The organism is Pseudomonas sp. GW821-FHT05D12 (assembly GCF_059419825.1).
In genome coordinates this window covers 228,131-284,303 of the sequence record NZ_JBWKSN010000010.1, presented here as the reverse complement: position 1 = coordinate 284,303, position 56,173 = coordinate 228,131, and the positions used below count along the sequence as shown (strand labels likewise).

52 protein-coding genes and 1 pseudogene (1 of these 53 only partly in view) are annotated in these 56,173 nt (G+C 63.6%); 27 read left to right on the top strand and 26 right to left on the bottom strand.

Translation table 11 applies throughout. From position 1 onward, the window contains the following. Positions 1-222: 222 nt before the first annotated feature. The 3 genes and pseudogenes from AC07SI_RS20320 (at position 223) to AC07SI_RS20310 (ending at position 6,315) form a co-directional block, all read left to right on the top strand. A complete protein-coding gene (locus tag AC07SI_RS20320; protein ID WP_495006393.1) occupies positions 223-4,224 on the top strand; it encodes a bifunctional nitrate reductase/sulfite reductase flavoprotein subunit alpha in 4,002 nt (1,333 codons plus the stop codon). Between the two features lie 138 nt (positions 4,225-4,362). Beyond that, positions 4,363-5,460: pseudogene (locus tag AC07SI_RS20315) on the top strand (cache domain-containing protein); the annotation flags it as partial. An 87-nt stretch (positions 5,461-5,547) separates the two neighbouring features. Next, complete coding sequence (locus AC07SI_RS20310; protein ID WP_495006399.1) at positions 5,548-6,315, top strand: methyl-accepting chemotaxis protein; 768 nt, start codon at positions 5,548-5,550, stop codon at positions 6,313-6,315. Here AC07SI_RS20310 and AC07SI_RS20305 read toward each other — a convergent pair. The 4 genes from AC07SI_RS20305 to AC07SI_RS20290 form a co-directional block, all read right to left on the bottom strand. Further along, a complete protein-coding gene (locus AC07SI_RS20305) occupies positions 6,305-7,099 on the bottom strand; it encodes an alpha/beta fold hydrolase (RefSeq protein WP_495006392.1) in 795 nt (264 codons plus the stop codon). The genes AC07SI_RS20310 and AC07SI_RS20305 overlap by 11 nt on opposite strands. 79 nt (positions 7,100-7,178) lie before the next feature. Next, positions 7,179-8,081 carry a LysR family transcriptional regulator gene (locus AC07SI_RS20300; RefSeq protein WP_065908043.1) on the bottom strand — a complete coding sequence of 301 codons (903 nt, stop codon included), beginning with the start codon at positions 8,079-8,081 and terminating at the stop codon, positions 7,179-7,181. 1,065 nt (positions 8,082-9,146) lie between these two features. Beyond that, a complete protein-coding gene (locus AC07SI_RS20295; protein WP_495006391.1) occupies positions 9,147-9,941 on the bottom strand; it encodes a nucleotidyltransferase domain-containing protein in 795 nt (264 codons plus the stop codon). Beyond that, positions 9,938-10,417, bottom strand: a complete 480-nt coding sequence (locus tag AC07SI_RS20290) for a P-loop nucleotide/nucleoside kinase family protein (RefSeq protein WP_495006390.1) — start codon at positions 10,415-10,417, stop codon at positions 9,938-9,940. The genes AC07SI_RS20295 and AC07SI_RS20290 overlap by 4 nt, the downstream gene beginning before the upstream one ends. Positions 10,418-10,679: 262 nt before the next feature. On the opposite strand from AC07SI_RS20290, the gene AC07SI_RS20285 reads away from it, so the two are divergent. From AC07SI_RS20285 to AC07SI_RS20270, 4 genes are all read left to right on the top strand, one after another. After that, the gene (locus tag AC07SI_RS20285; protein ID WP_495006389.1) at positions 10,680-11,003 is read left to right on the top strand and encodes a hypothetical protein; all 324 of its coding nucleotides are present in this window, start codon (positions 10,680-10,682) and stop codon (positions 11,001-11,003) included. 90 nt (positions 11,004-11,093) lie between these two features. Continuing rightward, positions 11,094-11,516 carry a DUF2231 domain-containing protein gene (locus AC07SI_RS20280; protein WP_065908035.1) on the top strand — a complete coding sequence of 141 codons (423 nt, stop codon included), beginning with the start codon at positions 11,094-11,096 and terminating at the stop codon, positions 11,514-11,516. After that, positions 11,513-12,805: a PQQ-dependent sugar dehydrogenase gene (locus tag AC07SI_RS20275; protein WP_065908033.1), complete on the top strand. Its 1,293-nt coding sequence runs from the start codon at positions 11,513-11,515 to the stop codon at positions 12,803-12,805. Before AC07SI_RS20280 ends, AC07SI_RS20275 begins: the two co-directional genes overlap by 4 nt. A gap of 69 nt (positions 12,806-12,874) precedes the next feature. Continuing rightward, a complete protein-coding gene (locus AC07SI_RS20270; protein ID WP_106803667.1) occupies positions 12,875-13,795 on the top strand; it encodes a bifunctional helix-turn-helix transcriptional regulator/GNAT family N-acetyltransferase in 921 nt (306 codons plus the stop codon). A 42-nt stretch (positions 13,796-13,837) separates the two neighbouring features. Here AC07SI_RS20270 and AC07SI_RS20265 read toward each other — a convergent pair whose 3' ends face one another. Beyond that, complete coding sequence (locus AC07SI_RS20265; RefSeq protein WP_213553017.1) at positions 13,838-15,241, bottom strand: MFS transporter; 1,404 nt, start codon at positions 15,239-15,241, stop codon at positions 13,838-13,840. Positions 15,242-15,385: 144 nt separating this feature from the next. Next, entirely contained in the window at positions 15,386-15,910 is a 525-nt protein-coding gene (locus AC07SI_RS20260) for a GNAT family N-acetyltransferase (protein ID WP_495006388.1), read from the bottom strand. A gap of 503 nt (positions 15,911-16,413) precedes the next feature. Here AC07SI_RS20260 and proP point away from each other — a divergent pair. Together proP and AC07SI_RS20250 are read left to right on the top strand one after the other, a co-directional pair. Next, positions 16,414-17,916, top strand: a complete 1,503-nt coding sequence (gene proP, locus AC07SI_RS20255; RefSeq protein WP_065908025.1) for a glycine betaine/L-proline transporter ProP — start codon at positions 16,414-16,416, stop codon at positions 17,914-17,916. 51 nt (positions 17,917-17,967) lie between these two features. Then, a complete protein-coding gene (locus AC07SI_RS20250) occupies positions 17,968-18,474 on the top strand; it encodes a GAF domain-containing protein (RefSeq protein WP_065908023.1) in 507 nt (168 codons plus the stop codon). On the opposite strand, the gene AC07SI_RS20245 is transcribed toward AC07SI_RS20250, so the two are convergent. After that, a complete protein-coding gene (locus AC07SI_RS20245) occupies positions 18,449-19,372 on the bottom strand; it encodes an AraC family transcriptional regulator (RefSeq protein WP_495006387.1) in 924 nt (307 codons plus the stop codon). The genes AC07SI_RS20250 and AC07SI_RS20245 overlap by 26 nt on opposite strands. 166 nt (positions 19,373-19,538) lie before the next feature. Between AC07SI_RS20245 and AC07SI_RS20240 the strand changes: the two genes are divergently transcribed. Continuing rightward, positions 19,539-20,561 carry an alpha/beta hydrolase gene (locus AC07SI_RS20240; RefSeq protein ID WP_495006386.1) on the top strand — a complete coding sequence of 341 codons (1,023 nt, stop codon included), beginning with the start codon at positions 19,539-19,541 and terminating at the stop codon, positions 20,559-20,561. Further along, positions 20,561-21,745: an MFS transporter gene (locus AC07SI_RS20235; protein ID WP_495006385.1), complete on the top strand. Its 1,185-nt coding sequence runs from the start codon at positions 20,561-20,563 to the stop codon at positions 21,743-21,745. Before AC07SI_RS20240 ends, AC07SI_RS20235 begins: the two co-directional genes overlap by 1 nt. Here AC07SI_RS20235 and AC07SI_RS20230 read toward each other — a convergent pair. Continuing rightward, entirely contained in the window at positions 21,738-22,559 is an 822-nt protein-coding gene (locus tag AC07SI_RS20230) for an AraC family transcriptional regulator (protein ID WP_065908017.1), read from the bottom strand. The genes AC07SI_RS20235 and AC07SI_RS20230 overlap by 8 nt on opposite strands. Before the next feature lie 97 nt (positions 22,560-22,656). Here AC07SI_RS20230 and AC07SI_RS20225 point away from each other — a divergent pair, with 97 nt between their 5' ends. Both AC07SI_RS20225 and AC07SI_RS20220 read left to right on the top strand, forming a co-directional pair. Next, a complete protein-coding gene (locus AC07SI_RS20225; RefSeq protein ID WP_065908015.1) occupies positions 22,657-23,868 on the top strand; it encodes an MFS transporter in 1,212 nt (403 codons plus the stop codon). Positions 23,869-23,977: 109 nt separating this feature from the next. Next, positions 23,978-25,141, top strand: a complete 1,164-nt coding sequence (locus AC07SI_RS20220; RefSeq protein ID WP_495006384.1) for a GGDEF domain-containing protein — start codon at positions 23,978-23,980, stop codon at positions 25,139-25,141. A 51-nt stretch (positions 25,142-25,192) separates the two neighbouring features. Here the strand turns inward: AC07SI_RS20220 and iolG are convergent, their stop codons facing one another. Then, positions 25,193-26,197 carry an inositol 2-dehydrogenase gene (gene iolG, locus AC07SI_RS20215; RefSeq protein WP_120448782.1) on the bottom strand — a complete coding sequence of 335 codons (1,005 nt, stop codon included), beginning with the start codon at positions 26,195-26,197 and terminating at the stop codon, positions 25,193-25,195. Positions 26,198-26,230: 33 nt separating this feature from the next. Further along, the gene (locus AC07SI_RS20210; RefSeq protein ID WP_495006383.1) at positions 26,231-27,256 is read right to left on the bottom strand and encodes a LacI family DNA-binding transcriptional regulator; all 1,026 of its coding nucleotides are present in this window, start codon (positions 27,254-27,256) and stop codon (positions 26,231-26,233) included. Between the two features lie 124 nt (positions 27,257-27,380). Here AC07SI_RS20210 and AC07SI_RS20205 point away from each other — a divergent pair, with 124 nt between their 5' ends. Genes AC07SI_RS20205 through AC07SI_RS20195 form a run of 3 tightly spaced genes read left to right on the top strand, consistent with a single transcriptional unit; the run spans position 27,381 to position 30,318 of the window. Then, on the top strand, positions 27,381-28,226 hold the full coding sequence (locus AC07SI_RS20205; protein WP_495006382.1) for an SDR family oxidoreductase: 846 nt from the start codon (positions 27,381-27,383) through the stop codon (positions 28,224-28,226). After that, the gene (locus tag AC07SI_RS20200) at positions 28,226-29,359 is read left to right on the top strand and encodes a phytanoyl-CoA dioxygenase family protein (protein WP_495006381.1); all 1,134 of its coding nucleotides are present in this window, start codon (positions 28,226-28,228) and stop codon (positions 29,357-29,359) included. The genes AC07SI_RS20205 and AC07SI_RS20200 overlap by 1 nt, the downstream gene beginning before the upstream one ends. A 35-nt stretch (positions 29,360-29,394) precedes the next feature. Next, positions 29,395-30,318, top strand: a complete 924-nt coding sequence (locus tag AC07SI_RS20195; protein WP_495006380.1) for a sugar ABC transporter substrate-binding protein — start codon at positions 29,395-29,397, stop codon at positions 30,316-30,318. Positions 30,319-30,478: 160 nt separating this feature from the next. Here AC07SI_RS20195 and AC07SI_RS20190 read toward each other — a convergent pair whose 3' ends face one another. Further along, positions 30,479-30,799: a DUF2834 domain-containing protein gene (locus AC07SI_RS20190; protein WP_495006379.1), complete on the bottom strand. Its 321-nt coding sequence runs from the start codon at positions 30,797-30,799 to the stop codon at positions 30,479-30,481. 84 nt (positions 30,800-30,883) lie between these two features. On the opposite strand from AC07SI_RS20190, the gene AC07SI_RS20185 reads away from it, so the two are divergent. Further along, on the top strand, positions 30,884-31,672 hold the full coding sequence (locus AC07SI_RS20185; protein ID WP_262135732.1) for a helix-turn-helix domain-containing protein: 789 nt from the start codon (positions 30,884-30,886) through the stop codon (positions 31,670-31,672). A 54-nt stretch (positions 31,673-31,726) separates the two neighbouring features. Continuing rightward, the gene (locus tag AC07SI_RS20180; RefSeq protein WP_495006398.1) at positions 31,727-33,436 is read left to right on the top strand and encodes an amidase; all 1,710 of its coding nucleotides are present in this window, start codon (positions 31,727-31,729) and stop codon (positions 33,434-33,436) included. A gap of 111 nt (positions 33,437-33,547) precedes the next feature. On the opposite strand, the gene AC07SI_RS20175 is transcribed toward AC07SI_RS20180, so the two are convergent. Genes AC07SI_RS20175 through AC07SI_RS20165 form a run of 3 tightly spaced genes read right to left on the bottom strand, consistent with a single transcriptional unit; the run spans position 33,548 to position 34,972 of the window. Further along, the gene (locus AC07SI_RS20175; RefSeq protein WP_065907996.1) at positions 33,548-34,282 is read right to left on the bottom strand and encodes a CPBP family intramembrane glutamic endopeptidase; all 735 of its coding nucleotides are present in this window, start codon (positions 34,280-34,282) and stop codon (positions 33,548-33,550) included. A gap of 4 nt (positions 34,283-34,286) precedes the next feature. Continuing rightward, positions 34,287-34,757, bottom strand: a complete 471-nt coding sequence (locus AC07SI_RS20170) for a RidA family protein (protein ID WP_065907995.1) — start codon at positions 34,755-34,757, stop codon at positions 34,287-34,289. Beyond that, positions 34,754-34,972: a DUF6434 domain-containing protein gene (locus AC07SI_RS20165; RefSeq protein WP_495006378.1), complete on the bottom strand. Its 219-nt coding sequence runs from the start codon at positions 34,970-34,972 to the stop codon at positions 34,754-34,756. The genes AC07SI_RS20170 and AC07SI_RS20165 overlap by 4 nt, the downstream gene beginning before the upstream one ends. 249 nt (positions 34,973-35,221) lie before the next feature. Here AC07SI_RS20165 and AC07SI_RS20160 point away from each other — a divergent pair, with 249 nt between their 5' ends. Both AC07SI_RS20160 and AC07SI_RS20155 read left to right on the top strand, forming a co-directional pair. Next, complete coding sequence (locus tag AC07SI_RS20160; RefSeq protein WP_065907991.1) at positions 35,222-35,653, top strand: nuclear transport factor 2 family protein; 432 nt, start codon at positions 35,222-35,224, stop codon at positions 35,651-35,653. Between the two features lie 80 nt (positions 35,654-35,733). After that, the gene (locus AC07SI_RS20155) at positions 35,734-36,375 is read left to right on the top strand and encodes a LysE family translocator (RefSeq protein WP_495006377.1); all 642 of its coding nucleotides are present in this window, start codon (positions 35,734-35,736) and stop codon (positions 36,373-36,375) included. Here the strand turns inward: AC07SI_RS20155 and AC07SI_RS20150 are convergent. Continuing rightward, entirely contained in the window at positions 36,372-37,700 is a 1,329-nt protein-coding gene (locus tag AC07SI_RS20150; protein ID WP_495006397.1) for an aminotransferase-like domain-containing protein, read from the bottom strand. The two genes, AC07SI_RS20155 and AC07SI_RS20150, sit on opposite strands and share 4 nt — an antisense overlap. 90 nt (positions 37,701-37,790) lie before the next feature. Here AC07SI_RS20150 and AC07SI_RS20145 point away from each other — a divergent pair, with 90 nt between their 5' ends. After that, complete coding sequence (locus AC07SI_RS20145; protein ID WP_065907988.1) at positions 37,791-38,681, top strand: DMT family transporter; 891 nt, start codon at positions 37,791-37,793, stop codon at positions 38,679-38,681. Here AC07SI_RS20145 and AC07SI_RS20140 read toward each other — a convergent pair. Further along, positions 38,678-39,232: a YceI family protein gene (locus tag AC07SI_RS20140; protein ID WP_495006376.1), complete on the bottom strand. Its 555-nt coding sequence runs from the start codon at positions 39,230-39,232 to the stop codon at positions 38,678-38,680. The genes AC07SI_RS20145 and AC07SI_RS20140 overlap by 4 nt on opposite strands. A gap of 121 nt (positions 39,233-39,353) precedes the next feature. On the opposite strand from AC07SI_RS20140, the gene AC07SI_RS20135 reads away from it, so the two are divergent. Next, a complete protein-coding gene (locus AC07SI_RS20135; RefSeq protein WP_065907984.1) occupies positions 39,354-39,848 on the top strand; it encodes a PaaI family thioesterase in 495 nt (164 codons plus the stop codon). Positions 39,849-39,892: 44 nt separating this feature from the next. Continuing rightward, positions 39,893-40,780, top strand: a complete 888-nt coding sequence (yghX, locus tag AC07SI_RS20130) for a YghX family hydrolase (protein ID WP_495006375.1) — start codon at positions 39,893-39,895, stop codon at positions 40,778-40,780. A gap of 71 nt (positions 40,781-40,851) precedes the next feature. Here yghX and AC07SI_RS20125 read toward each other — a convergent pair whose 3' ends face one another. After that, positions 40,852-42,036, bottom strand: a complete 1,185-nt coding sequence (locus AC07SI_RS20125; protein WP_495006374.1) for a DUF2252 domain-containing protein — start codon at positions 42,034-42,036, stop codon at positions 40,852-40,854. 243 nt (positions 42,037-42,279) lie between these two features. On the opposite strand from AC07SI_RS20125, the gene AC07SI_RS20120 reads away from it, so the two are divergent. The 3 genes from AC07SI_RS20120 to AC07SI_RS20110 all read left to right on the top strand — a co-directional run bounded on the left by AC07SI_RS20120 (position 42,280) and on the right by AC07SI_RS20110 (position 45,695). Beyond that, positions 42,280-43,551, top strand: a complete 1,272-nt coding sequence (locus AC07SI_RS20120) for an aspartate aminotransferase family protein (protein ID WP_282397979.1) — start codon at positions 42,280-42,282, stop codon at positions 43,549-43,551. Then, positions 43,548-45,050: an APC family permease gene (locus AC07SI_RS20115; protein ID WP_065907977.1), complete on the top strand. Its 1,503-nt coding sequence runs from the start codon at positions 43,548-43,550 to the stop codon at positions 45,048-45,050. Before AC07SI_RS20120 ends, AC07SI_RS20115 begins: the two co-directional genes overlap by 4 nt. A 69-nt stretch (positions 45,051-45,119) precedes the next feature. After that, on the top strand, positions 45,120-45,695 hold the full coding sequence (locus tag AC07SI_RS20110) for a DUF1349 domain-containing protein (RefSeq protein WP_201144864.1): 576 nt from the start codon (positions 45,120-45,122) through the stop codon (positions 45,693-45,695). Here AC07SI_RS20110 and AC07SI_RS20105 read toward each other — a convergent pair whose 3' ends face one another. Together AC07SI_RS20105 and AC07SI_RS20100 are read right to left on the bottom strand one after the other, a co-directional pair. Next, positions 45,696-46,589: a LysR family transcriptional regulator gene (locus AC07SI_RS20105; protein ID WP_201144866.1), complete on the bottom strand. Its 894-nt coding sequence runs from the start codon at positions 46,587-46,589 to the stop codon at positions 45,696-45,698. Positions 46,590-46,926: 337 nt separating this feature from the next. After that, on the bottom strand, positions 46,927-47,802 hold the full coding sequence (locus AC07SI_RS20100) for a LysR family transcriptional regulator (RefSeq protein ID WP_495006373.1): 876 nt from the start codon (positions 47,800-47,802) through the stop codon (positions 46,927-46,929). Positions 47,803-47,927: 125 nt separating this feature from the next. Here AC07SI_RS20100 and ampC point away from each other — a divergent pair, with 125 nt between their 5' ends. Further along, positions 47,928-49,082: a class C beta-lactamase gene (gene ampC, locus AC07SI_RS20095; protein ID WP_495006372.1), complete on the top strand. Its 1,155-nt coding sequence runs from the start codon at positions 47,928-47,930 to the stop codon at positions 49,080-49,082. 79 nt (positions 49,083-49,161) lie between these two features. On the opposite strand, the gene dctM is transcribed toward ampC, so the two are convergent. The 7 genes from dctM to AC07SI_RS20060 form a co-directional block, all read right to left on the bottom strand. Continuing rightward, positions 49,162-50,442: a C4-dicarboxylate TRAP transporter large permease protein DctM gene (gene dctM, locus AC07SI_RS20090; protein ID WP_065907971.1), complete on the bottom strand. Its 1,281-nt coding sequence runs from the start codon at positions 50,440-50,442 to the stop codon at positions 49,162-49,164. After that, positions 50,442-51,074, bottom strand: a complete 633-nt coding sequence (locus AC07SI_RS20085) for a TRAP transporter small permease (protein ID WP_495006371.1) — start codon at positions 51,072-51,074, stop codon at positions 50,442-50,444. Before AC07SI_RS20085 ends, dctM begins: the two co-directional genes overlap by 1 nt. A 175-nt stretch (positions 51,075-51,249) precedes the next feature. Beyond that, entirely contained in the window at positions 51,250-52,233 is a 984-nt protein-coding gene (locus AC07SI_RS20080; protein ID WP_065907969.1) for a TRAP transporter substrate-binding protein, read from the bottom strand. 173 nt (positions 52,234-52,406) lie between these two features. Beyond that, positions 52,407-53,222, bottom strand: a complete 816-nt coding sequence (locus AC07SI_RS20075) for an HpcH/HpaI aldolase/citrate lyase family protein (RefSeq protein WP_495006370.1) — start codon at positions 53,220-53,222, stop codon at positions 52,407-52,409. Between the two features lie 123 nt (positions 53,223-53,345). Beyond that, the gene (locus tag AC07SI_RS20070; protein ID WP_495006369.1) at positions 53,346-54,539 is read right to left on the bottom strand and encodes a CaiB/BaiF CoA transferase family protein; all 1,194 of its coding nucleotides are present in this window, start codon (positions 54,537-54,539) and stop codon (positions 53,346-53,348) included. Between the two features lie 13 nt (positions 54,540-54,552). Continuing rightward, the gene (locus AC07SI_RS20065; protein WP_495006368.1) at positions 54,553-55,902 is read right to left on the bottom strand and encodes an MmgE/PrpD family protein; all 1,350 of its coding nucleotides are present in this window, start codon (positions 55,900-55,902) and stop codon (positions 54,553-54,555) included. A 10-nt stretch (positions 55,903-55,912) separates the two neighbouring features. Further along, positions 55,913-56,173, bottom strand: the final stretch of a protein-coding gene (locus AC07SI_RS20060; RefSeq protein WP_106803645.1) for an acyl-CoA dehydrogenase family protein. It continues 903 nt past the right edge of the window; only the last 261 of its 1,164 coding nucleotides appear in the window; its start codon lies off the right edge, out of view; the stop codon is at positions 55,913-55,915.

Sequence of the window (56,173 nt, the reverse complement as noted above, 5' to 3'; positions counted from 1 at the left end):
GGATTTTGGCGCCGCTGCGCAGCCCGGCGGGAGCCAGCGCCCTCGCCACGACACGTGAGCCCGCCTGCGCTCAAACCTGGCGCGTGACTTGCTAGGAACCCCACATACAGCAGTCAACGCTGACTGCCCAATCACGACAAAGGCGCCGTGCAATCCCCGTTTCCAACGGCGGGTTGCAGGGCGCTTTTTTTATGCCGGGCACAAAGCAGTCGAGGGGTACGGATGGCAATTCAAAGCGTGCGCAGCGTGTGCCCTTATTGTGGCGTGGGCTGCGGCATCGTCATGCAGGTCGAGCACAACAAGGTGGTCAAGGTGATCGGCGACAGGGCCCACCCCACCAACTTCGGCCGCCTGTGCACCAAGGGCACTACCTGCGGGCAAGCCATCGCCGAGTCCGGCCGCATGGAAAACGCCTACGTGCGTCAGGCGCGCGATCACGACCCGGTGCGCATCGGCATCGACACGGCCATCAGCGACACGGCCAGCCGTTTGCGCCACATCCTCGACACCCACGGGCCCGACGCGCTGGCGTTCTACGTGTCCGGGCAAATGTCCCTGGAAGCCCAATACCTGGTCAACAAACTCGCCAAGGGGTTTGTGCGCACCCAGCACATCGAGTCCAACTCGCGCCTGTGCATGGCCAGCGCCAGCAGTGGCTACAAGCTGTCCCTGGGCGCCGACGGGCCTCCGGGGTCCTATGCAGATTTCGACCGCGCCGACCTGTTCTTCGTGATCGGCGCGAATATGGCCGACTGTCATCCGATCCTGTTCCTGCGCATGATGGACCGGGTCAAGGCCGGGGCGAAACTCATCGTGGTCGACCCCCGACGCAGTGCCACGGCGGACAAGGCCAGCCTGTTCCTGCAGATCGCCCCCGGCACCGACCTCGCCCTGCTCAACGGCCTGTTGCACCTGCTGGTGAAAAACGGCCACACAGACCCGGCCTTTATCGCGGCCTTCACCGAAGGCTGGGACGCCATGCCCGGTTTCCTCGAGGACTATCCGCCGGCGCAGGTTGCGCAACTGACCGGCCTGGCTGAAGCCGACATCCGCCAGGCCGCCGCCTGGATCGGCCAGGCCAGCGAATGGATGAGCTGCTGGACCATGGGCCTCAACCAGAGCACCCACGGCACCTGGAACACCAACGCGCTGTGCAACCTGCACCTGGCCACCGGCGCGATCTGCCGCCCCGGCAGCGGGCCGTTTTCCCTCACCGGCCAGCCCAACGCCATGGGCGGGCGCGAAATGGGCTACATGGGCCCGGGCCTGCCGGGGCAGCGCTCGGTGCTGGTCGAGGCCGACCGCGCCTTTATCGAAGACCTCTGGCAACTGCCCGCAGGCAGCCTGCCGCGCCAGGTCGGCGGCGGCACCGTGGCGATGTTCGAGCAGATGGCCGCCGGGCAGATCAAGGCCTGCTGGATCATCTGCACCAACCCGGTGGCCAGCGCGCCGAATCGACGCAAGGTCATTGAAGGCTTGCAGGCCGCCGAACTGGTGATCACCCAGGACGCCTTCCTCGACACCGAGACCAACCGCTACGCCGACATCCTGTTGCCCGGCGCACTCTGGGCCGAAGCCGAAGGCGTGATGATCAACTCCGAGCGCAACCTGACCCTGATGCAGAAAGCCGTCGACGCCCCCGGCGAGGCCTTGCCCGACTGGCAGATCATCGCCCGGGTCGCCTGCGCGATGGGCTTTGCCGAGGCCTTCACCTACACCTGCGCTGCCGACGTATTCGAGGAAATCAAGCGCGCCTGGAACCCCAAGACTGGCTATGACATGCGCGGCGCCAGCCATGCACGCCTGCGCGAAACGCCCTTGCAATGGCCCTGTACATCCACCGATGGCGCCGACCGCAACCCGATCCGCTACCGGCATGGCGACACACTCAAGTTCGCCACCGAAACCGGCAAGGGCCAGTTCCTCGCCCGTCCGCACATGCCGCCGGCGGAGATGCCCGATGCGGCGTTTCCCTTTGTGCTCAACACCGGCCGCCTGCAGCACCAGTGGCACACCCTGACCAAGACCGGCAAGGTCGCCACGCTGAACAAACTCAACCCCGGCCCGTTCGTGGAACTGCACCCCGAAGACGCCGCGCAACTGGGCATCAAGGACCAGGACCGAGTCGAGATTCGCTCATCACGCGGGCATGCCGTGCTGCCTGCGGTGGTCACCGACCGCGTGCGGGCGGGCAACTGTTTTGCGCCGTTTCACTGGAACGATGTGTTTGGCGAACACCTGGCGATCAATGCAGTGACCAACGACGCCGTCGACCCGATTTCGCTGCAGCCGGAGTTCAAGTTCTGCGCCGTGGCCCTGACACGGATCGAGCTGATCGACCATCAGTTCCTCGACGCGCCCAAACCCGCAACCTGCGTTATCCCCCCGTCAGCAGAGGACCTCACCATGTCACGCCTCGACGCCTTCGCCGATCTCGCGGGCCTGCGCAACGTGCCGGCGCCGGCACTCAGCGACAGCGAACGCACCTACCTTGCGGGCTTTCTCAGTGGCCTGCGCGCCAGCAGCGGCCACGAAACCGGCGTACCGGTGATGCCGGCGCAGGCCCCCTTGGCCAAAGACACTCGGTTGTGGCTCGACGGCCTGCTGGGTGGGCTGTTCAGTCGTGCAGAAGCGGGCGAAGCCAGCGCCCTGCCCGGCCCGGCCATCACCCTGCTGTGGGCCTCGCAAACCGGCAACGCCGAAACCCTGGCCGAACGCTTTGCCCAACGCCTGCGCGACGCCGGCATAGAGGTGGTGCTCAGCGCCATGGCTGACTTCCCCGCCAGCAGACTCGCCAGTACCCACACCCTGGCCCTCATCAGCAGCACCTTCGGCGACGGCGACCCACCGGACAACGGCGAAAGTTTCTGGCACAGCCTCAGCAGCGCCGACACCCGCCTCGAATCGCTGCGCTATGCGGTGCTGGCGCTGGGCGATACCAATTACGACCAGTTCTGCAAGCACGGCAAACAGCTCGACCAGCGCCTGCAGGAATTGGGCGCCACCCGCCTGCTGGAACGCGTCGACTGTGACACCGAATTCGAAAGCCGTGCCGACGCCTGGCTGGCGCAATTGCAGCAAACCCTCAACCCGGCAAAACCTGCAGCGCCCGCCACACCCGCCGGCAAAACCAAGCTGTTCGGGTCACGCCTGCTACTCAACCGGCACTTGAACCCGCAGAGCGCGCACAAGGAAACCCGCCAGTTCGCCCTCGACCTGGCCGACTCCGGGCTGAGCTATGAAGCCGGCGATGCGTTAGGGGTGATGCCGCGCAACTGTCCGGAACTGGTCAGCGAACTGCTCGACCTGACTCGCCTGCGCGCCAGCACCTGCGTGAATGTCGACACCTTCGGCGAAGTGGCCCTGCAACAGGCGCTGACCCAGCACTTCGAAATTGCCCGTCCCAGCAGCGACACGCTCGCGTTCATCGCCGAGCGCAGCGCCAATCCGGGCCTCAAGCAGTTGCTCGAACCCGAGCGCAAAGCCGAGCTGAAGGACTGGCTGTGGGGCCGACAACTGGCGGACGTGCTGCACCACTATCCGATTGAATGCACGGCGCAGGAGCTGCTCGGCACCCTCAAGCGCCTGCAACCGCGCCTGTATTCAATCGCCTCCAGCGCCAAGGCTTATCCGCGCGAAGTCCATCTGACGGTGGCTGCGGTGCGTTATGGCCGGCGCAAAGGCGTGTCGTCGACCTTCCTCGCCGACCGCGCCGGCGACGCCGAGGTGCCGGTGTTTGTGCAGCCGTCGCGGCACTTTCGGACACCCACCGACGGTGATGTGCCGATGATCATGATCGGCCCCGGCACCGGTGTGGCGCCGTTCCGCGCGTTTTTGCAGGAACGCCGGGCACAGGGGCATCAAGGCCGCAACTGGCTGTTCTTCGGTGAGCAACATGCGGCCAGCGATTTTTACTACCAGGAGGAACTGCAAGACTTGCAGCACGATGGCCTGCTGACCCACCTGAGCCTGGCGTTTTCCCGCGACCAGGCGCAGAAGGTCTACGTGCAGGACCGCCTGCGCGAACACGGTGCGGAGCTGTGGCGCTGGTTGCAGGAAGGCGCGCAGCTGTATATCTGCGGTGACGCCAGCCATATGGCCAAGGATGTCGACCAGGCACTCCGTCAGATCGCGCAAACCCACGGCGGGCTTGGCGCGGAGAGCGCGGCGGAGTACTGGCGCGCATTGAGCGAGCAGAAGCGTTATCTGCGTGATGTGTACTGATTGGATACAGAACAATAAGCACTTTGTATTGTGTACAAAAAACCCTAAAGATTTATCCGACCCGGGCCGAAACAGCAGGCATAGCAAATCGCCGCCACTCTAGGCTGGACGGCGTCGATTTGGCCGCCCTCCACGCTGATGGTCGTCTCGATGAAAATAAAAAATAAGCTTGTACTCGCGTTTGTCTCGGTCGCATTTATCCCGGTAAGCCTGGTCGCCGTGATTTCGGTGATGAACACGCGGACCCAGGCCGTCGATCAGTTCATCGACGGCAGCACGCGGGAAATCCGCCAGATCGATGGCAACATCCGGCAGTTCTTTGATGGCACGCTGCAAAACGTCGATCAAATGGCCACGGATTCTGTATACACTTCCGTGAACACCCTTAAGAACTATCAACCCGCCGATGCCGCCAGCCAGCCTATGCCGGCCGTGGCCCAAGCGATGATCGAGCGCTTCGCGCGCTTCGGTGCCACGCACCCGGCGGCGGCCATCCTGTCCATCGGCCTGGAAGACGGCACCTACGTGAAATGGCCGGATGACCCGCAGCTGGCCAAGTACGATCCGCGCACGCGCCCCTGGTACAAGGCGGCAATGGCCAGCCCCGGCAAGACCGTGCGCACCCCTGCGTACTATTACGACAAGGACGACGTGGCCCTGGTCGGCACTGCGCGCGCCTTGCTGGATAACAGCGGCAAGGCCAAGGGCGTGTTCGTGGTCAGCGTGTCGCTGAAGAACCTCACCGAGTTGGTCAAGAGCATCAAGCTCGGCGAAAGCGGCTACGTGATGCTGATCGAAGACGGCGTGGTGCTGGTCGACCCGCGCGACGCCGCCCACAGCTTCAAGCCGCTCAAGGACCTCGGCGCCGCTTATGCGCAACTGGCCGCGACGCCCCAGGGATCCACCGAGGTCGAGATCGACGGCGTGCGCTACATGGCCAACGTCTGGACTTCCCCGGGCCTGGGCTGGCGCTACATCGGCCTGATCGAACATCGCGAAGTCATGGCCGAAGCCACGCGCATGACCTACCTCACCGCTATCATCGTCGGTGTGCTGGTGTTGATCTTCGGGCTGATCGCCGCGGCGTTCTCCAAGGTCATTGTCAAACCCATCGGCCAGGTCAGCACCGGCCTGCAGTCGATCGCCCAGGGCGAAGGCGACCTGCGTCATGAGCTGCAGGTGCAGGGCAAGGATGAAACCGCCGAACTGGCCGGCTGGTTCAACAAGTTTCTCGCCGCCATTCGCCAACTGATCCAGCATATCGGCGCGGCTTCGGCCAACTTGCAGAATGCCTCGAAGGTCAACAGCGAAGTGGCGCACAACATGAACGAGGCCGCCGGGCGCCAGCGCGAAGCGGTGGAACCGGTCTCCACCGCGTTCAACGAAATGGTCGCCACCGCCAACGAAGTCGCGCGCTCCTGCAGCGGCGCGGCGGAGTCGGCCGAGAACGGCCACCGCCGTGTCGCCGAGGGCAAGCAGCAGATCGAAGTCACCACCGACAACGTCAACCGCCTGGGCCGCCGCCTGACCGAATCGTCGCAGGCGATGGTCGAGCTGGAAGCCGGCAGTCGCAGCATCAATCAGATCCTCGGCACCATTCGCGCGATTGCCGAACAGACCAACCTGCTGGCGCTGAATGCTGCCATCGAGGCCGCCCGCGCCGGTGACCAGGGCCGTGGTTTTGCCGTGGTTGCCGACGAGGTGCGCGCGTTGGCCAAGCGCACCTCCGACTCCACCGGCGAGATCGAGCAACTGCTCGGCACCCTGGAAAACAAGACCCAGGAAGTCACGCAAAAGATGGGCAGTTGCCTGGACCTGTCACGCGCGAGTGTGTCGTCCATCGAAAGCGCGCGCGACAGTTTTGAAGGCATCCAACTGTCGGTCAACGAGATCCGTGACCAGAACCTGCAGATCTCCGCCGCCGCCGAGGAACAACACAGCGTCGCCGAAGAGATCAACCGGCATATCCAGCAGATCTACGACGAGGCGCGGCTGGTGGAAAGCCTCGCCAACTCGGCGCAGGACGACTCGGGACGGCTGTCGAACCTGTCGGATGAGCTGAATGGGCTGGTGGGCCGCTTCAAGTCCTGATGAACGCCGAGATCTGCTGCCACATGGCACGCGGGTTGGAATACATCGGGAAGTGCCCGCACTCGGCGATCGGTGCCAGGCGCACGCCGTGTGCCTGGATATGCGTGAGGTAGGACAGCCCGGCGTTCTGCTCGCCGTACATGAACAGACGCGGGCACGGCAGGCCGAGGAACTTGTCCATCAGCCCGGCGTTATCCGACAGCTCCACCATCGACTGGAAAATCCCGCGCACCGCGCCGGCCCGCACCTTGTGGCGCAGGCTGGCCGAGTACAGCGCGCTGGCATATGCCGGGGCCTGGCGGGTGCGCTCGATGAAGGCGCGGAAAAACGCCTCGGGATCGTCCGCCGGGTAGTCGATGATCTGGCGGCTGAGAAAGCAGTCTTCCGGGGCGATATTGCCCTCTATGTCGATGAAGCTCAGCACACGCCCGGGAAAACGGTGCGCCAGCATCAGCGCCGTCAGGCCGCCCATGGAGTGGCCGACCAAATGAAAGCGCTCGATCTGGAAATGCGCCAGCACCTGCAATGCGGTGTCGAGCAGGAACGGGATGCTGATCTTCGTCAGGTCGGCGCACTGGCTTTCACCGCAGCCGGGGGCGTCGTAGGCAATGAACGGGTGCCCGTCGAACGCCGAATGCAGGTCGATATCGGCGTAGTCTTCCTTGGTCGAGCCAAATCCGTGCAGGAACACGATGGGCGCGCGGTCGCCAGTGCGATGGATCGCGGCGATGTCCAGCGATACGCCGTCTACCGTCAGCGGCAAGTGGGTGTGAGTGAACGACATGATGGGGTTTCCTGGAACAGACAGCCCGGCAATTTCAGCGGTTTGCTGCCTGCTGTAAATGACGGATAACGGAACGCGTTCATACGCCAATCGTATGGGTCTGGAAGTGCTCGATCAGCTCGCTCACCAGCGGGTTGGGCCGTTCGGTGTTCCAGGCGACTGCGGTGGTCACCACGTTGAGTTTCTGCGTCAGGGCGCGCAGCACTACGTTGTCCGGCGCCAGTTTTTTCAGCGCTGCCGGCACCAGCGCAATGCCCTGGCCGCAGCTGACAAAGGCGATTTGCGAGGCCACCGAGCGCACTTCGTGCAGGACCCGTGGCGAGAAACCACTGGCACGGCAGGTGGCGATGAGGTTATCGAAGTACACCGGGCTGACCTTGCGCGAAAACATCACCAGCGGCTCGCTGGCCAGGCTCGACAGGCTGATGCGCGTGCGCGACGCCAAGGGGTGGTTGCTGGGCAAGGCCACCATCAGGCGATCCTCGCGCAGCGGCAGCGACTGGATCGCCGGGCCGAGGTCGCCGTCCAGCCGGGCGAAGGCCAGGTCGATATCACCCGCTTCCAGGGCCGGCACCGCCTCGACGCTGTCGATCTCGCGCACCGACACGGTGAGGTGCGGGTAGCGTTGCTTGAGTTGGTCGATCAAGCCGGGCAACACATCGAACATCGCCGTGGAAATCGCACCGATGGTCAGCATGCCGGACTGCCCCGCTACCGCCTCTTCCACCGCCAGCTCCAGGCGCTCCAGCTGCTCGGCAAACTTGCGCACCGCCGGCAGGATCGCCGCGCCCACCGGCGTCAACTTCGCCCCACGCCGCGAACGCTCGAACAAGGTGACTTTGAGCGCCTGCTCCAGCACCTGGATCTGCTCGCTCAACGGCGGCTGCGACATCCCGAGACGCTTGGCGGCGCGGCCGAAGTTCTGCTCTTCGGCAACGGCGAGGAACAGCCAGAGGTGGCGAATCAGGCGGAAGTTGATCATGGGCGGTCCATAGGCTGTGCGTATGTAATGATGCGTTGATCGCCAATATACCTATCATTGATGTCGACCGGCATGGGTCTTTTGATCACCGGTTTCCTCGGGCGCGGTTATGGGGCTCGGATTCCAGCTACCCCACCGCCCAACTGTGGGAGTTGTCGAGCCCCAGCGAGGCTGCGAAGGCGGCGGCACTGACAACCCTTCAGTGCCTGACCCACCGCCTTCGCGGCCTCGCTAAAGCTCGACGGCTCCCACAGGAGAGCGCCTGTGTGGGTGGGATCTTCTGCAGCAAACCAGCACAGGGGTTCGCGATATTCAGCAGTATATGAAGGGGATTTGAGCAGCACCTTGCCCCACAGGGAGGTGTGCTGTGTGGCTGGGATTTGAGCAAGCACCGGGTTTCGCTATGTGGCTTGGATTCCAGCCACCCCACCGCCCAGCTGTAGGAGCTGTCGAGCTTTAGCGAGGCTGCGAAGGCGGCGGCACTGACTGTCCTTCTGTGCCTGACACACCGCCTTCGCGGCCTCGCTAAAACTCGACGGCTCCCACAGGAGAGCGCCTGTGTGGGTGGGTTCTTCTGCAGCAAGCCAGCACAGGAGTTCGCGATATTCAGCAGTATATGAAGGGGATTTGAGCAGCACCTTGCGCCACAGGGAGGTGTGCTGTGTGGCTGGGATTGGAGCAAGCACCGGGTTTCGCTATGTGGCTTGGATTCCAGCTACCCCACCGCCCCACTGTGGGAGTTGTCGAGCCCCAGCGAGGCTGCGAAGGCGGCGGCACTGACAACCCTTCAGTGCCCGACCGACCGCCTTCGCGGCCTCGCTAAAGCTCGACGGCTCCCACAGGAGAGTGCCAGTGTGAGTGGGATCTTCTGCAGCAAGCCAGCATAGGGGTTCGCTATATTCAGCAGTATATGAAGGGGATTTGAGCAAGCACCGGTTTCGCTATGTGACTTGGATTCCAGCCACCCCATCGCCCAACTGTGGGAGTTGTCGAGCCCCAGCGAGGCTGCGAAGGCGGCGGCACTGACAACCCTTCAGTGTCTGACCCACCGCCTTCGCGGCCTCGCTAAAGCTCGACGGCTCCCACAGGAGGATGAGTCACCATCCAGTCCAGGAACGCCTGCAACCGGGTACAGAACTGGTCGCCCGCCGCACTCGGGTTCCTGGCTTCAAACAGAAAGAACGCCACATGAGTGACCCTCGCCGGGTACCGCTGGACGAACAGCGCCACATACTCCTCCAGCGCCTGCGGCCATGTCACTGCCGACTCAGCACTCAAGACATGCGTCGCCCTGATCAACTTGCGCGACGCCTCGCGCTGCAAGCGAAGGCGCTCCTGCTCGGTGCCGGCCTGTGCGATGCGGGTGAGGTAGGCACTCAACACCTCAGCGAAGTCCGCATTCACCGCTGACGCAATCTCACGGCAGGGCCGAAACCGCTCGAACTGCAGCGACAGGTCGTCACCCCACAGGCAGCGGCAGTGATGCTTGAGCCAGAAGCCCCAACTGTTGCGGTGTTCAGCCGACAACACCTGCGCACGGCTGCCGATATCGAAATCTATCTTGATGACCTCGGGATGCCGCTGCTCCAGCGCAAGGCGCAGCACCTCCAGTTGCTGCACACTCTGCGCAGTCGGCGGCTCGCGCAGCACCAGCGTCAGGTCCAGGTCGCTGACACCCGGTGTGGCCTCGCCGCGCGCGACACTGCCATACAGGTAAATACCGTCCAGCCCCAACGCCGGCAGCGACAACGAGCTGCACACATCCGCCAGCAACGCCTGGAACGCCGGCTGCACGGGCACCTGGCCTACCGTCAGGATAAAGCCCTCGGCATCAAGGCCGGTGGAATGCACGGTACTCACGGACGATGCACCTCAATCACCAGTCCTTCCTCCGCACTCGGCACACAGAAATGGCGGGTGATCAGCTCAAACTCGGCATCGGTGGCGGCGAAGTCATGCTCGCCACGCGCATTGCGTGCGTGCAGCCGCGCGCGGCAGGTGGCGTCATCGAGTTCCAGGTAATGCAGGCAGTGCGGCGCCCCGGCGGCCTGCGCCAACCCCAGCAGCGCTGCGCGATTGGCCAGGGTGTTGGCGGGAAAATCCAATACCACATTGACGCCTGCTCCCAGCAGATCAACCACCAGCGGCCCCAACACCGCTTGAATCCGCTGGGTGCAGCGCAGATAGTCGGCGATCGACAGCACTTCACCCGGGTATAAGCGGGCGAGCCAGGCATCTTCACTGAGCAGGATGGCCGCGTGCTCGGCCGCCAGGGTCTTGGCCAGCGTCGACTTACCGGCGGCGATCTTGCCGCACAGCAGGTGCAGGGTAGGCATGGGCACAGCTCCATTGTCTGAATCGAGGACGCCAACGCTGCCACATTTTTGCCCCGCGTGTCGAAGCACAGCGATGCACGCTCGATCAATTAAGTTGAATTCCTGCGTTTACAGGGCGGTCACCTATAAGGACGACAGCGAGACGACAACGCAATGGAGGTGGTTATGAACCTTGCAATGACACTCTTCAGCCTGCTTGCCGGTTGGATGGCTATTGTGATCTCAATGATGTGGGGCGTACTGCGGGTGCTGCGCTGGCACCATGATTAGCACGCCGGATGGGCGCTACTTTGTGGTCAAGGGCCAACTCTGGCGCTGCACGGACCCGGCGCTGGATGACGCCACGCGACAACGCTGGGTCAATGACTTGATGGATGCCCGCCGCGCGGTCAAGGCGGCCAAGGCCAGCGGCGATCCACAACAACTCAAGGCAGCACGCCAACAGGTGCAGCGCGCCAAGGTCGCCCTCGGCGAGCGCGGTCCCGTGTGGTGGACCGACGGCAGTCCGGATTTCAATCGGTGCCAGGTTGCCAACACGCCCTATGCCGCCTGGTTCGAAAAACATCTCGAAACGAAACCCCACTGAACTTTCTTGCAAACGGCACGTTCCTTTCCTATGCGAAGTCATCGCGCCCCTGAGCCCATGGGCGCAGAACGATAAGGAGCCGCCACCCCCATGACCACCCTCCCCACCTACCGCTATACCCCAGGGCCGCTGCATGCGACGTTGCTCGCCGGCAGTGTGCCGCTGTTTCTAGGGGCCTTGCTCAGTGATATTGCCTACGGGCAGACCTACCAGATTCAATGGGCCAACTTCGCTTCCTGGCTGATCGCCGGCGCGTTGGTGTTCAGCGGTTTTGCACTGCTGTTCGCACTGGTCAATCTGCTGCGCGCGCGGCCCAAGGCTGGGCGCCCGACCGTGTATTTCCTGCTGTTGCTCGCGGCCTGGGTAGTGGGGCTGGTCAACGCCTTCCAGCATGCCAAGGACGCCTACGCCATGATGCCCACGGGCCTGGTGCTGTCGGCGATCGTCACGCTGCTGGCGGTGGCCGCGACGTGGACCGGCCTGACCAACCTGCGCTCGGGAGATGCCCAATGAAAACGTCAAGCACCCTGACCGTATTGAGTGCAGCGCTGCTGCTGAGCGCCTGCGGTGGCGAAGGTGACAAGACCCAGGCCCGCGGCCCCGACCCGAAGTTGCCGGAGCAGCAAAGCAGCCTGCTGCCGAGCATGAAGATCGCCGAACCGACGCCATGGGGCGAACAGAAACCCCAGGTCCCCGAGGGCTACAGCGTCACCGCCATTGCCACCGACCTGGCCATCCCGCGCCAGACCCTGGTGCTGCCCAACGGCGACATCCTTATCGCCGAAGGCCGTGGCGGCAGCGCGGCCAAGCTCAAGCCCAAGGACGTGATCGCCAGCGTGATCAAGGCCCAGGGCAACACCAAGGTCAAGGGCGGCAACCGCCTGACCCTGCTGCGGGATGCCGACGGTGATGGCACCTACGAACTGAAGACCGTGTTCGCCGACAACCTCAACGCGCCCTACGGCCTGGCGTTTGCCGACGGCAAGCTCTACGTCGCCAACCAGGACGCGCTGGTGCGCTTCGATTACGTCGACGGCCAGACCAAAGCCAGCGGGCCGCCGACCAAGGTCACCGACCTGCCGGCGCAGATCAACCACCACTGGACCAAATCCCTGGCCGTGAGCGCCGATGGCCGCCAGCTATACGTGGGCATCGGCTCGAACAGCAACATCACCGAACGCGGCATGGAAGTCGAAATCGACCGCGCCATGGTCTGGCAGATCGACGCGCAAACCGGCGCCCACAAGCCCTACGCCACCGGCTTGCGCAACCCGACGGCGTTGACCATCCAGCCTGATTCCGGGCAACTGTGGACGGTGGTCAACGAACGCGACGAGCTGGGCCCGGACCTGGTGCCCGACTACCTGACTTCAGTACGCGAAGGCGCCTTCTACGGCTGGCCCTACAGCTACTGGGGCCAGAACGTCGACCCGCGCGCCCAACCACAGAACCCGGCCAAAGTCGCTGCCGCGATCAAGCCGGACTACAGCCTGGGCTCCCACGTGGCGGCACTCGGCGTGGACTTCTCCATCCCGGCCCTGGGCGAGAAATTCGCCGACGGTGTGTTTGTCGGCGAACACGGCAGTTGGAACCGCGACAACCCCGTGGGCTACAAAGTGATCTTCGTGCCGTTCAGCAATGGCAAGCCTTCCGGCGAGCCGATCGACTTCGCCACCGGTTTTCGCGGCGACGACGGCAAGACCCGCGGGCGCCCGGTGGGCGTGACGGTGGACCCCAAAGGTGCGTTGATCATCGCCGACGACCTGGCCAACACCGTTTGGCGGGTGACGCGTAACCGCTGAGTAAAATGTTTGACTTGATTGCCTGAAGCAACAATATAATTGCTTCAGGCAACCATTCGAGCATCCGCCATGTCTACACCCCAGCTTGTCGAACGCGCCGGCATCGTGCGCGGCTTCAACCGCTTCTATACCCACCAGATCGGCGTGCTGCAGGAACACCTGCTGCAAAGCGATTTCTCCCTGACCGAAATCCGTGTGATGTACGAGTTGTCATCGCGAGGCGACCTGACCAGCGCCGACCTGTGCCAGATGCTCAGCCTCGACGCGGGTTACCTGAGCCGGCTGACCAGCGGCCTGGAAAAAAACCGCCTGATCCAGAAAGTCCGTTCGCCCACCGACGCACGTGCGGTGCTGTTGCACCTCAGTGATCTGGGCCGCGCCGTGCTGGCCCCGCTGGAGCAGCAGACGCAGAACGAAGTCATCGCCCTGCTCGATGCCCTGCCCGACGCCCAGCAACGCCAACTCACCGGCGCGATGCAACGCATCCAGGCCCTGCTGCAAGGCACTGCGCCGACCTACCTGCTGCGCGACCCGCAACCTGGCGACATGGGCCTGGTGGTGCAACAGCAATCGGCCTTGTACGCGCGTGAATATGGCTGGAACTGGGAGTTCGAGGCGCTGGTGGCGGAGATTGTCGCCAAGTACCTGCGCGAGTTTGACCCAACGTGCGAGCGCTGCTGGATTGCGGAAAAGGATGGCGAGGTGGTGGGTTCGGTGTTTGTGGTGCGCCATGACGCCACCACCGCCAAGTTGCGCATGCTGTATGTCGACGCCAGCGCCCGAGGCATGGGGATTGGCCAGCGGCTGGTGGATGAATGCCTGCGTTTTGCCCGGCAGGCCGGCTATACAAGCATGCTGCTGTGGACGGTGAACATCCTCACCGACGCGCGCAAGCTGTATCAGAAGGCGGGCTTCGAACTGACCGAGGAGGAACCCACCGTCAGTTTCGGCAAGACCCTGGTCAGTGAGACGTGGGTACGCGCCCTGTAGAAAAATACCTCCCGCGCTGTACTCGGCGCGGGAGGCCAGGCGTTACAAATCAGTGATTTCCTTGTGGCGCGGCACCAGCGTTTTCATCACGCTCCACGCTACCAGGTAGGCCAGTGCACAGATCGCGAACATGATCATGTAGCCGGTATGGATATCGTTGATCGACTTGTAGTAATCAAATACCCAGCCGCCGATCTTGGTCATCACCACCCCGCCGATACCGCCGGCCATGCCGCCGATGCCGACCACCGAGGCCACGGTTTTCTGCGGGAACATGTCGGACACGGTGGTGAAGATATTGCACGACCACGCCTGATGCGCCGACGCCCCCACCCCGATCAGCAACACCGGCACCCAGAAACTGATGTAGCCCAGCGGCTGCGCCAGCAATACCACCAGCGGGAACAGCGCGATCACCAGCATGGCTTTCATGCGACCGTCGTACGGTGCGTCGCCGCGCGCCATGAAGTAGCTGGGGAACCAGCCGCCGCCGATGCTGCCGACCATGGTCATGCTGTACAGCACCGCCAGGGGCATGACGATATCGGCGCCTTTCATGCCGTATTGCGCGGACAGGTAGGTGGGCAGCCAGAACAGGAAGAACCACCACACGCCGTCAGTCATGAACTTGCCGAAGGCGAAGGCCCAGGTCTGGCGGTAGGTGAGCAATTTGAACCACGAGACTTTTTTCTCCGGCGTGCCGGCCGGCGCCGCCGTGAACGGCTGCACGGTCTGGTCGCTGCGGATATACGCCAGCTCTTCGGCGGACAGGCGTTTTTGCTGGTCGGGTTTTTCGTACAGCGCCGACCACACCGCCACCCACACGAAGCCCAACATGCCGATCACCATGAAGGCGGCTTCCCAGCCCCACAGGCCGGCAATCAATGGCACGCAGATGGGGGCCAGGATCGCGCCTACGTTGGCGCCGGAGTTGAAGATTCCGGTGGCCAGCGAGCGTTCTTTCTTCGGGAAGTACTCGGCAGTGGCCTTGATCGCGATCGGGAAGTTACCCGCCTCGCCAATCGCCAGTACCGCGCGGGAGAGCATGAAGCCGGCAATCGACACCGGAATCACCGCCAGCCCGATCGCCCCGCTGACCGCCGCGATGCCCTCGCCCATCGGCACCGCGAACGCGTGCATGATTGCGCCGGTGGACCAGATGCCAATCGCCACGACATACGCGGCCTTGGTGCCGATCTTGTCGACGAAGCGCCCGGCGAACAGCATCGAAATCGCGTAGACGAACTGGAACACAGCAGCAATGTTGGCGTAGTCGGTATTGCTCCAGCCAAATTGCGTCGACAACTGCGGCGCCAGCAGGCTGAGCACCTGGCGGTCGAGGTAGTTGACGGTGGTCGCGAAAAACAACATCGCACAGATGGTCCAGCGATAGTTGCCTACCGCCTGGCCAACGCGGTGGGCGTTGATGGGCTCATTCAAGTTCATGGCATCACTTTTTATTTTTGTTAGTCAGGACATATGTAACGTCATATGTCGTCGTACAACTGTGACTTTTATAGCGGGCTGCCTAACGGCTGTCAATCTGAAAGATTGCGGTTTTTGTGGGGTATCACACCGGTGTGAAAACTGTCAGGCGCGACAAGTTGTAGGATGACGCACGCACATGACCACGCTCCGGGCTTGGCCGGGTACATCATCGAGTTCACCGAATGGCTGCATGCCGACTTTCTCCAGCACGCGAATCGAAGCGGCATGGTCCGGCCGCACCAAACCGAACACGGCGGGTAGCCCCAGGGTGTCAAACGCCAGCCTCAACGCATCACGCGCAACTTCAGTGGCATAGCCCTGCCCCCAGGCCTCCACGGCAAAGCGATAACCCAGGTTGATGCGCGGTTGCGTGAGGTAGTTCAGCGGCGCAATACCGCCGAACCCGATGATGTGCGCCGGCGCTTCGCGCCGAGCAATCGCCCACCAGCCATAGCCATGCGCCGCCCATTGCTGCAGCCAGTGATCGAGCAGGCGTTGGGCCGCTGCCAGGTCTTGCATCGGGCCGGCCGGGTTGAAGAGGTTGGTTTGCGGGTCACCGAAGATCGCGAACAATCGCTCCACATCCGTGGGCTGGGGCTGGCGGTAGGTAAGGCGTGGGGTGGTCATCGGCTAGCTCTCGTTTCTGTTTGTAGATAGTAGTGTGGCTGTTTGCGGCGCACCGACCTGTGGTGAGCTGACTTATGCTGAGCAGGCTTATGGTGAGCAGACTTTTTGTGGCGAGCGGGCTTGTTGTGGTGAGCGGGCTTGCCCCGCGTTGGGCTGCGCAGCAGCCCCCATAAGTACCCCCTTTAAACATCAGGTATACCGTGGCGTCTGGTTTTGGGGCTGCTGCGCAGCCCAACGCGGGGCAAGCCCGCTCGCCACAAAAAAAATCCAGTTCACTACAAAAAAATCCAGCTCACTATAAAGAAAGCTAGTTCACTACAAAGAAAGCCAGCTCACCCCAAACCAATCCCCCCATAAAACCCAATCGGTTTAAAACCAGTTTCCCCGCCAAGCAAAAAAACACAAATAGTGGTGAATTATTTCGTGTCCCCTTGTATCTGAAGTGACAGAGCGGTGCCATCGCAACGATGGCACCTCCCCTGTTCTGCTTTAGAGTGGCCCGCATGAAATTACGTAAGAAAAGCGTCAAACCCATCGGATTGAAAGACATCACCATCGTCGACGACACCAAGATGCGCAAGGCGATCACCGCCGCCGCCCTGGGTAACGCCATGGAATGGTTCGACTTCGGTGTCTACGGGTTCGTCGCCTATGTGTTGGGTAAAGTGTTCTTCCCGGACGCCTCGCCCAGTGTCCAAATGATCGCCGCCCTCGCCACCTTCTCCGTGCCTTTCCTGATTCGTCCGCTGGGCGGCCTGTTCTTCGGCGCGCTGGGGGATAAATACGGGCGACAGAAAGTCCTCGCCGCGACCATCGTGATCATGTCGCTGAGTACCTTCGCCATCGGCTTGATTCCAGGCTACGCCTCCATCGGCATCTGGGCACCGATCCTGTTGCTGCTGTGCAAGATGGCCCAGGGATTCTCGGTGGGCGGCGAGTACACCGGCGCGTCGATTTTCGTTGCCGAATATGCGCCAGACCGCAAGCGCGGCTTCCTCGGCAGCTGGCTGGATTTCGGCTCGATTGCCGGCTTCGTGCTGGGTGCGGGTGTAGTGGTGCTGATTTCCAGCGTGCTCGGCGAAGCGGACTTCGAAGCCTGGGGCTGGCGCCTGCCGTTCTTCCTGGCCCTGCCCCTGGGCATCATCGGCCTGTACCTGCGCCATGCGCTGGAAGAGACCCCGGCGTTCCAACAACATGTCGACAAGCTTGAACAAGGTGACCGCGAAGGCCTGACCCACGGCCCGAAAGTGTCGTTCAAAGAAATCGCCACCAAGCATTGGCGCAGCCTGCTGACCTGCATCGGTATCGTCGCGGCCACCAACGTGACGTACTACATGCTGCTCACGTACATGCCCAGCTACCTCTCGCACAACCTGCACTACGCCGAAAACAGCGGCGTGCTGATCATCATCGCGATCATGGTCGGCATGCTGTTCGTGCAGCCGTTCATTGGCTTTGTCAGTGACAAGATCGGCCGCAAGCCTTTCATCATCGCCGGCAGCATCGGCCTGCTGTTCCTGGCCATCCCGGCGTTCATGCTGATCACCAGCGGCAAGACCGGGCTGATCTTCGCTGGCCTGCTGATCCTCGCGGTCGTGCTGAACTTCTTTATCGGCGTGATGGCTTCGACGCTGCCCGCGATGTTCCCCACCCACCTGCGCTACAGCGCGCTGGCCAGTGCGTTCAACGTGTCGGTATTGATCGCCGGCGTGACGCCAACCGCCGTGGCCTGGCTGGTGGAAAGCACCAATGACCTGTTCATGCCCGCCTATTACCTGATGGTGTTTGCCGTGATCGGCCTGATCACTGGCCTGACCATGAAGGAAACCGCCAACAAGCCTTTGCGCGGCGCAGCCCCGGCCGCCTCGGACATGGAAGAAGCCAAGGAACTCCTGCAGGAGCACCACGACAATATCGAGCAGAAAATCGAAGACATCGATGCCGAGATTGCCGCCCTGGAAGCCAAGCGCCAGAACCTGGTGCAGCAGCATCCACGGATTAATTAAGCCCTTACCCGGCGTGGCGGCCCCGGCCGCCGCGCCATTGGAGTGTCAAGCATGGTTTCAAGCGTCACCGCTGCACAATCGCTACTCAGCGCCGATGAACGCGCTGCCATCGCCGAAATAGAAGCCACCACCAGCATCCTGCAATTGGTCACCCGCCTGACCGGCATGCGCTTTGCCGGCATCGCCAAATTCACCGACCTGGAATGGATCGTCTGCTCCGTGCATGACACGGTCGACATGGGCATCCACGTCGACGACGTCCTCGACCTCGAAACCACCCTGTGCAGCGAGTTCTGCATCGACCCCCAGGCCCTGTTCATTCCGCAGATCAGCGACAACGGCCGCTTTGCATCGCGCCCGGTGGTCAAGCAATACGCGATCGAGAGCTACGCCGGTGCGCCGATCTTCCTGCCCGACGGCCGCCTGTTTGGCGCGCTGTGCGCACTGGATTCGCGGTCGATGCTGTTTGATGACCCGAACCTGCCGGAAACCCTCAGCCTGTTTGCACGCCTGATCGGCTGCATTTTCTACGCTAATCTGACCCCCGCAGATCAGTGACCGCCGCCTTGCCACGCAACGCGGCCATGTCGCGTTTGGGTGGTACTCCAAACAGGCGGCTGTATTCGCGACTGAACTGCGACGGGCTCTCATAGCCAACCTTGAACGCAGCACTGGACACGTCCTGATGCTCGTTCAACATCAAGCGCCGCGCCTCGTTCAGGCGCAGCCATTTCTGATACTGCAATGGACTCATCGCCGTCAGCTGGCGAAAGTGATGGTGAAAGGTCGCGGCACTCATCTGCACGCGCGCGGCCAATTCATCCACGCGCAAAGGGCCGTGGTAATTGAGTTTCAGCCAGTCGATTGCCCGGGCAATCCGGTAACCCTGGCCGTCCACCGAACAGATCTGCCGCAGGCGACCAGCCTGATCACTTTGCAGCAGCCGGTAGTGAATCTCGCGTTGGACCAAGGGGGCCAGCACCGGTATCGCCTCAGGCTCATCAAGCAATTCCACCAGGCGCGCGAACGACGCCAGCATGCCGGTGGTGACCGTGCCGATTCCCACGCCTTTGAGCACCGCCCGCTCGCGCCTGGGCGGCGCCTCACTCTGGGCGATCAGCTCGGCGAGGATGCGCAGGTCAAGCTTGAAGGTCAGGCCGAGGCAGGGTTTTTCCGGGCTGGCGGTGAGCACTTCCGAGTTGGCGGGAATGTCCAGCGAGGTCACCAGGAAGCGCGAGGTGTCATAAGGGTAACCCTCGCCGCCCACCCACAGTCGCTTCTCGCCCTGGGCCACCAGCACGATGCTCGGCTCGACCATGCACACCACCGGGGTCGCCGGCTGCTCACGCCGATAAAAGCCCAGGCCCGGGATCGGCATGGGGCTGTCCCCGGGTACCCGGACGCGCGCGCCAATGGCCTGGATCAGCACGTCCAGGGGCGTTGAATGAATGCTCATGAAGGGCCCTTTTTTCTGTTGATCGAACTGTACCGCGGCCGCCCGCAGGTGTCCCTGGCAAACGGCGAAACTCAGAGGATCAGGCAAGTAATCCACTGGAACGCACTACAGCTCGCGTGGCAGTGCCGGGAAAATGCGCAGACTCATTTTGCTCAAGGAACCGCTCATGAACAGCCTCTTGCTCGCCCTGGGTTTGCTGGTGACTTCTCTTTCTGCGCTGGGAGCCGATATGTCCAACGGTGCTGACAACTTCTATACGAGCGACAAGGTGACCGTCGAAAAAGTCACCTTCAACAACCAATATGGCATGGCCGTCGCAGGCAACCTGTTCGTGCCCAGACATCTCGCCCCCGACGCCAAGCTTGCCGCGATTGTCGTCGGCCACCCGATGGGCGCGGTCAAGGAACAGAGCGCCAACCTCTACGCCACCAAGATGGCCGAGCAGGGTTTCGTCAGCCTGTCACTGGACCTGTCGTTCTGGGGTGCCAGCGCGGGCCAACCGCGCAACGCGGTACTGCCCGACCTCTACAGCGAAGACTTCAGCGCTGCCGTGGACTTTCTCGGCACCCGGCCCAACGTCGACCGCGAGCGCATAGGCGTGATCGGTATCTGCGGCAGCGGCAGTTTCGCCATCAGTGCGGCGAAGATCGACCCACGCCTCAAGGCCATCGCCACGGTCAGCCTGTACGACATGGGCGCGGCCAACCGTAACGGCCTCAAACACGGCGTGACCCTCGCGCAACGTCGCCAGGTGCTGCTGCAGGCTGCCAACCAGCGCTACGTGGAGTTCCAGGGTGGCGAGACCGTGTACACCGGCGGCACCCCACACACCCTGACCGGTGATCCTGTGGGTGATGAGTTCTACGACTTCTACCGCACCCCGCGCGGCGAGTTCACCCCGGCCGAGGCTTCGGCGCGCACTACTACGCGACCGACGCTGACCAGCAATGTGAAGTTCATGAATTTCTACCCGCTCAACGACATCGAGACGCTCTCCCCTCGCCCGCTGCTGTTGATCACCGGCGCCGAAGCGCACTCCCGCGAGTTCAGCGAGGACGCCTACCAGCGCGCCGCCGAGCCCAAGAAACTGGTGATCATCCCCGACGCAGGCCATGTCGACCTCTACGACCGGGTCGACCTGATCCCCTTCGCCACGCTCACGGATTTTTTCAAAGGCAACCTGAAGTAATGGCCAATACCTTTAAAACTCACTGGGGCGCGGTGTTCGCCATGGCGCTGGCCGCCTTCGCCCTGGTCGCGTCCGAGTTCCTGCCGGTCAGCCTGCTGACCCCGCTGGCGGCCGACCTGCACATTACAGAGGGCCAGGCCGGCCAGGGTATCTCGGTGTCCGGGCTGTTTGCCTTGCTCACCAGCCTGGTGATCGCCAGCGTGGCGGCGCGGGTCGAGCGCAAGCGCCTGCTGCTGGCATTGACGCTGCTGATGATTCTCTCCGGCAGCGTGGTCGCCCTCGCGCCGAACTACCTGACGTTCATGCTCGGTCGCGCGCTGATCGGCGTGGCCATCGGCGGCTTCTGGTCCCTGTCGGCCGCCACCGCCATGCGCCTGGTGCCCACGGCCCAGGTCCCGCGCGCGCTAGCGCTGGTGAATGGCGGCAATGCGTTGGCCATGGTGATTGCGGCGCCGCTGGGCAGCTTTCTTGGCGGACTGATCGGCTGGCGGGGCGCGTTTTTCTGCGTCGTGCCGGTGGCCGCGGTCGCGGCAGTGTGGCTGCTCGCGAGCCTGCCGACGATCAAGGCCGACGGCACGGCGAAAACCGGCAATGTGTTGCGGCTGATGAAACACACACCCGTGGCCTTGGGCATGCTCGCCGTCAGTGTGTTTTTCATGGGCCAGTTCATGCTGTTCACCTACCTGCGGCCATTTCTGGAAAGCGTCACCCAGGTCAGTGTGTCCACGCTGTCGCTGATGCTGCTGGTCCTCGGCCTGGCCGGGCTGGCCGGTACGTTGCTGATCGAACGTGTGCTCAAGAACAACCTGTTCGTGCCGTTGATTGCCATCCCGCTATTGATGGCAGGAATCGCCGTGCTGCTCGTCGCCCTCGGCCGTTCACCGATCATCACCACGGTCTTGCTGGGCGGTTGGGGCCTGGTGGCCACCGCCGCGCCGGTGGGCTGGTGGACCTGGCTGGCGCGCACGCTGCCCGAGGATGCCGAGGCTGGCGGCGGGTTGATGGTCGCGATCATCCAGTTGGCAATTGCGGCTGGAGCTACGGTCGGTGGCGTGACATTCGATCGCAGCGGCTACCCGGCGACGTTCGAACTGAGCGCCGCGTTGCTGGTGATTGCCGCCGTGCTTGCCGGCCTGGCCTCCCACCCGGCATTGAGGTCTGTCGAAGCGCGCCGCGCTACCTGAAAAAATGACTCGGCGTCTTACCAAACTGTTTCTTGAACATGCTGGTAAAGGCGCTCGGGCTGTCGTAACCCAGCTCCAGGGCCACGTCGATGATCTTCTCTCCCACCGCAATTCGCTCCAGCGCCAGCAGCAGCCGTGCCTGCTGGCGCCACTGGCCGAAAGTCATGCCGGTTTCCTTGCGGAACAGGCGTTGGATGGTTTTCTGGTCCAGGGCCAGGCGCTCGCTCCAGTCGGCCACGGTGGAGGCATCACCCGGATCCTCCTGCCACGCCTCGCAGATCTGATTGATGCGCGCGTCGGCGGGCTGCGGCAACGACAGCGGCAACGCTGGCAGCAGCGCCAGTTCGTCGAGGATCAGGTGCATGATCCGCGCATCCCGCGAATCCTCGGCGTACGGCGGCTTGAGGCTGACCGAGGCCTTGATCAGTTCACTCAACAGCGGCGAAATGCTCACTGCCTTGGTCTCGGTCGGCAGGTTGGGGAAACTGTCGGGGCGCACAAACACGCTGCGCATTTTCAGCGCACCCACGCAACGCAGGGAATGCACCTGCCCGCTGGGCATCCAGAAACCGCGATTGGGCGGCACCGTCCACTGGTTATGCGCCGAATGCACCACCATCACGCCTTCGGTGGCGTACAACAACTGGTGCTTTTCGTGGCGATGGTCGGGGATCACCCAGTTCTCCGGGTAGTCGGTGGCCGAGCTGATCACGGCCCAGTCGCCCGCATCGATCTCCTGCAGAAAAACATCGAGTGATTTAATCATTTCGCCCTTTTTGCGATGGTTGCTTCCCGAATTACGCGAGACAGGCATTTTCGGCGACTCTAGCATAACCATCGAAACAATTTGAAATGGACAGCCTGCTCAAGTACGGGCTGTCCCTGATCGCTGCCTTGTATGGAATGCCTGCATGTCGACCTTGACCGCATCACCTGCTGCCACCTCGAGTCCGCCTCAAGTAAGCCCGTTAGTCATGCGTATCCTCGGCGCCTGCGCCCTGGCGCATCTGATCAACGACCTGATCCAGGCCGTACTGCCCTCGATCTACCCGATGCTCAAGGCCAATTACGGGCTGAGCTTCACCCAGGTCGGCCTGATCACCCTGACATTCCAGCTGACCGCCTCGCTGCTGCAACCGTGGATCGGCTACCACACCGACCGTCATCCCAAGCCGTGGCTGCTGCCGGCCGGCATGGTGTGCACGCTGATCGGCATCCTGATGCTGGCGTTTGTCGGCAGCTTCCCGGCGATTCTGCTGGCGGCAGGCCTGGTGGGCGTCGGCTCGTCGACCTTCCACCCGGAAACCTCGCGCGTCGCGCGCCTGGCTTCCGGTGGGCGCTACGGCCTGGCGCAATCGACCTTCCAGGTCGGCGGCAACACCGGCAGTGCCCTCGGCCCGTTGCTCGCGGCGGCGATCATCATTCCCTACGGCCAGGGCCATATCGCCTGGTTCGGCCTGTTTGCGGTGTTCGCGATCCTGGTGCTCTATGGCTTGAGCCGCTGGTACCGCAACCACCTCAACCTGTTCAAGCTCAAGCAAGGCAGCAAAGCCACCCACGGCCTGTCGAAACGCCGGGTGACGTTTGCCCTGGTGGTGCTGGCGGTGCTGGTGTTCTCCAAGTACTTCTACATGTCCAGCCTGACGAGCTACTTCACCTTCTACCTGATCGAGAAATTCAACCTGTCGGTGGCCAATTCGCAGCTGTACCTGTTCCTGTTCCTCGGTGCAGTGGCGGCGGGCACGTTTTTTGGCGGCCCGATTGGCGACAAGATCGGCCGCAAGAAGGTCATCTGGTTCTCGATCCTCGGCGCCGCGCCCTTCACCCTCGCCCTGCCCTATGTCGATCTGTTCTGGACCGCCGTGCTCAGCGTGGTGATCGGCTTTATCCTGGCCTCGGCCTTTTCGGCCATCGTGGTGTTCGCCCAGGAACTGGTGCCAGGCAACGTTGGCATGATCGCCGGGGTGTTCTTCGGCCTGATGTTCGGCTTCAGCGGGATCGGCGCGGCGTTGCTCGGCCTGCTCGCCGATAACCATGGCATCGAGTACGTCTACAAGCTGTGCTCGTTCCTGCCGCTGGTGGGCATCCTGACCATCCTGTTGCCGTCGACCAAAGGCGTCTAGACCGCCGGTCATCGGATGGCTGTGTGCCATCACCCTAAGTGTTCTGAAAAACCTGCGTGTGCGCTTACAATCCCGGTTTAAACGCACACCCAGGCAGACCCGGCACGAAATGACGCTCGACCCTCCCACGATTTTGGCACTCACCGTTGCCCTGGCAGCCGCTGCCGCCCTGTACCTGGCCGTTGAATGGCGCAGCGTACGCGAACCTTCGCTGCTGTTCTGGAGCGCCGGTTTCGCCACCATTACCCTCGGTTCAACCCTGGCCCTGCTGCGCAGCAGCGGTTTCCTGATGATCGGCATCTGGTTCGCCAATGGCCTGCTGGTAGCTGCGCACCTGTTGTTTTTACTCGGCGTGGCGCGGTTCACCCAGGTGCGCCTCTCGCGCCTGTGGTGGCTGCTGCTGGTGGTCTGGCTCGGGATGCTGATGCTGCCGGCTGACCTGCCCTGGTCCAAGGCCATGCTCGGCGTGCAATCGCTGCTGGTGGCGCTGCCGACGCTGCGCGCGAGCTTCCTGCTGCGTCCGCACGGTAAATCGCTGAGCATCGGCGCGGTGCAACTGCGGTACGTGCTGTTGATCCATGGCGTGTTCTATCTGGCCAAGGCGCTGTCGGTGCTGATCCCCGGCACGTTGATCGACCTTGCCGCGTTCAAGGGCGAAATCATCCAGGTGTCACTGGTGGAAGGCGCCATGGCGATCATGCTGATCGCACTGTCGATGACCGGCTCGGAACGCTACCGGCGCGAACAACAGATCGCCCGCCTCGCCGCCCGCGACCCGCTGACCGCCCTGTACAACCGCCGCGCCCTCGACTTGCGCGCGCCACGCCTGCTGGCCCAGGTATCACCGGCGCAACCGGGTGCGCTGCTGCTGATCGACATCGATAACTTCAAAGGGGTCAACGACCTTTACGGCCACACGGCCGGTGACCGCCTGCTGATCGCCCTGAGCGAGATGATCCGCAGTGTGGTGCCCCGTGGCGCATTGGCCGCACGCCTGGGCGGTGACGAATTTGTGATCCTGCTCAGCCCGGCGTCGAGCGAGCAGATCATCGAACTGGGCAGCAGCCTGCGCGACCAGTTTTATCAACTGGCCGCGCAGACCGTGCCTACCCCGCAGCCGGTGACCCTGAGCATCGGCGCCAACCTGTTCGACCAACCGCCGGCGAGCCTCACCGCATTGATCGAGCAAGGCGACACTACGTTGTATGAATCCAAGCGTGGCGGGCGCGATAGCATCCGGTTGGTGGACCGCCGGACGATGCAGGCGCCTTAGTGACGCTGCAATCGGCCCGGTGTTGACGCGTCAGCGCCGGCAATCCAGCGCCTACAGGTCGTAGTTAACGGCCACGCTGCGCCCGGTCTGCACCGAAGCCAATGCGCAATCGGCCAGGTGCAGGGCGTACAGGCCGTCGCGCATGCTGGTGGGCAGCGCGTGGCCGTGGTTCAGCGCCTCGATGAACTGCGTCAGCTCATTGCGATAAGCATCGGCGTAGCGCTCCAGGAAGAAGTGCTGCAGCGGTTCCAGCGCCTCGGTGTGTTCGGCGCTCCAGTGGCGCACGGTGCTGGGACGATGGTTATCGGTGAGCAACACGCCGTTGGCGCCGGAAACTTCGACCCGCTGGTCGTACCCGTACACCGCCTGGCGGCAGCAGTTGATATGGCATTGTTTGCCCGAGGCGGTGCGCAGCAGGACCATCACGCTGTCGTAGTCGTCGATCGCTTCCAGGCTCGGGTCCACCAGGCGGCTGGCGATGGCGCTGACTTCCACCGGCTCCTCGCCGAGCAAGTGGCGGGCGGTGTCGAAATCGTGGATGGTCATGTCGCGCAGGATTCCGCCGGAGTGTTCGAGGTAATCGCGGGGCGCGAGGCCGGGGTCGCGGCTGGTGATGATGACCTGGCGCACTGCGCCGATCTGCCCGGCGTCGAGGGCCTGGCGCAGGCGCAGCATGTCGGGGTCGAAGCGCCGGTTGAAGCCGAGCATCACCTTGCCGCCCTGGCGCTCCACCGCTTGGGCGGCGCTGCGGGCCTTGGCGATATCGAGGTCGATGGGCTTCTCGCAGAGCACCGCCTTGCCTTCGGCGACCGCCGCCAGCAGCAGATCGACATGGGTGTCGGTGGGCGTGCCGATCACCACGGCGTCGATATCCTTGCGCGTCAGCGCGGCGGCGCAATCGTAGGCCGCCTCACAGCCCAGTTGCGCGCTGAGCGCATCGACACCTTCGCGCCAGGGATCAGCCACCAGCACCAGCGTGGCATTGGGGTGGGCGGCGACGTTGGCGGCGTGGATCTTGGCGATGCGCCCGGCACCCAGAACGGCGATACGTAGCATGGTCGAACTCCTGATGTTGTTATTGAGGGAGATTCAGTCCGGCAGGTTGAACGGCGTGACGATCTGTACCTGTGACGGCGCAATCGGGCCGGCCTTCCATAACCGGTGGTAGTGCAGGATGTGCAGGAACACGTGGCGGGCATCGATCTGCAGGTTGTGATCGATGATCGCGGCGATTTTTTCGTCGAGCAGCAACTGGCGATTTTCCTGGTCGAGGTCGTGGCCGATAAACACCTCCAGCGGGCGATCAAGCGCGGCGAAGGCATCGACAATCGCGCGGTTGCCGCCGCCGACGCTGTACACCGCCTTGAGGTCGGGATGCTGTTGCAGCGCCTGGGTGACCCGCTCGAACGTGCGCGCATACACGCCGTAGCCACCGCTGATATCGAGCACGCGCAAGTGCGGAGCACGCCCGCGCAGCCAGGCACGAAAGCCCATCTCGCGCTCTTCTTCGCCGCGAAACAGCTCGCTGCCGATCACCACCGCGACGTCCTGGGGCTGCGTCGGCAACCAGCGCGACATCAGGTAGGCGGCGGTCTGGCCGGCGGTGCGGTTGTCCATGCCGACGTAGCCGATGCGCTCGCTTTGTGGCAGGTCCGTGACCAGGGTCACCACCGGAATCCCCGCCGCGATCAGTTGCTTGACCGCCTGGTTCACCGCCGGCTCATCGGCCGCCTTGAGCACCACGCCCTGGCTGCCGTTGTCGAGGCACCGCACCAACTGGTCGTGCATGGCCTGCGGCTCGATTTCTTCGAACAGGTGAAAACGCGGGGCAATCCGAAACGGCGCCAGGCTCGCCAACTGCGCGGTGATTGCTGCCTGCACCGCCGCACTGAAGCGTTGTGGGGTGTGCATGATCACGTCGACATGAAACGTGCGCCCCACCGCCAAGCCGTTTTTCTCCTGAGCCTCCAATTCCTCCAGCGCCTGCTCGATCCGCCGCCGGGTCTGCGCGTGCACGCTGCCGCGCTGGTGCAGCACGCGGTCGACCGTGGCTTTGCTCACCCCGGCCTGGGTGGCCAGTTGCTTGATGGAGAAATGTTTTGCGCGTTCGAGCATGGGTTTCGCCTGAGGTGTTTTTGAGGTCTTTTTTGGGCGTTACTGAGGTTTTGCAATGCTAGTCTCAGTTTTGCCCGGCGTCGAGCCGGACGATCCACAACAACAAGAATCCAGGAGAAACTGCATGCCCTCTACCGATCTCGCCACCTCGTTTTCAGGCCAATACTTTGTCGTCACCGGCAGCACCCAGGGCCTCGGCGCGGCAGTCGCCCACACCCTGGCGCGCCGTGGCGCCGCCGGGCTGATCATCTGCGGGCGCCGCCTCGCCCAGGGCGAAGAGCAGGTGCGACTGCTGGCACAACTCGATTGCCCGGCGTTTTTTGTCGAGGCCGACCTTGAGAAAGTCGAGGATTGTCGCGCGATCATCGAGGCGGCACGCACCCACTTCGGCACCTTGCACGGGCTGGTGAACTGCGCGGGCATGTCGGATCGCGGCACCATTCTCGACACCTCGCCGCAGCTGTTTGATCGGTTGATGGCGGTGAACGTGCGCGCGCCGTTCTTCCTGATGCAGGACGCCTTGAAACTGATGATCAGCAACGGTGTGGAAGGCGCCGTGGTGAATATCCAAAGCGTGACCGGGCACGGCGGGCAGTCGTTCCTCAGTGCTTATGCGGCGTCCAAGGGCGCGCTGGCGATTCTGACCAAGAACGTCGCGTTCAGCGCGCTGCGCAACCGCATCCGCGTCAATGGCCTGAATATCGGCTGGATGGACACGCCCCACGAGGATGAAATCCAGCGCCACTACCACGGTGCCGAGGATGGCTGGCTGGCCAAGGCCGAAAGCGCGCAGCCGTTCGGGCGCCTGCTCAAGCCCGAGGAGGTCGCGCAAAGCGTGGCGTTTTTGCTGTCACGCGAGTCGGGGATGATGACCGGCTCGATCATCGACCTGGAACAAGGCGTGGTCGGTTGCACCGACGGCGGCAGCCCGCAACCGCACCAGGCGCTGAGCCTGCCAGGAGGTGCGTGATGTCCGCATTTGTGACCGAAGAGGCCGTGCGCCTGGCTGACTTCAGCCGCGTCTGCGCGCAGAAGGCGCAGGCCGAGGACTATCCGCTGGCCGCTGAAGTGGTCAGCAACGTGCCGATCTACCAGGCGCAGACCTTGCGCAACAGCGACCGCCTTGCGGTCATGAACGAACTGCATCGCCTGTTTCGCGACGGGCCGGGGGTGATGGTGGTGCGCCGCGCCTATGAAGACCTGGAGGTGGTGGATCGGCACAGCCAGGTGTTCGACGCGATCTTCGCGCATGAGGCCGCGCAAGGTGTGGCCGCCGACCACTTTGCCAAGGCCGGCAGCAACGGGCGCATCTGGAACGCGTTGCAAAAGGCCGCGTTGCAGTCGCCGGAATCGTTTGTCGAGTATTACGCCAACCCGTTGCTGGGGCTGATCGCCGAGGCGTGGCTGGGCCCGAGTTACCAGGTCACGGCGCAGGTAAACGTGGTGCACCCCGGCGGCCAGGCGCAACAGCCGCACCGCGATTATCACCTGGGCTTCCAGACCGTCGAGGTGGTGGAGCGCTTCCCCCTGCCCTTGCACCTGCTGTCGCAGTACCTGACGTTGCAGGGCGCGGTGGCTCACTCGGACATGCCGCTGGAAACCGGCCCGACCCAGCTGCTGCCGTTTTCCCAGCAATACGCCCTGGGCTACCTGGCCTGGCGCCGCGCAGAGTTTATCGACTACTTCCAGCACCATGCCGTGCAACTGCCACTGAACAAGGGCGACCTGCTGTTCTTCAATCCGGCGCTGTTCCATGCCGCCGGCACCAATCGCACCGCCGACTGCCAGCGCATGGCCAATCTGCTGCAAATCTCCTCGGCGTTCGGCAAGCCCATGGAAGCCCTCGACCGTGACCGCATGATGCTGGCGGTGTACCCGGCGTTGCTGGCCAATACCGGCCTGGACGCGCAGGCGGTTGCTGCGGTGGTGGCCTGCACCGCCGACGGCTATGCCTTCCCGACCAACCTCGACACCGACCCACCCTTGCACGGCCTGGCCCCGCAAACCGGACAGGCACTGATGCTGCAAGCCCTCGACGAACGCTGGACACCTGCAGACTTCGCGGCGGCCGTCACGCAGCTGCGGGCCAAGCGACAGGCGTGATGCTTTAACAACAACAAAAACAACGGAGCAATATCATGAAGAAACACCTCCTTGCGGCACTCTTCACCCTCGCCATCAGCCCCTGGGCACTCGCCGATATCCGTATCGGCGTAAGCATCGCCCAGGTCGACGACGTATTCCTCGCGCAGATGCGTGACTACATGGCCGCCCATGCCAAGGAGTTGCCGGGCGTGAGCCTGCAATTCGAAGACGCCCAGGGCGATGTGGTCCGCCAGCTCAACCAGGTGCAGAACTTCAGCGCCCAGGGCATGGACGCGATTATCGTCAACGCCGTCGACACCGCCGCCACGCAGAAAATGACCCTGAATGCCCAGCAGGCCAAGATCCCGCTGGTGTACGTCAACCGCCGTCCCGAGTTCAAGGAGGTGCCACCGGGGGTGGGCTATGTCGGCTCGGATGAGATCAAGGCGGGCGAGATCCAGATGCGCTACCTGGCCGAGAAAATGGGCGGCAAGGGCAACCTCGCGATCATGCTCGGGCTGCTCTCCAACAACGCCACGCACAACCGCACGCAGGGCGTGAAAAACGTGCTCAAGGACTACCCCGGCATCAAGATTGTCGAGGAGCAAAGCGCGGAGTGGCAGCGCAGCAAGGCGATTGACCTGATGAACAACTGGATCGTGTCCGGACGCAAGATCGACGCAGTGGCGGCGAATGCCGATGAGATGGCGATTGGCGCGGCCATGGCCATCAGCCAGGCGGGCATGCAACCGGGCAAGGACATCCTGGTCGCCGGCAGCGATGGCGGCGCGGCCGGGCTGGATGCCGTGAAGAAAGGCCAGTTGCTGGTGACGGCGTATCAGGACAACAAGGGGCAGGCCGTGGGCGCAATTGACCTGGCAGTGAAGATGGTCAAGCAAGAGCCCTACGTGGCTGAGCTGACCATCCCTTACCAGCAGATCACCAAGGACAACTACCAGGCCTTCCTCAACCCTTGACCCTCCTCTACCTCCGTGGCGAGCGGGCTTGCCCCGCGTTGGGCCGCGCAGCAGCCCCAAAAACCTGACACCTCGGACTGTCTGAAGAAACGGGGTGGCGATGACTGGGGCTGCTGCGCAGCCCAACGCGGGGCAAGCCCGCTCGCCACAGGGAATTGCCTCAGACCGGGGGCTGTGCGCGTCGCGAACACTGGTTGACGACGATATACAGCAGCGGCCCCACCGACACGAACACCGCCGTCAGCAAAAAATACGGCAGCACCGACGCCAGCGACCGCCCTCGCCCACATGCATCGTGGTACATCCACACGCAGGCGAGTACTGCCATCAGGTACAGGTCAATCACCACCTGCGCGGTGTCCGGACGCGAGATCAATTCCAATCCAAACGCCATGAGCGACTGCTCGGCCATGAGCATCGTAGCCAGGGTATACAGCGAAAACCCGAGCAAGGCGGCCAGGGCGATAGAGGGTCTGAGCATGGTTTCTTCCTTGTAGTGATCGAGCCGTCACCCTAGTGATAAGGTGGGCGCCCTCGCAATGACCTCGGAGGTCATGAACACGCCATGGACACGCCTGTTACCGCCGGCGCCTACCTGCGCCAACTGCGTCGGCACGCCAAGCTGAGCCAGCTCGACCTGGCGCTGATCACCGGTGTTTCCCAGCGCCACCTCAGCTGCCTCGAAACCGGCCGCGCCAAGCCGAGCCCCGGCACCCTGCATAACCTGCTGACCGCGCTGGAAGTGCCGCTGGACGAATGCAACCGCGTATTCCTCGCCGCCGGCTTCGCGCCGCGCTACACCGCCACGCCACTCGCCGCACCCGGCATGGCGGCGATTCGCGAGGCGGTCAGCCATGTGCTGCACGCCAACAACCCGGCCCCGGCGATCCTGCTGGGCAGCGAATGGCAGGTGCTGGCCGCCAACGCCAGCACCGCGGTGCTGTTCGAGTTGGTGGGCATCCCGCCGCAGGCCAGCGACGGCTTGAACCTGCTGGCCACCCTGCTGGAACCGTGCGGCCTCGGCGATCACCTGATCAATGCCGACGAAATCCGCACCCTGGCCTGGCAGCGCGCCAGCCGGGAGGCGCTGGGCAATCCGACGCTGGCGGCGTTGCTGGCCTCTCTGCCGGCGCCGGCCAGCACCGAACGGTCCGAGGCGCTGCCGCCGTTGGTGCTCACCCGCGTGCGCTCGACCCGTGGCGAACTGAACTTCCTGTCGACCTTCACCACCTTCGGCATGCCCCAGGACATCACCCTCGCCTCGCTGCGCATCGAACATCTGATTCCTGCTGACGACGCCACCTGGCAGGTCATGCGCGGCGCCCATGCGGATTATGCGGCGCTGGTTTTGTGAAATATCTGTACGTAGACTGCCGCCATACCCCCACTTGAAGGCGGCGAAAAAAATCTGATGCAAGTTACCGAAGTCTCCATTGCCCAATTGCGCGCGGCGCTTGAAACCGGCCAGACCACGGCCGTTGAACTGGTCCAGGCGTACCTGGCGCGGATCGATGCCTATGACGGTGCGCAGACTGCTACCGCACTCAACGCCGTGGTGGTGCGCAACCCTCAGGCCCTGAAGGAAGCCGAGGCGTCCGATGCGCGCCGGGCCAAGGGCGAAACCTTGGGGCCATTGGACGGCATTCCCTACACCGCCAAGGACAGTTACCTGGTCAAGGGGCTGACGGCTGCGTCGGGCAGCCCGGCCTTTGCCAAGCTGGTCGCCCAGCGTGACGCCTTTACCATCGAGCGCCTGCGCGCCGGTGGCGCCATTTGCCTGGGCAAGACCAATATGCCGCCGATGGCCAATGGCGGCATGCAACGCGGTGTGTATGGCCGCGCAGAAAGCCCATACAACGCCGACTACCTGACCGCGCCATTCGCCTCCGGCTCGTCCAACGGTGCCGGCACCGCGACCGCCGCGAGCTTCGCGGCCTTCGGCCTGGCGGAAGAAACCTGGTCGAGCGGACGTGGCCCGGCGTCCAACAATGGCCTGTGCGCCTACACACCGTCGCGGGGGGTGATTTCGGTGCGCGGCAACTGGCCGCTGACGCCCACCATGGACGTGGTCGTGCCCTACGCGCGCACCATGGCCGACCTGCTGGAAGTGCTTGACGTGGTGGTGGCCGACGATCCGGACACGCGCGGCGACCTGTGGCGCCTGCAGCCCTGGGTGCCGATTCCGAGCGCCACTTCGGTGCGCCCGGCGTCTTACGCGCAACTGGCGGTGACGACCGAATCCCTCGTGGGTAAACGCTTCGGCGTGCCGCGCATGTACATCAACGCCGACCCGGACGCCGGCACCAGCGAAAAACCCGGCATCGGCGGACCGACCGGGCAGAAGATCAACACCCGCGCCAGCGTGATCGACCTGTGGCAGGCCGCGCGCCAGGCCCTCGAAGCTGCTGGCGCGGAAGTCATCGAGGTGGATTTCCCGCTGGTGTCCAACTGCGAAGGCGACCGCCCCGGCGCGCCGACCGTGTTTACCCGTGGCCTGGTGTCCAAGGAATTCCTGCACGATGAACTGTGGGAGCTTTCCGCGTGGGCCTTCGATGATTTCCTGCGCGCCAACAACGACCCGGCGCTGAACCGCCTGGCGGATGTCGACGGCCCGCAGATCTTCCCGCACGACCCCGGCACCCTGCCCAACCGTGAAGATGACCTGGCCGCCGGCATGGACGAATACGTGCGCATGGCCGAGCGTGGCATCACCCCCTGGAACGAAATCAGCACCGTCCCCGATGGCCTGCGCGGTCTTGAGCAGACCCGCCGGATCGACCTGGAAGACTGGATGGACACGCTGGGGCTCGACGCGGTGCTGTTCCCCACCGTGGCCGATGTCGGCCCGGCGGATGCCGACGTCAACGAAGCCAGCGCCGACATCGCCTGGAGCAACGGCGTGTGGGTGGCCAACGGCAACCTTGCGATTCGCCACCTCGGCGTGCCCACCGTCACCGTGCCGATGGGCGTGATGGCGGATATCGGCATGCCGGTCGGGCTGACGTTCGCCGGGCGCGCGTACGATGACTCGGCGTTGCTGCGCTTTGCAGCGGCCTATGAGGCGACGGGCAGCAAACGCCAGATTCCACCGCGCACCCCGCCATTGCCCAGCGCGTAAGCCGGTGGGAACGGAAAACGCTGGCTCGCTTGCGATGCCGGCCCGTACCCCACTGACTCGCCAGCAATACCGGTCCTGTAGGAGCTGGCAAGCCAGCTCCTACAGGCGGTGCTACACCATCGGCACGGCAATCAGCAGGATCGCCGTGCCGTGGGTCAACGTCGCGGCAAGCACGCCGTAACGCATACGCACGAGCGCACAGGCCAGCCCCTCGATCAGGGTAAACAGCAACACCGGCCAGCCCAACTGGGTGACGCTCAAGGCCAGAAAGGCATGGCAGGCGGCAAACGCCACGCCGCTGAGCAAGGCCGCGCGCAACGGCGTGACCTGTTGTTCCAGGTAGCCCTGCAAGAACCCGCGAAACAACACTTCCTCAAGCGCATTGGCGCCATACGCCAGCACCAGCATGCCCGGCAGCCACGCCCAATAGCCGGGGATCGCCTGCACCTCAATCCCTTGATAGAGCCGCAACGGTACCCCGATCAGGCCGCCGACACCCAGCCCGACCACAAGCCCGATTGCACGCGGCCCCTTGACCCATACCACCCACCGCCATAGCTCGGGGGCGACATAGGCCAGCCCCCCGATCAGCACCAGCGACAACCCACCCAAGGCGGCCAGCACCAACGCATTGTCGGTGAAGGCGATGCTTACCGCATCGCTCAATGCCCACAGGCCCAAGGGCGTCATGGCATCGCGCATCAGCACAAATGCCGCCAGCAGGATCAGGATGCGCATCGCCGCAAGCGACCTGGGCGTCAGCGCGAACCACAGGCCAAACAGCAACAGTCCCGGCGCCAGGTAGGCACCGTAATTGACCAGAACCGCGATGCCCTGGGTGATCATCGGTTCAGTCGTGGGCAACGGCGATCATGTCGATCTCCACCGCTGCCGACTTCGGCAACTGCATCACACCGACCGACGTGCGCGTATGCACCCCGGCGCTGCCCAGAATCTCGTGCAGCAAGTCGGAGGCGCCATTGGCGACTTCACTCTGCTGATCAAAGTCCTCGGCGCTGCGCACATACACGGTAATGCGAGGGATGGCCTTGACCCGGTCCAGCGAACCCAAGGCTTGCTTGAGCAGCCCCAGGCAACGCAAGGCGCTGATGCCGGCGGCGATTTGCGCCTGGGCCAGGGTGATGCTGTCGCCAACCTTGCCCGGCAGCACGATGGTGTCGCCTACACGTGGAATCTGGCCACTGATGTACAAGTGATTTCCGTCACGGACCAGCGGCGTGTAGTTGCCGCCCACCTTGAATTCGTCCAACTGATAGCCGAGGCGTTGCTGGGCTGCCTGGTATTTCTCATCGGGGGTCATGCGCGTGCTTCCTCGTGGCGACGTCGCCATTCATCCACGACATCGCCCAGGGTCTTGGGCACGTCGTTGCGAATCCAGGCGATAAAAGGCCGGTCGAACTTGAACCCCGGACCACAGTGTTCAAGCATGAAACGGCGAACGTTCTGGGTGTTTTTATAGTGGCGGGTGACGGGTGTGGCACGCGTGATGGGATCGCTGTGCCAATCAAAATCCATGTTGTCGTCTCCGGGCAATTACAGTGTCCGGGCGTAGCATAGCGATGTGCTACCTGCACAGGAAGAGGCGTCAAGGACTGGCCTTGTGTTGAGACGTCGTATAAGTCGCCCAGGTTTTTAAAACGTCTTCAAGGCTAATCTTTTCAAGATATTTCAAAATTTCACTTTCCTTCAGCGCAGGAAATATTGCATGGTTGTACGACGACTTAACCGGTCGTGCCAGCCCCCAACAACAATAAGGAAACACCCATGCAAAACGTCAAAGTGCTGATCGGTTTTCTGTGCCTGTTCAGCGGTTATGTCGCCGCCGCGCCGGCCGCCGCCGAAAAGGATGTGGCCCAAGCGGTCGACCAACTGACCCAGGCCATGCTGCACCTGGACCTCAAGCAACTGCACGCGCTGACCGCCGATAAACTCACCTACGGCCACTCCAGCGGCAAGGTGCAGAACAAGGATCAATTCATCGCCGACCTGGAAACCCACACCAGCGCGTTCAAGACCCTGGAAATGCAAAACCAGACCATCACCCTCAACGGCGACACCGCGCTGGTGCGCAACCACTTCCACGCGCTGGCGGTGAACAGCGGCGTCGAAGTACCGACCGATATCGACAACTTCCAGGTCTGGCAGAAACAAAAAGGCAAGTGGCTGCTGATCGGGCGCCAGGCTTACAAATATTGATCGCCCGTGACTGAGGAACCCTCTGCGCGAAGGTGAGGATCGGGTTAGCATCAGCACTCCGAAACTCACCGAGCCTGAATATGGACACTCACTCGATCCTGGCCTTTACCCTCGTTGCCGCTATCGCCATTGCCAGCCCAGGCCCGGCCATCCTGATGGCCCTGAACAACAGCCTGGCCTATGGCGCGCGCTCCACGTTGTGGTCAACCGCAGGCAATGCCAGTGGGTTGTTCTGCATGTCGGCGGCAGCGATGCTGGGATTGGGTGCGTTGATCATCAGCTCCGAGTGGGTCTTCAATGCCGTGAAGGTGCTCGGCGCCGGCTACCTGTTCTACCTGGGCGCCAGCAACCTGCTGAAAAAATCCGGCACACTTGCGCCCGGCTCGCAGGGCCCCGCCCGCGTCAATCCACCAAGTCGCTGGAAGCTTTACAAGCTGGCGTTCCTGACCGCAGTGACCAACCCCAAGGCAGTGCTGTTTTTCACCGCACTGTTTCCACAGTTCCTCGACCAGCACGCCCCGCTGGTGCCGCAGTTCCTGGTGTTGACCCTGATTTTCATCCTGCTCTCGGCGTTGTCGTTGAGCCTGTATGCCCTGCTCGCTTCGCAGGCCAAGGGCTGGCTGGCGCGCCCGGTGTTTTCCAAGTGGGTCAACCGCGTGGTGGGGACGACGTTTATCGGCTTCGGCGCCGCGCTGCTGAGCCTGCGACGCCAGACACTCTAGTACGGCCCGACAACCCGGCGCACGGTCAGCAAGGCTTCACGCAGTGCAGGCATGTCCACCGACCCCAAGGCCAGGCGCAACGCATGCGGCACATGGGCGGAGACGGCAAACGGCTCGGCCGTCGACACGCTGACCCCCTCGCGCTGCAGGGTCATGGCGACCTGGTCGGCGCGAACCTCTTCCGCCAGGGGCAACCATAGAAAGTACGACGAGGGATGGCTGATGGTCGCCAGCCCCTTTAGCACCTGCGCGGCCAGGGCTTGCCGGGCGCGGGCGTCCTGGCGTTTCTGAGCTTCGAGTTGCGCCACCGTGCCGTCCTCGATCCACGCCACGGCGATGGCACTCATCACGCCGGGCACGTTCCAGGTGGTGGCCATGATGGTGCGCTCCAGCACCTTGACCCACGCCGGCGGCGCGGCAATAAAACCCACCCGCAAGCCGGTGGCGATGCTCTTGGACAGCCCACCGACATACACCGTGCGCTCGGGTGCCAATGTCGCCAGCGGGGGTGGCGGGTTTTCGACCAGAAACGCGTAGGCCGCATCCTCGATGAGCATCAGATTGTGCTGACGGGCAATGCTCACCAACTGCTCGCGCTGCGACATTTCCATCACCCAGCCCAGCGGGTTATGCAGGGTCGGCATGCAGTACACGGCCCGCACCGGGCGCTGGCGACACAACGTTTGCAGCGCCTGCAGGTCGGGCCCGGCGCGGGTGACCGGCACGGCGAGTATTTCCAGGTGCAGGGTCTCGGCCAGCACCTTGAAGCCCGAATACGTCAGCGCGTCGACGGCGATCACATCCCCCGGCTTGAGCAATGCCATCAGGGTCACCGCCAAGCCGTGCTGGGCGCCACTGACCACCAGCACCTGCTCGGCCTCGACCGTCAGCCCACGGTTGAGCAGGTGCCGCGCGACGGCAGCGCGTTCGTGCAGGCGGCCGGCGTGCGGCTGGTAACGCAGCAGCGCCTCAAGGTCGCCGGACAGCGCCAGCTGCCGCAAGGCGGTGCGCAGCAAATCGGCCTGGCCCGGCAGTGAGGGGTAGTTGAAATTGAGGTCGAGCAGGCCGGCGGCGACGTTCATCTGCCCACTGCCCTGCCCCGGCGGCAACGCAATTTCGCGCACGAAGGTGCCGCGCCCGGTCTCGCCGCTGACCAGCCCCATCGCTTCCAACTCGGTGTACACGCGACTGGCCGTGACCAGCGCCAGGCCATGGTCGGCGGCGAGTTGCCGGTGAGTCGGCAGGCGCGTGCCGGGGGCCAGCCTGCCGCTGCGGATGTCGTCGGCAAAGGTATCGACCAGGAATTTATAACGCGCGCGCGGCATAGGTGATGTATCCATGACAATTTTTTGATTGTCCTAATACTCGCCTCTAGGATGACGCGAACGCAACCGCTGTTTTCTTGGATACCCCTCATGGAACGCACAACCCCCTTCAGCAACCTGGACACCCGTACCCAAGGCTGGATCAACGGCTTTATCGGCGTGGTGATTTTCAGCGGCTCGCTGCCGGCCACGCGCCTGGCGGTGATGGAATTCGACCCGGTGTTCCTGACCCTGCTGCGCGCCACCATTGCCGCCGTGCTGGGCCTGCTGTTGCTCCGGCTGTTCAAGGAGAAACGCCCTGCGCGCCACCAATGGGCGCCCCTGGCGGTCGTCTCGCTGGGCGTGGTGATCGGCTTCCCTTTGCTCACGGCCCTGGCACTGCAATACGTGACCTCGGCGCACTCCATCGTGTTTATCGGCCTGCTGCCTTTGGCCACGGCGGTGTTCGGCGTGCTGCGCGGCGGCGAGCGGCCACGCCCGGTGTTCTGGCTGTTTTCGGTCCTCGGCAGTGTGCTGGTGATGGGCTATGCCGTGGCCCAGGGCTTGAGCGCCGCCCCGGCGGGTGACCTGCTGATGCTGCTGGCGGTGCTGGTGTGCGGCCTGGGGTATGCCGAAGGCGCCACGTTGTCGCGCAGCCTCGGCGGCTGGCAGGTGATCTGCTGGGCGCTGGTGGTGGCGCTGCCGGTGGTGGCGCCGCTGAGCCTGCTGCTGGCGCCGTCGACCTTGAGCGGGATCAGCCTGCCGGCCTGGTTGAGCCTGGGTTATGTGGCGCTGTTCAGCATGTTGATCGGCTTCGTGTTCTGGTACCGCGGGCTGGCCCAGGGTGGCATCGCCGCCGTCGGCCAGTTGCAACTGCTGCAGCCGTTCTTCGGCCTGGCGCTGGCGGCGGGACTGCTGCATGAACAGGTGAGCCTGGGCATGGTGCTGGTGACGCTGGCGGTGATCGGTTGCGTCGCAGGCGCCAAGCGCTTCGCCCGCTAGCGCTGTGGCGCGACCATCTTGAACTTGATGTCGATGCCGTCGGAGACCACGCTGTTGCCGGCCCACTCACCCTCGCCGATCTTGAAATCGCTGCGCTTGAGGATGAATTTGCCGTCGAACACGCCAATGCCGCCTTGCTCCTTGAGCACCACGTCGACCTCCACCTGGCGCGTGGTGCCCTTGATTGTCAGGTTGCCACTGATCTTGAAGCGGTTACCTCCCAGGGGCGTGACGGCGGTGGACTCATACACACCCACCGGGTAAGTCGCAGTGTCGAACCAGGATGCGCGTTGCAGCTCGGCGTTGGCGTCGGGGCTGCCGGCGTCGATGCTCGCCAACTGGATCTTCAGCAACGCATGCCCGGCCTCGGGCTTTTGCGTGTCAAAGCTCAGCGTGCCCTCGAAATCGCCGAAGGTGCCATACACGCTCTGCCCCAATTGCTGGTAGGTAAAGCTGATCTGGCTGGCGGTGCGGTTGACGTCGGTGTACTCCACCGCCTGGGCGCTGGCGCAAACACCGAGGAGGACAGCCAGGTAAATGAAAGGCTTCATGCAACGCTCCGCAAGAGGACAGGACACAGTACTGAGCTAACACCTCATGCCACGGATTTATTCCCATCCGGCGCGCGCCCTGCTAAATAGAGTAGTCGCCCGAGAATAATAAGGACGTTGCATGCACTCCCCTTCGCTACAGGACATCACCGCGCCGCAAGGCATCTGTTACGGCTGCGGCAGCAGCAACCCACACGGCTTGCACATCAAGAGCCGCTGGGATGCCGACGGCGTCCACGTGGTCGCCGAGCACCTGCCCGACGCCCAGTACAGCGGCTGGCCCGACCTGGTCTACGGCGGCCTGATCGCGATGCTGGTGGACTGCCATTCCAACTGGACCGCCATGGCCTATCACTACCGCGCCGAACACCGCGAGCCCGGCAGCCTGCCGCGCATCGACTGCGTCACCGGCAACCTGGGGATCAAATTCATCAAGCCCACGCCGATGGGCGTGACGCTGACCTTGCGCGCCCGCGTCGAGGGCGAGGTGGGACGTAAGACCCGCGTGGTCTGCGAGGTCTACGCCGGCGACGTGCTCACGGCCATCGGCGACTCGCTGTTCGTGCGGGTCGACACCGGTCAATTGGCCGCCGCCGCCCATGGCCGCGCAGACTGAGGCTGGTCTACAGTGTCTGTCACCGCTAATCGAGGATTGCACCGATGACTCGTCTCACCGCGAAAGACTTTGCCCCCGAACTGCTGGAACTCTACGACGGCTACGCCCACGGCAAGATCAACCGCCGTGAATTCCTCGACCGCGCCGCGCTGTTCACCTTCGGCGGCCTCACCGCCTCCGCCCTGCTCGCCGCCCTGAGCCCCAACTATGCGTTGGCCGAGCAAGTGAAGTTCACCGACCCGGACATCGTCGCCGACTACATTACCTACCCCTCGCCCAAGGGCAATGGCAACGTGCGCGGCTACCTGGTGCGTCCGGCAAAAGCCGCCGGCAAGTTGCCGGCGGTGGTGGTCGTGCACGAAAACCGTGGCCTCAATCCCTATATCGAAGACGTCGCGCGGCGCTTGGCCAAAGCCGGGTTTATCGCGCTCGCGCCGGATGGCCTGACCTCGGTCGGCGGCTACCCCGGCAACGATGAAAAAGGCGTGGAATTGCAGCAGAAAGTCGACCCGACCAAGCTGATGAACGACTTCTTCGCCGCCATCGAATGGCTGATGCACCACGACAGCAGCACCGGCAAAGTCGGCATCACCGGCTTCTGCTACGGCGGCGGCGTGACCAATGCGGCCGCAGTCGCCTACCCGGAACTGGGCGCGGCGGTGTCGTTCTATGGGCGCCAGCCGGAGGCCAAGGACGTGCCGCGCATCAAGGCACCGATCATGCTGCACTACGGCGAGTTGGACACGCGGATCAACGAGGGTTGGCCGGCGTATGAGCAGGCGTTGAAGGCGGCCGGTACTACGTACGAAGCCTATATCTACAAGGGCGCCAACCACGGTTTCCACAATGATTCGACGCCGCGCTATGACGAGGCGGCGGCGAATCTGGCCTGGGAACGCACACTGGTCTGGTTCAAAAAATACCTGGCCTGACCACGCCATGGCCGGCGATCACGGTGTGTCAGGCAGACCGCGATCGCCGGCACACCGACTCCTGCAGCAGATCAATGTTCCAGTGCGTAGCGCCGGCAATGGTTGAGATAGCCCTGCTCATGACTCCCCACCAGTTGCACCACACTGGTCCATAACCAGGACGGTGCATCCAGCTGCTTGGAGCGATTCTCCTGCAACACTGCCATCCAGTCCTTGCGCGCGTCACGGTCCATCTGCCGGGCATGCGCGATGCCGACGACCCGCGCCAGGTAGCCGGCGGCATGCATCGCATCCGTCTCGCTCAACTCATCCAGCTCCAGCTTCATGTCCTGGGGCAGCAGTTCCCGGATAAAAAACCCATGGTCGAGAAACCGCGTCGCCACCATGCGTTCGCCCAGGCTCGGTGACAGCTGGCGCGCGCCCTCCACCACCCGACGCCCGTTATCCCGCGGCATCTTGGCACGTGCCGCACGCGGTGCTGCGGCGCCGACGGCTTCCTTGATATCGATCAGGCAATATTCCTGGTCGTCCTTGTCTCCCACCCCCAGCAACGCCGCGTAACGCAGCAGGCCGAGCGAACTGCAGCCCTTGACCCAATAGGCCGAGTCCAGCAATTCAACCTTGGCATCCTTGGGCCGCCCTTTGAGCGAGGTGACCAACTGGTGGATTTCATCGGAGGCGCAGACGCTTTCCAGCGCGGTTTTTTCGGCGCGCGACAACGACCAGAAATGCTTGCCGAGTGGAATCGTCGGCCGCGCATTTTCAATGCGCTCACGCGCAAGATTCTTCCAGGTGCGCTCCACTGCGCTGCGCATCCCGGCCTTGACCTGGGACGGACGCGGCGGCGCCTCGTCGGGCTTGTCCTTGAACGCCTGTTCGTAGCCAATCATCATTTCTTCGAGCATGCGTGCGGTGGTCACACCGGGCAGGTCCGAGCCTCGTGCGGCGGTGGCCAGGGACAGGGCCAGGCGCACCAGGTCATGGGCCGGGTTGCCGATCACCGCCTGGTCCAGGTCGCGGATATGCATGTCGATGCGGCCCTTGGTATCGCCGGTCGGGCCCAGGTTGCCGGCGTGGCAATCGCCGCAGATCCAGATGGCCGGCCCCTGCGGCAGGCGCCTGCCCATCTGGCTGTGCAGCCACTCGTAGAACTGCACGGTGCTGCCGCGCACATAGGCGTGTGCCGAGCGCGCCATCTTCAGGTTGCGCAGTTGGGTAAGGTGCGGCATGCGGGCGGAGGGACGCGGTATTTTCATGGAAGAACTCAGTGCAGGTGTAGCGGTAGAGCCTCGTCCCCGGGAGAATGTTTCATTATGTTTCAAAAATAAATGGCATAACGCCGCCACCATTCATAAGCCACACCAAACAATCCCACGCCAATCGGTCTTTCTAATCGCCGTCCCCTGCGCGCTAGCATCGGTCTCACTCGATGCAGCGAGTCACAACCCTAACTGCACACATCCACAAACACTGCCGCCCTAATAAAAGAGATAACGCAGATGAATGACGTGATGAACACCGCACCCCAGGCGTCCGCCAAGATCAACCTGGTCAAGGCCCGTGGCTCGCTGGTATGGGACGACCAAGGCAAGGAATACATCGACTGCACCGCCCAGGCGTGGTCGAACAACCTGGGGGCCAATGACCCTCGCGTCGTGGAGGCGGCGATCGCGCAACTGCGCGACATGACCCATATCCGCCCCAACTTCGGCTCGCCGGCCCACACCCGGCTGGTGGCCAAGCTGCGCGAAGTCTCGCCGGCCTCCCTCAACCAGATGGGTTTCGCCCTGCATGGCAGCCTCGCCGGTGAAATGGCGATGAAGCTGGCGTTCAAGAACCGCCCCGGCGCGCAGAACCTGCTGGTGCTGCAGGACGGTTACCACGGCCGTTCCCTGGCCACGCTCGGCGCCAGCTGGCCGCACCCGAACAACCCGTTCCTGGCGATCCAGCCACGCTTCACCCGCGTGCCGCACCCCAACCCCTACCGCACCCGCCTGGGCCTGGACCCGGAAACCGAATCCCAGCTGTGCCTCGGCCTGCTCGAAGACACCATCCTCAAGGGCGTCGACGGCGGCGTGGCGGCGGTGATGATGGAGCCGATCCAGGGCAATGGCGGGCATATCGAGTTCCCGCGTTCGTACTACAAGGGCGTGCGCGAGATCTGTGATCGCCTCGGCGTGCTGTTGATTTTCGATGAAGTGCAAACCGGATTCGGGCGCATGGGCACCATGTGGGCCGCGGACTATTACGACGTACTGCCCGACATCATTGTGTTCGGCAAGGGCGTGGGCGGTGGCTTCCCGCTGGCCGGGATCCTCGCCGATGACAAGCTCAAGTGGTTCGACGAAGGCGAAGAAGCGCTGACCTTCGGCCACTTCCCGGTCTCGCTGGCCGCCGGCTACGCGGCCGTGGAGGCCATCGTCGCCGACAACCTGTGCGAGAAGGCGCGCGACTCCGGCGACTACATCACCGCGCGGCTCAAGGAGATGCAGAGCCGCCATCCGCTGATCGGCGATGTGCGCTGCCCGGGCCTGATGGCGTCCATCGAGCTGGTCAAGGATCGCACCACCAAGGAGCCGGCGTGCCGTGAATCCCAGGAGGTGTATCGCCTTGGGGTGGAACGCGGCGTATTGTTCGGCGAGAGCCGCTACGCCGGCCTGGGCAACCTGATCAAGGTCAAGCCGCCGCTGGACATCGAGCGCCCGCTGCTGGCCAAGGCCCTGGATGTGCTGGACGACGTCATCGGCATCATCGAGGAGCAACGGTCATGAGCACGATTGTCGACACCCCGGTGACCGCCCCACCGAATGCGCAGGCACCCCTGTCCGGCGACGATGCCGACCTGGCGAGCCTCGGCTACGAGCAAAAAATGCACCGCACCATGAGTGCCTTCACCTCGTTTGCGCTGGCCTTTTCCATGGTCTCGATCAACACCGGCGTGGTCACGCTGTTTGCCGACCCGTTCAACCGGGTCGGCGGTATCGGTATCCTCCTGTGGCTGCTGGTGATTCCGTTGGTGTGCTGCATCGTCATGGTCTACTGCCACCTGGCCGGGCGCATTCCGCTGACCGGCTACGCCTATCAATGGTCGAGCCGCCTGGCCGGCAATCACTTCGGCTGGTTCACCGGCTGGGTGGCGTTCACCTCGTTTGTCGCCGGCACCGCCGCCACCTCGGCGGCGATCGGCACGGTGTTCGCGCCGGAGATCTGGGCCAATCCCACCCAAGGCCAGATCCAGGGCCTGAGCATCGGCGCCACGCTGGTGGTGGGCCTGTTGAACATCTGCGGGATTCGCCTCGCCACGCGGATCAATGACATCGGCGCAATCATCGAAATCATCGGCACGGTGCTGCTGGCCATTGCCTTGTTCCTGGGAGTGCTGTTCTTCTTCGAGCACACCCAGGGCGTGGCGATCCTGACCTCGGCGCAACCGGTCAGCGGTGGCGAGATCAGCTTCACCACCCTCGCCCTCGCGACCCTGCTGCCGGTATCGGTGCTGCTGGGCTGGGAAGGCGCGGCGGACCTTTCCGAAGAGACCAAGGACCCACGCCGCGCGGCGCCCCGGGCGATGATCCGTGCGGTGCTGGTGTCCAGCGTGCTGGGCTTCGTGGTGTTCGCGCTGCTGAGCATCGCCATCCCCGGCTCGGTCAGTGACCTGCTCAGCCACAGCGAAAACCCGGTGATCAACATCGTGCGCCTGCAACTGGGCAACGCAGCGGGGGTGGGCATGATCGTGATCGCGTTCGCGTCGATCCTCGCGTGCCTGATCGCCAATATGGCGGTGGCCACGCGCATGACCTTCGCCCTGTCGCGCGACAACATGCTGCCGGGCTCCAAGGTGCTGGCGAAGATCAACCCGCACTTCGGCACGCCGGTGGCCGCCATCGTGCTGATCACCGCCATCGCCGTGCTGCTCAACCTGGCGAGCGGCGGGTTTGTCACCGCGATCTACTCGATGGTCGGGCTGACTTACTACTGCACCTACCTGCTGACGCTGATCGCGGCGTTCCTGGCCTACCGCAGCGGGCGCATGCCCGGCGCGCCCGAGGGCGTCTTCAGCCTCGGCCGCTGGCTGTTGCCGATGATCCTGCTGGGCGGCGCCTGGGCCATCGCGGTAATCCTCACCCTCAGCGTGCCCGAAGAAAGCCACACCGGCGCCCTCACCACCGGCGTTACACTGGGCGTTGGTGTGCTGTGGTGGCTGTTCTCGCTGCGCACGCGCCTCAACAATGGCAGTGCCGGGCCGAGCAGCAAATTGCTGGATCACTAACCCGCACCAGGCCCTGCATAAAACCCCGTACGCGGGGTTTTGTGTTGTCACCCTCAAGGAGATTGACCGATGTTTGCACAGGCCACCTGGCTCAACCCGCCGCAACAATGGACGCGGCAGGCTGACCACCTGACCGTCGTCACCGATGCCCACACTGACTTCTGGCGTGCAACCCACTATGGATTTGTCCGCGACAACGGCCACTTCCTGCACGTGCAAACCGCTGGCGCATTCACCGCCCAGGTGAAAGTCGAAGGCGCCTTCGCCGAGCTTTACGACCAGGCCGGCTTGATGGTGCGGGTGGATGAAGCGCATTGGGTGAAGATCGGCGCCGAGTTGTCGGATGGCGTGACGCTGCTCAGCAGCGTGTTGACCGACGAGGTCTCGGACTGGGCCACTGGTGTCTTCCCCGGTGACCCGCAGGCATTCTGGATTCGCGCCACGGTGGCCAATGGCGTGCTGCGGGTGCAAGTGTCGGTGGACGGCGTGCACTGGCCGCTGGTGCGCCTGGCGCCCTTCCCGGTCGCCGCGTCCTACCAGGTGGGCCCCTACTGCTGCACACCGGAACGCGCAGGGCTGCAGGTGCGGTTTTCCGAATGGCAGGTGGGCGCGCCCAACGGCAAGTCGCTGCACGACCTGTCCTGACTAGCCCCGGCTGCGGGCGACTTCCAGCGCCAATTCGGCAAAGTTGCGTGCGGCCACGCTGGGATGTGGCGGCAAGGCCACCGCGACGGCGCACATCGGCATATCAGCGATCACCGGAAACGCCAGCCCCGGCCGCGCGTAGAAGCGTGCCGTGGACAGCGCGGTGATGCTGATGCCGCGCTCGGCGGCGACTGCCTGCAATTCGGTTTCCACCGTCGAGGCTTCGTGCACGATGCGCGCCGGCTGGCCATTGCGATAGGCATCGGCGGTCCAGTAGCTGCGCCATACACCGCTGCCCGGCGCGGCAATGATCGGCTCGTCGAGCAGGTCATGAATGCTCACACGACTCTCCCCGGCCAAGCGATGCCCGGAGGCCAGACAGGCCACGCACGGCTCGGTGACCAGCGTGTGCAACTCGATCTCCGCCAGGCCCAGCGGCGGGCGCAACACCGCGACGTCCATGCCGTCGTCAATGCCGGCGTGGGGCGAAGCGAAATCGTATTCACGCACCACCAGTTCAATCTCGGGATAACGCCTGGCGAACACGCTGAGGATCTGTGGCATCAGGTCCACACCCGCACCGATCAAGAAACCGATATTCAAGGAACCGCGTACCCCGCGTGCGTGTTCCTGGGCGGTGCGCACCAGGCGACTGACACCGTTGACGATGTCTCGAGCTTCCACCAGCAACGCCAAGCCCGCCGCGGTCAGTGCGACGTTGCGGGTGTTGCGCTGGAACAGCTGCACGTCCAGCAGCGCCTCGAACTGGCGGATCGTCTGGGACAGCGCCGGTTGCGAGACATGCAGGCGAGTCGCGGCGCGCACAAAACTGAGCTCCTCGGCCACCACCACAAAGGCCTTGAGTTGACGGATGTCCACGCCGGAAGTTTGCATCGAGGCTCCTTGTGATAAGCCTTTGGGCCGAGGGTGAGAATCGCATGAGGCGTGACACCAAGGACAGCACAAATACTGTGGGGGGAGTTTGTCCTCTGCAGAGGTTGTCCTGTGCCAAGGGGGGGGGTTGTCCTGGGCAGAGGGGTTGTCCTGTGGCAAGGGGGCTGGTTCTGGGCAGAAGGGTTGTCCTGTGGTGAGGGGACTGTCCTGGGTAGAAGGGCTTGTCCTGTGGTGAGGGGGCTTGTCCCCCGTTGGGCTGCGAAGCGGCCCCAAAAAAAGCGGGAGCGCTTCGCACTCCAACGGGGGACAAGCCCCCTCACCACAGGTCGACCCAACTTCAGTGATCAGGCACTTCGCACAACCATGCCTTGAACGCCGCCATCGCCGGTGTTTCAGCCCGCGACTGCAAGCGCGTCAACCAATAACTGCCCGTGGTGATGCCCACCGCGAACGGCTGGCGAATCGCGTCACTCTCCAGTTGCCGCGAGAACATCATCGCCGGTGCCAGTGCCACGCCGATGCCTTGCAGCGCCGCTTCCATCATCGCCAGCGACGAGTCGAACACAATGCTGCGCGGTACCAGGGTGTCGGCGGGCAGCCCGGCGGCCTGGAACCACAGGTTCCACTCATCGGCGCGGTAGGAGCGCAGCAGCGTGTGCTTCAACAGGTCGGCCGGCGCGTGCAGTTGCTCGGCAATCTGCGGGACGCACAACACGGTCAAGGGAGCTTCGAGCAGTTGGTATGCATCGGTGCCGTGCCAGGCACCTGCGCCGAAGCGGATTGCGTAATCCAGGCCTTCGGCAGCCACGTCGACGCGGTTGTTGTGGGTCGACAGGCGCAGGTCGATAAACGGGTAGCGGCTCTGGAAGTCCGGCAGGCGTGGCAGCAGCCAGCCGACGGCAAAGGTGCCGACCGCGCCGACCGTGAGGACCTCGCGGTAATGCCCGCCCTCGAACTGGCCTAAGGTATGTGCAATGCGGTCGAACGATTCACGCACCACCGGCAGCAGGGTCTCGCCTTCGCGGGTGAGCATCAGCCCGCGTGGCAGGCGCTTGAACAAGGTGACATTGAGCTGCGCCTCGAGGCTCTTGACCTGATGGCTGACCGCCGCCTGGGTCACGCACAGTTCGATGGCGGCGCGGGTAAAGCTCAGGTGCCGGGCGGCCGCTTCGAAGGCGCGCAAGGCATTCAGCGGCAGATGGGAGCGAAGCATAGTGACCCCATAATTTCTAATGGCTGCTGCGAGATATCATCGTTTGCCCAGGGTTGGCGAACTGCATACATTTGCCTCGCCCGCGCAGGCTCTCATCAATCGATCATTCTCATGGAAGCGTTATCATGCCCAAACATTTACGGTCTGGCGTGCTTAATTTCACCGCCATCGCGGCCTTTTTAAGTGCCAGCCACTGCCTGGCCGCCGCCGACCTGCAGGCCGTTGCCGACGCCAGCATCAAACCCCTGATGCAGCAGCAGTCTATTTCCGGCCTGGTCGTCGGCGTGATCAAGGACGGCAAGGCGCAATACTTTAACTACGGCGTCGCCAGCAAAGACACGCAGCAAGCCGTCAGTGAAGACACCCTGTTTGAAGTCGGTTCGGTGAGCAAGACTTTCGCCGCGACCCTCGCCGGTTATGCGGTGGCCAGCGGCACACTCACGCTCTCCGACAAAGCCAGCCACTATTTGCCCGCACTCGCCGGCGGCACGTTCGATCACGTCAGCGTGCTCAACCTCGGCACCTACACGGCCGGCGGCCTGCCCCTGCAATTCCCCGCCGAGGCGGATAACAACCAGCACATGCTCAGCTACTTCCAGCACTGGAAACCCGACTTCGCACCTGGCACCCAGCGCTTGTACTCCAACCCGAGCCTGGGCCTGTTCGGCTACCTCGCGGCGCAAAGCCTGAAGCAGCCGTTCGATCAATTGATGGAAAAAACCCTGCTGCCCCAACTCGGGCTCAAGCACACCTTCATCAACGTGCCGAAAAGCCAAATGAGCCTCTACGCCCAAGGCTATGGCAAGGACGACAAACCGGTACGCGTCAGCCCCGGCGCCCTGGACAGCGAAGCCTACGGGATCAAGACCAGTGCCGCTGACCTGCTGCACTACGTTGAAGTGAACATGCACCCGACGCGCCTGAGTAAAACCTTGCAGCAGGCGATAGGCGCCACTCACACCGGCTATTACACCGTGGACGGCATGACCCAGGGGCTCGGCTGGGAAATGTACCCCTACCCGGTCCCGCTTCAGGTATTGCTCGACGGTAACTCCACAAAAATGGCCATGCAGCCGCACCCGGTCAACTGGCTGACCCCGCCACGAGCGCCGCACGCCGATACGTGGGTGAACAAGACCGGTTCCACCAATGGCTTTGGCGCCTATGTGGCCTACGTACCGAGCAAGGGGCTGGGGGTGGTGATCCTGGCGAACAAGAACTACCCGAATGGTGAGCGCGTGAAAGTCGCGCATGCGCTTTTGAGCGCGATGGATAACTGAGATCCGACACAAAACTGAACTGTGGGAGCGGCGGTGCGACTTGCCCGGCTCCCACAGGGTATTGCAGTGTTTTCGCCGGTTACATGCCCAGCCAGTGCGGCAACGCCAGTGAGATGAACGGCAGGTACGTGACCATGATCAGGAACACCAGCAGGATCATCAGCCACGGCAACGCCGCGCGAATCGTCTGCCCGAGGCTCAGGCCGGTCACCGCCGAGGTCACGAACAGGTTCAACCCGACCGGTGGGTGGACCAGACCGATTTCCATGTTGACCACCATCACGATCCCCAGGTGAATCGGGTCAATGCCCAGCTTCATCGCAATCGGGAAAAAGATCGGCGCCAGGATCAGCACAATCGCCGACGGCTCCATGAAGCTCCCCGCCACCAGCAACACAATATTGACCATGATCAGAAAGCCGATCGGCGTCAGCCCTTCGGAGATCACCCACGCGGTGATTTCCTGCGGGATCTGCTCGGTGGTCAGCACATGCGCAAAGAGCATGGCGTTGGCGATGATAAACATCAGCATGATCGCCAGGCGCCCGGACTCCAGCAGCACCTTGGGGCAGTCGCGAAACGTCATGTCCTTGTAGATGAACAGCGCGACAAACGCCGAGTACACCGCCGCCACCGCCGCCGCTTCGGTCGGGGTGAACATGCCGCTGTAGATGCCGCCGAGGATAATCACCAGCAGCAACAGGCCCCAGAATGCACGGCGTGCACAGGTCAGCCACTCACGAAAGGTCGCGCGCGGTTGCGCCGGCAGCTTCTTGATGCGCGCGACAATGTAGATCGCGACCATCAGCATCAGCCCCAGCAGCAGGCCGGGAATCACCCCGGCCATGAACAGCTTGCCCACCGAGGTTTCCGTCGCCGCCGAGTACACCACCATCACGATCGACGGCGGAATCAGGATGCCCAGGGTGCCGGCGTTGCAGATGATCCCCGCGCCGAATTCCTTCGGGTAACCGGAGCGCACCATTCCCGCCACGGCAATCGAGCCCACCGCTGCCACCGTCGCCGGTGACGAGCCGGACAGCGCCGCGAACAGCATGCACGCCAGCACCGCCGCAATCGCCAGGCCGCCACGAATATGCCCGACACAGGCGTTGGCGAAGTCGATCAGGCGCTGCGCCACACCGCCCGTGGTCATGAATGCACCGGACAGCAGGAAGAACGGAATTGCCAGGAAGGTGTAGGCGTCCGAGGTTTCGAACAGTTTGATCGCCAGCGAACTCACCGAGTCCTGGCTGAACATCAGGATCGACACCGCGCCGGACAGGCCCAGGGAAATCGCGATGGGCACGCCGAGGAACATGAACACGAACAACAGCAGGAATAGACAGAGCACGGCCATCAGTGACGCTCCTCATGGCTGCCAGCCAACTTGCTGGCCTCACCGGCCTCGTCGGCCAGGCCCAACCCGACCTGACGGTGGGTAAAGATGCGGTAGAAAATTTCCAGGTAGCGGATAAACACCAGAGCAAAGCCGATCGGCACGATGATCACGATGTCGCCGACGTCGACGCCGTACTGGTCAAGGTCCTCGGCGCCGATATGGGCCGTCATCACCGCGCTGACCCACTTGTAGCTGGCGACCATGAACAGCCCGGCGTAGGCCAGGCAGCACAGGCACGCGAGCATCCCGAGCACGCGTTGCACCGGGCGCTTGGTCAGCTTGACCAAGGCGTCCACGCCCAGATGGCCGGCGGTGCGCACGCCGTAGGAAATGCCAAAGAAGATCAACCAGCCGAACATCGCCTTGGTCAGCGCCACGCTCCAGGTCATGTCCTGGGCCCAGGTCATGGTGTGGTCGCCCAGGGTATTGAAGAAATTGCTGCTCAAGGCCCACTTGTCGGCCAGGGAGAAGAACAGCGTGTAGATGTTGTTGAGCATGACGTAGACGAACGTCACCAGGGTCATGGCGGCCAGCAGGAAGGCAATAAAGCCTTCCTCCAGGTGCTCCCAGACGCGCCTTAGCGTTTGCATGGCAAAACCTCGCGAAACTGGACGGGGGTATTCACGACAAGTCACTGACGAAACCGGATCAATGTGGGAGCTGGCTTGCCTGCGATGCGGGCGACTCGGTCTTTGAGGAACACCGAGGTGATGCCATCGCGGGCAAGCCCGCTCCCTCAGGAGTCGGGTTTGTTTCAGCAATCGATTACTGGTTGGAAGCGTCGGCTGCCTTGATCAGGTCGGCCCCGATCTCACCCTCGAACTTCTGCCACACCGGACGCATGGCTTCGCGCCACAGCTGGCGTTGCTCGGGGGTCAGCTCGATGATTTCGCTGGTCTTGGCGTCGACGATCTTCTGCTTGGCCGACTGGTTCAGCGCCTCGGCCTGTTTGTTCACCTCGACGGTGACCTCGACCATGATCTGCTCCAGCGTGCTGCGGATATCTGGCGGCAGGCCGTTCCAGAAGGTGGCGTTGGTGATCACCATGTAGTCGATCAAGCCATGATTGGACTCGGTGAAGTACTTCTGCACCTCGTTGACTTTCTGGCTCTCATAGTTCGACCAGGTGTTCTCGGTGCCATTCACGGTGCCGGTCTGCAAGCCCTGGTACACCTCGGCGAAGCTCATCTTGCGCGGGTTGGCGCGGATCGCCTTGAACTGCTCTTCAAGCACGCTGGAAGCCTGTACGCGGAACTTCAGGCCACGGGCGTCCTTGGGTTCATGCAGGGCCTTGTTGGACGAGAGTTGCTTGAGGCCGTTGTGCCAATAGGCCAGGCCGAGGATGTTCTTGTCCTGCATCGAGGTCAGCAGGGCCTTGCCCTGGGCAGCCTGGAAACGGTCGACGGCAGCGAGGTCGTTGAACAGGAACGGCAGGTCATAGATCTGCACTTGCTTGGTGTATTGCTCGAACTTGGCCAGCGACGGCGCCAGCATCTGCACGTCGCCCAGCAGCAGCGCCTCCATCTCCTTGCCATCGCCGAACAGCGACGAGTTGGGGTACACCTCGACCTTGACCTTGCCCGGCAGGCGTTCTTCGGCGAGTTTCTTGAACAGCAACGCGCCCTGGCCCTTGGGGGTGTTTTCGGCGACCACGTGGGCGAACTTGATGACAATCGGATCCGCCGCCTGGGCCAGGCCCGCAGCGAACAAGGTGGCGGCGCACAGCAGCGCCCGGGAAAGCTTGAGCATGGGAAATCACCTTCTTATTGTTGTGTTGTAGGGCAAGGTGCCTGATGTCATGCGTGTAGTGAATTTCGAATTTTAGATACCTGCGTTCGGCGTGGACGAACGCGGCTCCGGCACACAAAGAAGATCCAATCCGGGCGCTGGCTGGCCGGCGCCTACAGTTGGGGTTGTGTGGTTTATTTATGCGCAGCCAGCAGTCGCTGCGCACGCAACAGCACCGGCGCATCGACCATCTGCCCATCGACTTGATAGGCCCCTGCCCCATCGGCGCCGCCGTCTACCACGCGCTTGGCCCAGGCCAGGTCTGCCGCGTTCGGCGCCAGCGCCTCGTGGATCACCGCCACCTGCCGGGGATGAATGCACAGCGCGCCGGCAAAGCCCATTTCATACGCATGCCGGATCGAACGGCGCAGGCCCTCGGGGTCATCGATGGCCGGGTGCACGCCGTCCAGCGGCGCCACCAAACCTGCCGCGCGCGAATGCACGATCAACGCCAGGCGCGCCTGGTCGAGGGCGAACTGCGCGGCCGGCGTTTGGCTGCTGAGGTTCAAGTCCAGCGCCAGGTCCAGGCCACCGAACGACAGGCGTTGCACCTGCGGCGCACGGGCGATTTCAGCCACGGCCAACAAACCGCGCGCACTCTCGATAATCGGCCAGATCACTTTGCCGGTGGCGGCCACCACGGCGACCTGGGCGGCACTTTCCACCTTCGGCAACAACACGCCGGCCACATTTGCATGGGCTTTGCAAAACGCCACATCTTCGAAGTGCTCGGCATGCTCCGGCGCGTTGATGCGCACCCAGACCTGGGCACTGGGATTGGCGGTCAAAAACGCCGCGAGGTTATCCCGCGCCTGGCGCTTGAGGGGTTCTTCCACCGCATCTTCAAAATCCACGATCACTGCGTCGGCACCACTGGCCAGCGCTTTGGAAAAGCGCTCCGGTCGGCTACCGGGAACAAACAGCGCCGAGCGCACAAGAGGGTTTGGCATCACACAATTTCCTTGTTATCGCCCCCCGGTAGGCGCTGGCTGGCCAGCGATAGCGGCCCAGAGGTCAAACCAAGACTCAAGGACGCCATCGCCGGCACGCCGGCGCCTACAAAGGGTGCGGGGTCAGATGACGCCGCGTGTTTTCAGGGTTTCAATGGCTTCGGCGGTGAAGCCGAGCTGGTCGAGAATGGCTTGGCTGTGCTGGCCCAACGCAGGAACGGCATCCATGCGCGGGGTAAACGCCGCATTGCGCCCCGGTGGCAGCAACGACGGCAGCGGACCGGCCGGGCTGTCGACTTCACGCCAGCGATCACGCGCCTTGAGTTGCGGGTGGTCCCACACGCCTTGCATGTCGTTGACGCGCGCGCTGGCGATCTGCGCGTCTTCCAGGCGCTGGATCAGCGCCTCGGCATCCAGCTGCGCAAAGCTGTCGACGATGATCTGGCGCAGTACCTCACGGTTGGCCGATCGCTTGAAGTTGGCGCTGAAGCGCTCGTCCGTGGCCAATTGCGGGGTGAGCAGCACCTTGTCGCAGAACGCTGCCCATTCGCGCTCGTTCTGCAGGCCGAGCATCACCGTGCCGCCGTCGCCGGTGGGAAACGGCCCATACGGGTAGATCGTCGAATGCGCCGCGCCGGCACGGGGTGGCTGCGGTGCGCCGTCGAACGCGTAATACATCGGGTAGCCCATCCACTCCACCAGGCTTTCGAGCATGCTCACGTCAATGCGGCTGCCCTTGCCGGTCTTGCCACGCAGCAGCAGCGCCGAGAGGATGCCGCTGTAGGCGTACATGCCGGCGGAGATATCGGCGATGGAGCAACCAGCCTTGGCCATCTGGTCTTCGCCAGGGCCACCGGTGACTGACAAAAAGCCGCCTTCGCTCTGGATCAGCAGGTCGTAGGCTTTCTTCTTCTCGTAGGGCCCGCCTTCGCCATAGCCGGAAATATCGCAGACGATCAGCCGAGGAAAACGCTCGTGCAGCGCCTCGAACGACAAGCCCATGCGCGCCGCCGCACCGGGTGCAAGGTTCTGCACCAGCACGTCGGCATCCGCCAACAGGGCTTCGAGGATATCGCCGGCCTCGTCCTGCTTGAGGTCCAGGGTCAGGCTTTCCTTGGAGCGGTTGGTCCACACGAAATGCGAGGCCAGCCCACGCACGCGTTCGTCGTAGCCACGGGCAAAATCGCCGGCCCCGGGGCGTTCGATCTTGATCACGCGGGCGCCGAGGTCCGCCAGCTGGCGGGTACAGAATGGCGCGGCAATCGCATGTTCCAGGCTGACAACGGTGATGCCGTCCAGCGGTCGTTGGTTGCTCATGACAATTCCTTCCTCAAAGCCAATCGGCCATGGACGCGGCGTTGCGCAAATCCCAGACCTTGGCGATCAATGCGTCGGCCTGGTCCGGTGTGCGCGCGGCGCTGAACTGGGTGAGGCGCTGGAATTTGTCGGCCAGTTCCGCGCGACTCAAGGTGTTGCCCGGGTCGCCCTTGGGCTCGTCGATGGCGCCGTGCAGCGTGCGGCCGTCCAACGTGGTGACGGTGACGCGGCCCAGCCAGCGCTGCGGATAGGCGCGGTCGACTTCGGGGTCGAGGGTCATGCTGACCTTGTCGCGAAACGCCGCCACGCCAGGATCAGTCAACGCCCGTTCGTGGAATTCGGTGAGCCCGGCCTTGCCATGCACGGCGATCAATCCCAGCACGGTGCCCATGGAGAACTTGGCCTGGTGCACGCTGGTCGGCACGTTCACTCGCCCCAGTACATCGGTGGCGCCCTGGTGCACACGCGTTTGCACGTGGCTGATGTCGGTGGCGCTGAGGCCTTCGCGCTGCATCAAATCCAACAGCGCATCGGCGGCAGGATGGGTATGCCTGCACGAGGCGTGGAACTTGAACGAGGTTTCCAGCAGCGCCCAGCGGCTGCCCAGGCCAGCCGACAATTTGCCCGGCTCGGCGTCCGTGGACATGCCCGCCGCCAGGCCTTGGTCGCCTTCCAGGATATTGCGCGCGCCGGTCAGCCCATCCGCCGTCAGGTAAGCGGCGAGCAATCCGTCTGCTGCAGCCTTGGCCGTGTGCAGTTGCTTGGAGTCGGCGGCGTCGCGCAAAAACTCCCACAGCCCGGCGGCCTGGGTGCCGGCGCTGCCGAGCAGGTTGATGAATTGTTCTTGGTTGAACGCCAACAACTTGCCCACCGCCACGGCCGCCGCCAGCGTGCCGACAGTGGCCGTGGTGTGGAAGATGCGATAGTGGGAACGACCCATGAATTCGCCGATGCGGATCCCGGCCTCATAACCGGCCACCGCGGCCAGCAGCAACTCGCGGCCGGATTTGCCAAGGTCCTGCGCCGCGGCCAAGGCGGCGGGAAACACCACCGTTGCCGGGTGCAGCACCGAGCTGTTATGCAGGTCGTCCTGCTCCACCAGATGCGACGCGGCGCCGTTGACCAGCGCGGCGAAATACGCACTGCTGCTGCCCCCGTTGACGATCACCTGCGCCGGGCCGCTGCTCGGTCCCATCTTTTGCGCATAGCGCTCGAACAACGGAATCGGGTGTGCGCCCTGGCTGGCCAGCGCCGACGCCAGCCAATCCAGGAACAGGTCTTCGGTGCGCGCCAACACGGGCTCGGGCAAGTGTTCGTAGTGCAACTCGGCAAGGAACCGACACAGGGCTTGGGTATGGCTCATGGTCAGGGCCTCAGAAGCTGCGTGGCAGTTCGAGCAAGTGCTCGGCCACGTAGGACAGGATCAGGTTGGTCGAGATCGGCGCCACCTGGTACAGGCGGGTTTCGCGGAATTTGCGCTCGACGTCGTACTCGCAGGCAAAACCGAAGCCGCCATGGGTTTGCAGGCAGGCGTTGGCCGCCTCCCAGGACGCCTTGGCCGCCAGGTACTTGGCCATATTGGCGCTGGCCCCGGCGTTCTGGCCGCTGTCGTATTCCTCGCAGGCGCGCCAGCG

Coding starts and splice junctions, on each gene's coding strand:
- yghX (WP_495006375.1), top strand. CDS start 39,893: ATGACTCGTCTCACCGCGAAAGACTTTGCCCCCGAACTGCTGGAACTC.
- AC07SI_RS20300 (WP_065908043.1), bottom strand. CDS start 8,081: ATGATCAACTTCCGCCTGATTCGCCACCTCTGGCTGTTCCTCGCCGTT.
- AC07SI_RS20245 (WP_495006387.1), bottom strand. CDS start 19,372: ATGAGCATTCATTCAACGCCCCTGGACGTGCTGATCCAGGCCATTGGC.
- AC07SI_RS20225 (WP_065908015.1), top strand. CDS start 22,657: ATGTCGACCTTGACCGCATCACCTGCTGCCACCTCGAGTCCGCCTCAA.
- dctM (WP_065907971.1), bottom strand. CDS start 50,442: ATGGCCGTGCTCTGTCTATTCCTGCTGTTGTTCGTGTTCATGTTCCTC.
- AC07SI_RS20085 (WP_495006371.1), bottom strand. CDS start 51,074: ATGCAAACGCTAAGGCGCGTCTGGGAGCACCTGGAGGAAGGCTTTATT.
- AC07SI_RS20290 (WP_495006390.1), bottom strand. CDS start 10,417: ATGCCTACCCTGCACCTGCTGTGCGGCAAGATCGCCGCCGGTAAGTCG.
- AC07SI_RS20305 (WP_495006392.1), bottom strand. CDS start 7,099: ATGTCGTTCACTCACACCCACTTGCCGCTGACGGTAGACGGCGTATCG.
- AC07SI_RS20205 (WP_495006382.1), top strand. CDS start 27,381: ATGCCCTCTACCGATCTCGCCACCTCGTTTTCAGGCCAATACTTTGTC.
- AC07SI_RS20160 (WP_065907991.1), top strand. CDS start 35,222: ATGCAAAACGTCAAAGTGCTGATCGGTTTTCTGTGCCTGTTCAGCGGT.
- AC07SI_RS20195 (WP_495006380.1), top strand. CDS start 29,395: ATGAAGAAACACCTCCTTGCGGCACTCTTCACCCTCGCCATCAGCCCC.
- AC07SI_RS20260 (WP_495006388.1), bottom strand. CDS start 15,910: ATGACCACCCCACGCCTTACCTACCGCCAGCCCCAGCCCACGGATGTG.
- AC07SI_RS20185 (WP_262135732.1), top strand. CDS start 30,884: ATGGACACGCCTGTTACCGCCGGCGCCTACCTGCGCCAACTGCGTCGG.
- AC07SI_RS20150 (WP_495006397.1), bottom strand. CDS start 37,700: ATGCCGCGCGCGCGTTATAAATTCCTGGTCGATACCTTTGCCGACGAC.
- AC07SI_RS20140 (WP_495006376.1), bottom strand. CDS start 39,232: ATGAAGCCTTTCATTTACCTGGCTGTCCTCCTCGGTGTTTGCGCCAGC.
- AC07SI_RS20200 (WP_495006381.1), top strand. CDS start 28,226: ATGTCCGCATTTGTGACCGAAGAGGCCGTGCGCCTGGCTGACTTCAGC.
- AC07SI_RS20310 (WP_495006399.1), top strand. CDS start 5,548: ATGAACGAGGCCGCCGGGCGCCAGCGCGAAGCGGTGGAACCGGTCTCC.
- AC07SI_RS20220 (WP_495006384.1), top strand. CDS start 23,978: ATGACGCTCGACCCTCCCACGATTTTGGCACTCACCGTTGCCCTGGCA.
- AC07SI_RS20320 (WP_495006393.1), top strand. CDS start 223: ATGGCAATTCAAAGCGTGCGCAGCGTGTGCCCTTATTGTGGCGTGGGC.
- AC07SI_RS20105 (WP_201144866.1), bottom strand. CDS start 46,589: ATGCAAACTTCCGGCGTGGACATCCGTCAACTCAAGGCCTTTGTGGTG.
- AC07SI_RS20080 (WP_065907969.1), bottom strand. CDS start 52,233: ATGCTCAAGCTTTCCCGGGCGCTGCTGTGCGCCGCCACCTTGTTCGCT.
- AC07SI_RS20270 (WP_106803667.1), top strand. CDS start 12,875: ATGTCTACACCCCAGCTTGTCGAACGCGCCGGCATCGTGCGCGGCTTC.
- AC07SI_RS20155 (WP_495006377.1), top strand. CDS start 35,734: ATGGACACTCACTCGATCCTGGCCTTTACCCTCGTTGCCGCTATCGCC.
- AC07SI_RS20235 (WP_495006385.1), top strand. CDS start 20,561: ATGGCCAATACCTTTAAAACTCACTGGGGCGCGGTGTTCGCCATGGCG.
- AC07SI_RS20210 (WP_495006383.1), bottom strand. CDS start 27,256: ATGCTCGAACGCGCAAAACATTTCTCCATCAAGCAACTGGCCACCCAG.
- AC07SI_RS20275 (WP_065908033.1), top strand. CDS start 11,513: ATGAAAACGTCAAGCACCCTGACCGTATTGAGTGCAGCGCTGCTGCTG.
- AC07SI_RS20100 (WP_495006373.1), bottom strand. CDS start 47,802: ATGCTTCGCTCCCATCTGCCGCTGAATGCCTTGCGCGCCTTCGAAGCG.
- AC07SI_RS20230 (WP_065908017.1), bottom strand. CDS start 22,559: ATGCCTGTCTCGCGTAATTCGGGAAGCAACCATCGCAAAAAGGGCGAA.
- AC07SI_RS20250 (WP_065908023.1), top strand. CDS start 17,968: ATGGTTTCAAGCGTCACCGCTGCACAATCGCTACTCAGCGCCGATGAA.
- iolG (WP_120448782.1), bottom strand. CDS start 26,197: ATGCTACGTATCGCCGTTCTGGGTGCCGGGCGCATCGCCAAGATCCAC.
- AC07SI_RS20125 (WP_495006374.1), bottom strand. CDS start 42,036: ATGAAAATACCGCGTCCCTCCGCCCGCATGCCGCACCTTACCCAACTG.
- AC07SI_RS20075 (WP_495006370.1), bottom strand. CDS start 53,222: ATGCCAAACCCTCTTGTGCGCTCGGCGCTGTTTGTTCCCGGTAGCCGA.
- AC07SI_RS20070 (WP_495006369.1), bottom strand. CDS start 54,539: ATGAGCAACCAACGACCGCTGGACGGCATCACCGTTGTCAGCCTGGAA.
- proP (WP_065908025.1), top strand. CDS start 16,414: ATGAAATTACGTAAGAAAAGCGTCAAACCCATCGGATTGAAAGACATC.
- AC07SI_RS20190 (WP_495006379.1), bottom strand. CDS start 30,799: ATGCTCAGACCCTCTATCGCCCTGGCCGCCTTGCTCGGGTTTTCGCTG.
- AC07SI_RS20240 (WP_495006386.1), top strand. CDS start 19,539: ATGAACAGCCTCTTGCTCGCCCTGGGTTTGCTGGTGACTTCTCTTTCT.
- AC07SI_RS20285 (WP_495006389.1), top strand. CDS start 10,680: ATGATTAGCACGCCGGATGGGCGCTACTTTGTGGTCAAGGGCCAACTC.
- AC07SI_RS20115 (WP_065907977.1), top strand. CDS start 43,548: ATGAGCACGATTGTCGACACCCCGGTGACCGCCCCACCGAATGCGCAG.
- AC07SI_RS20170 (WP_065907995.1), bottom strand. CDS start 34,757: ATGACCCCCGATGAGAAATACCAGGCAGCCCAGCAACGCCTCGGCTAT.
- AC07SI_RS20175 (WP_065907996.1), bottom strand. CDS start 34,282: ATGATCACCCAGGGCATCGCGGTTCTGGTCAATTACGGTGCCTACCTG.
- AC07SI_RS20165 (WP_495006378.1), bottom strand. CDS start 34,972: ATGGATTTTGATTGGCACAGCGATCCCATCACGCGTGCCACACCCGTC.
- AC07SI_RS20280 (WP_065908035.1), top strand. CDS start 11,094: ATGACCACCCTCCCCACCTACCGCTATACCCCAGGGCCGCTGCATGCG.
- AC07SI_RS20120 (WP_282397979.1), top strand. CDS start 42,280: ATGAATGACGTGATGAACACCGCACCCCAGGCGTCCGCCAAGATCAAC.
- AC07SI_RS20265 (WP_213553017.1), bottom strand. CDS start 15,241: ATGAACTTGAATGAGCCCATCAACGCCCACCGCGTTGGCCAGGCGGTA.
- AC07SI_RS20065 (WP_495006368.1), bottom strand. CDS start 55,902: ATGAGCCATACCCAAGCCCTGTGTCGGTTCCTTGCCGAGTTGCACTAC.
- ampC (WP_495006372.1), top strand. CDS start 47,928: ATGCCCAAACATTTACGGTCTGGCGTGCTTAATTTCACCGCCATCGCG.
- AC07SI_RS20135 (WP_065907984.1), top strand. CDS start 39,354: ATGCACTCCCCTTCGCTACAGGACATCACCGCGCCGCAAGGCATCTGT.
- AC07SI_RS20145 (WP_065907988.1), top strand. CDS start 37,791: ATGGAACGCACAACCCCCTTCAGCAACCTGGACACCCGTACCCAAGGC.
- AC07SI_RS20110 (WP_201144864.1), top strand. CDS start 45,120: ATGTTTGCACAGGCCACCTGGCTCAACCCGCCGCAACAATGGACGCGG.